Here is a 57,671-nt window from a genome sequence, read left to right on the forward strand (position 1 = left end):
CGGCTTGCGCCCGGCTGGCCGAGGCGGCGGATACCGCCGTACTCGTCTTCCTCGACGCCGATGTGCGGTTGGCGCCCGGCGCGATCGCGGCGGCGGTGGCCGAATTGCGCAGGGGACCCGCGGCATTGGTCTCGGTCTGGCCGCGCCAGGACGCCGGGTCGTTCGCCGAGGCGCTGGCGCAGCCGTTGCTGTGCTGGTCGTGGGCGTCGACCTTGCCCGTCGCGGTGGCGAATCGGAGCCTGTGGCCGTCGACGGCGGTCGCCTGCGGACAGTTCCTGGTCTTCGACGCCGCCGCCTATCGCGCGGTCGGCGGGCACGCGGCGGTAGCGGACTCGGCGACCGAGGATCTCGATATCGCCCGCGCCGTGCGGCGCAGCGGCAGGCAGACGGTGCTCGTCGTCGCGGGCAGACTGGCCAGGACCAGGATGTACCGGGACGTGGCCGAACTCGACGCCGGGTATACCCGGTGGTTGTGGTCGGCCTACGGCGGCTCGCGTCCGGCGAGCGCGGCGGTCGGCGCGGTCGCCCTGCTCGGGTATGCGGTCGCGCCGGTCGCGGCCGTGGCGGGGCGTGGACGCGCCCGCCGCGCCGGAATCGTCGGTTACGCCGCCGCCGTCACCGGTCGACTGCTGGCCCGGTCGATCGAATCCGGCGCGACGCCGACCCGCGCCGATGTCGTTGCGGCGCTGGCACATCCCGTCTCGGTTCTCGCCTACACGACCCTGTCCATCAGATCGCATCGCGCGCACCGGCGAGACACACTCAGATGGAAGGGCCGCTCACTGCCACACCGGTGACCGTTCAGCGCGGGCTCGACGCGCGACCTCGCCGGTCCACGCGGCGATCACGTCACCGTGCGGACCGGCCCCTCCGCGCCACCGGTCGGGACGGCGCGAATCGTCAGGCGACGGTGGTCATGCCGACGGTCGGCAGGAAGAAGCAAGACTGTTTACCGTTCTGGACCGTGCCGAAGACCGCGGCCAGGACAGTGCCCTTACCGGTGTCGACGGGAACCGCGCGGACACCGCCGACCGGCAGTGCGGAGAGGAAGAAATCCTGGACGGCCTTCTCGGCCAGCGGACGGACCTCGGCGGGCACCTCCGGCGGGATCATCGCGGCCAGGATGTTCCCGATCGGTCCCATCGACGCCGAACCGGTGCGGCCGTTGCTGACATTGAGCCACACCACCCGCATTCCGGTGTCGGACGGCGTATCGGACACGACGCCCAGGGGGACGAACGTGAACATGGTCTGGCCCGCGTCGACGGCGGTCATATCGAGGCCGGGGATGGCGACGGTGGTCTTGGGCCACGGTCCCGGCACCGCGCCCGCTACCGCGGGGACGAGTCCGAAGGTCGACGCGTTGTTGCAGAACGCCGCGGCCGTCGGATAGAGGAAAGGCTCCATGCCGAACTTCTTCAGCGCGTCGATATTGGCCTGGTAGGCGCCGAGCAGATCACCGGGTCCGGCGATCGGCGCGGGCGTGACGGTGTCGGCGGACGGGGCGCCCACCGCGTTGCCCGGTAGACCCCACGCCAGTGCGACAGCACCGGTCGCGACGGTGGCAAACGTGGTGAGACGGCGCATTACGGTCACAACAGACCTCCTCATCGTCGGCACGATCGAGGAGGAGGGTACTCCCGCAAACCTGTTCAACAGTGTTTATCGGGTCGGGCAATCTTTCGGCGCGTCGCGCGGACGCGACGGACGCGGGGCGGCTCGACGCAGGGCTGTCCGATCGACGGGGGTAATTGTCGTCGGCGCGGACGGTCGCCGGAAGGACTGCGCTCACCATGATTTGTACCCTTGCGAAGCACTTGCCCGTCTTCGCATGATGTTTCGGCTCGACACGTGTTCCCGCGGCATCCGTGCCACGGGGATCTCACCATCCAGAGCGACCGAGAGACCTGGCTCACCGACGTCGCAGCAACCCCCCGGCGACATCGGGTGCGGGTGCTTCCGCCGGGAACGATGGAGGACCGAAGTGACTATCCACCGCAGTGGCCACCGTTGGGGCCGTCGCCATGTCGACCAGTGCCGTGTCACCTCCACCGGCTGTCGCGGCTGACCGCCGCCAGATCGTGCGCCCGACGCTGGCCGGGTGCGGCGACCGCTGCCCGACCGGGGCGGTCGCGTCCGATGCTCGTAAGGACTCGCCATGAGTGCGCCGCCCGCCCCCGACGCCACCGCCCCGCTCGACGAATACGGTGCAGCCCCGCTCGATACGTCGACCGAACACCTGGTTACCGCGCCCGCGTCCTCGGACGCACCCCGCGTCGCGAAGGCGCGACACCCGTGGCGCTGGGTCGCGAGCGCGGCGGCACTGGTCGTGGTGGCGCAGTTCGCGCACGGGTTGGCCACCAATCCGGGCTGGGACTGGGGAACGTTCGCGCAGTATGTCACCGCGAAATCGGTGCTGTCGGCGCTGAAGCTGACCGTCGAGTTGACGCTGTGGGGCACCGCGCTCGGATTCCTGCTCGGTACCGCGCTTGCGGTGGCCCGCCTGTCGAACAATCCGGTGCTGCGGGTGATCTCGTGGGTCTACATCTGGGCCTTCCGTTCCATCCCGCTGATCGTGCAACTGCTGTTCTGGTTCAACATCGCCTACCTGTACCGCACGATGTCGATCGGAATTCCGTTCGGGCCCGCGTTCTTCAGCTTCGACGTCAACGGTGTCATCAGCGGGTTCACCGCGGCGGTGATCGGATTGGCGCTGCACCAGGCGGCGTACTCGGCCGAGATCATCCGGGCCGGATTCATCTCGGTGGACCCGGGCCAGCTGGAAGCCTCGGCGGCGCTCGGCATCCCGCGCTGGCGGCAGTTCCGCACGGTCGTGGCGCCGCAGGCCATGCGTTCGATCCTGCCGAACGCGAGCAACGAGGTGATCAGCCTGTTCAAGGGCACCTCGATCGTGTCGGTGATGGCGATCGCGGAACTCTTCTACCAGGTGCAGGTGATCTACGGCCGTAACGGCCGGGTCGTGCCGCTGCTGATGGTGGCCACCGTCTGGTACATCGTGCTGACCACGGCGCTCTCGATCGTCCAGTTCTACATCGAACGCCACTACGCCAAGGGCGCGCAGCGGACCACACCGCCGACACCGATACAGCGGTTGCGCGCGAAATTCCGCGAGATCGCCGCCATCGGCGTCGTCTCCCCGCGCGGAGCGACCCGATGAGCGCGGCCGGACAGGTCGAGACCTCGGCCGCCGTCGAGGTGCGCGGCGTGCGCAAGGCCTACGGAACCAGCGAAGTGCTGCGCGGTATCGATCTGACCGTGCGCGCGGGCGAGGTCGTCGCGGTGATCGGGCCGTCGGGTTCGGGTAAGTCGACGTTGCTGCGCGTGGTCAATCACCTCGAACCGCTGGACTCGGGCACCGTGCACATCGACGGTGAACTGATCGGATACCGCCTGCGCCGCAATGTGCTGTATCCGCTGCCGGATCGCGAGGTGCGTCGTCAGCGTTCCCGCATCGGTTTCGTGTTCCAGCAGTTCAACCTCTTCCCACATCTGACGGCGCTGGAGAACGTGACGCTCGCGCCGCTGTCCGCGCAGCGCCGCCCGCGCGCCGAGGTGGAACGCGAGGCGAGGGAACTGCTCGACCGGGTCGGTATCGGCGAATTCGCCGACGCGTATCCGCGCAGGCTCTCGGGCGGCCAGCAGCAGCGGGTGGCCATCGCGCGGGCACTGGCGCTGCGGCCGCAGGTCATCCTCTTCGACGAACCGACCTCGGCCCTGGATCCGGAGCTGGTCGGCGAAGTGCTCGACGTGATCCGCGATCTCGCCGACGGCGGCACCGCGCTGGTGATCGTGACCCACGAGATCGGCTTCGCCCGCGAGGTCGCCGACACGGTGGTGTTCCTCGACGCGGGCGTGATCGTCGAGCAGGGACCGCCCGCCGCGGTACTCGACAACCCCGAACATCCCCGTACCAGGGCCTTCCTGTCCAGGGTCCGCTGAAGTCATGAAATCCCCGACGACGAACAGGTATTCGATGAAGTTCACCGCCCTGGTCTCCGCGGCGGCCGCCGTGGCGCTGCTCGCCACCGGCTGCGGCACCGACCCCGAAGCGGAGCAGACCGTCCAGGGAACCGGATCGGTCACCTTCGACCTCAGCCCCGCGCAATCGGGCCGGGTGCGCACCGACAAAGTGGACGCCATCGCCGCCCAGGTGCCGCAGGTGATCCGCGACCGCGGGACCCTGATCGTCACCGGAGCGTCGGGGGCCGCGCCGCCGCTGCGCTTCTACTCCACCGACGACAAGACCACCGTCGGCTCCGAGGTCGATTTCGCCTCGCTGGTCGCCGATGTCCTCGGATTGAAACTCGAGGTGCAGGTGGCGGATTGGTCGCAGAATTTCGTGCGGGTCGACTCGGGCGCGGTCGACGCGTTCATCTCCAACGTCACGGTGACCGAGGAGCGCAAGGAGAAGTACGACTTCGCCACCTACCGCACCGACAATGTCGCCCTCGAAGTGCCGTTGGACGGCAAGATCGACTACAAGGACCGTAAGAGCCTGGCGGGCAAGCGGATCGGGGTCGGAAGCGGCACCAACCAGGAGCAGCTGCTGGTCAAGTGGAGCGAACAGAACCGCGCCGACGGTCTCGCGCCCATCGATATCGCCTACTTCCAGCAGACCACCGACTACTACCTGGCCCTGGCTTCCGGGCGGCTCGACGGCTACATCGGCCCGAACCCGTCGGCGATCTACCACGCCGCCACCGCGAAGCAGACCAAGATCGTCGCCACCTTCTCCGGCGCGGGCGAGGCGTTGCAGGGCGAAATCGGCGTGCTGACCAAGAAGGACAACGGCCTGATCACGCCGATCCACCAGGCCCTCGAACATCTCATCGCGAACGGCTCCTACCAGAAGGTCATCGACCGCTGGGGGCTGAACACCGAAGCACTCACCGGTTCGCGGATCAATCCGCCCGGCCTGCCGAAGAAGGGGTGAGCGCGGTGGCCCCACGTTTCCCCGACAACGGATTGCGGGTGCACCGCGTCGCCCAATCCGATCCGCTCGCCGCCCCGCTGCTGGCGGAGTTGGCGGTCGAGTACAGCACCCGGTACGGCAGATCCCCCGGCCAGGTGCACGCCTCGCTGGTGGAGTATCCGGCCGACGAGTTCGCGCCCCCGCACGGGGATCTGCTCGTCGTCACCCGGGATTCGGAACCGGTGGCCGGCGGCGCCTTCCAACGCCACGACGAGAACACCGCCGAACTCAAGCGCATCTGGACCTCACGCGAACATCGCAGGCAGGGGCTGGGCCGGTATGTCCTGGAGCAGTTGGAGGCCGAGATCGCCCGTCGCGGCTATCGGCGTATCTACCTGACCACCGGACCGCGCCAGCCCGAGGCCGTCGCCCTGTACCTGGCGGCCGGGTACACCGCGCTCTACGACCCCGATCTGCCCGCCGAGCAGATCGGCAAACATCCGTTCGAAAAATACGTGCGCGTCTCCGATTCCGTCGGAGCCGTGGCGTGAAACCGCCTCTCGACCATCTCGAAAACCTGGGAGTAACACAGTGATCCGATCCCGCCTCCGAATCGCGGCCATCGCCGCCGCCGTCACCGCGGCGGCGAGTCTGGCGGCCTGCGGCAGCGATTCGGGCAGTTCCGGTGGCGACGCCGGGCCGCCGCAGCCGGGCGGCACGTTGCGCTACGGCCTCTCCCAGGCGCCGACCTGCTCGGATCCGGCGCAGGCCGGCACCAACCAGACCATCTATGTCGCCAGGCAGATCGTCGACTCGCTGACCGATCAGGATCCGGCGACCGGCGCGATCACCCCGTGGCTGGCCCGCAGCTGGGAGGTGAGCCCGGACGCGACGGTCTTCACCTACCACCTCGCCGACGGTGTCACCTTCAGTGACGGCACCCCCGTCACGGCCGAATCCGTCAAACGCAATTTCGACGCGATCGTGAAGCTCGGCGGCGCGAAGGCACCGCTGGGCACCAGCTATCTGACCAACTACGTCGGCACGACCGCGGTGGACCGATTGACCGCAAGGGTCGAGTTCAGCAAGCCGAACGCGCAATTCCTGCAAGCCAGCTCGACCACGCAGCTCGGTCTGCTCGCCGACAGCACCACCGCGAAAACCGCCGAGCAGAGATGCGCGGGCGACAATATCGGCAGCGGGCCGTTCACCTACGCGGGCTGGCGTCAGGACGCCTCGGCGACGCTGGCCAAACGTGCCGGATACAACTGGGGCTCGGATGTCTTCGCCCATCGTGGTGAGGCGTATCTGGACCGCATCGAATTCACCGTCGTCCCCGAATCCGGGGTGCGCACGGGCAGTCTCACCTCCGGTCAGCTCGACGCGATCAGCGACGCGCTCGTCCAGGATGTCCCGCAGCTGGAGGCCGCGGGCGGCCGACTGCTGAGTACCCCCAATCCGGGTGTCACGTTCGGTTTGCAGCCCAATGTGACCCGGGGTCCGCTGCGCGATCCCGCCGTGCGCCAAGCGCTACTGCCCGCGATCGATAGGCAGCAGTTGATCGACACCGTGCTCGGCCCGCAGTTCAAGCCCGCCACGAGCGTGCTGGCCGCCAATACCCCCGGCTACAAGGATCTCTCGGCCCAGCTGAGCTACGACCCGGCCAAGGCGAAGACCCTCCTCGATCAGGCGGGCTGGACGCCGGGCGGTGACGGGATCCGGGTGAAGAACGGCGAGCGGTTGTCCTTCGGTGTGCTGTTCAGCCAGGTGTTCGGCGGTAACCAGGCGATTCTCGAACTCGTGCAGCAGCAGCTGCGCCAGGTCGGCGTCGACCTGAAACTGGACCTGGCCTCGATCTCCGAGGTGACGGCCAGACAGAACTCCAAGGACTTCGACAGCGTCTACTACAACTCGACCCGGGCCGACGGCGACATCCTGCGCACCTCGTTCGGGCTCGCGGGGCGTAATTTCAGTGCGCGCGAAGCTATTCCGGCGCTCGACGAAGTTCTCGACAGCCAGTTGAGCGCAGGCGACACCGCCGCGCGCGCCCAACTGATCCAGACCGCCCAGCAGCGCATCTTCGAGGCCGGTCTGTGGGTGCCCACGGTCGAACTCTCGCAGGCCATCGGCGCGGCCGGGACCGTGCGGGATCTCAAATTCGAGGCGTCGGCACGTCTGCAATTCTTCGACACCTGGTTGAGCGGGCGCTGACCCATGGCGCGCTATCTGGCCCTTCGAGTCCTGCAGGCGATCTGGGTGCTGTGGGCGGCGTTCACCCTCTCGTTCGTGGTGCTGTTCCTGCTGCCCGCCGACCCGGTCTCGATCGCGGCCGACGGGGGCGGCGCGGGCACCCCGGTCGACAAGGCCGCCGTCGCCGAACTGCAGGCACGTTACGGGCTGGACAAGCCGCTGTGGGACCAGTACCTGACCGCCCTCGGGCACGGGGTGCGCGGGGATCTCGGCCATTCCATCGTCACCGGTCAGCCGGTGACGCGGGCGATCGGCGACGCCCTGCCGGACACGCTCGCACTGGCCGGGCTCGCGCTGCTGTTCGCGACGGTGGGCGGGGTCGCGCTGGCTTTCGCCGCGACCTACACCCGGCGGCCGTGGCTGCGCAACGGGTTGGCCGCGTTACCGTCGCTCGGGGTCTCGGTGCCGACATTCTGGACCGGATTGCTGCTGCTGCAACTGTTCTCGTTCCACTGGCGACTCGCTCCCGCGTTCGGCGGGCACGGTTTCGCGGGCACGGTGCTCCCCGCGCTGACGCTGGCGGTCCCCATCGGGGCCGTCATCGCCCAGGTGCTCGCCGCCGGACTCGAATCGACATGGCGGCAGCCGTTCGTCGAGGTGGCACTGGCCAAGGGCGGGTCGCGCTGGTGGGTGCAGCGGACCCACGTGCTGCGCCCGGCCAGCGTGCCGACCTTCACCATCGCCGGTGTGCTCGTGGGCAATATGCTCGCCGGCTCGGTGGTGGTGGAGACGGTGTTCGCCCGTGCCGGGGTCGGCAGGCTGACCCAGACCTCGGTCATGGCCCAGGACATCCCCATGGTCCAGGGCATCGTGCTGTTCACCTCGGTGGTGTTCGTGAGCGTCAACCTCCTCGTCGACCTGCTCTATCCCCTGCTCGATCCGCGAATCGCGGGTAGGGCGCGGCGGGCGGGAGACCCGGTCGCCGAGACATCCACCGACAAGACCATCGAGGAGGTGGCGGTTCGTGTCTGAATCCTGCTACGACCCGTCGGGTGACACGGGGGTGACGGCGCATGGTCGACGTCGCTGAGGATTCCCGGCGCGCGACGCTGCCGCTGTCGATCCGCCCCGTGGTGCGGTGGCGGAGCCTGCTCGACAACGCCGGTCTGTTGGTCGCCGCCGCGGTGGCGCTGCTCGCCGTCGGCTGGGCGCTGTTCCCCTCGGTGTTCGCCGGTGGCGATCCGCTGACCGGGGTGCCCTCGGACAAACTCCAGGGGCCCAGCGCCGAACACTGGTTCGGCACCGACAATATCGGGCGCGACCTCTACACGCGGATGGTGCACGGGGCCGGGCTCTCGCTCACCGCGACACTGTCGGCGGTGGCGATCGCGCTGATCGCCGGGACGCTGCTCGGACTGCTGGCCGGGGCGGTCGGCGGTCTCGTCGACACCGCTATCATGCGCGTGGTCGACGTCCTGCTGTCGATTCCGTCGCTGCTGCTCTCGCTGGCACTGGTCACCGCGCTCGGCTTCGGCACCCGCAATGTGGCGATCGCCGTGGGTGTCTCGCTGGTCGCGAATTTCGCCAGGGTGATGCGCTCGGAAGTGCTTCGGGTCAGGCAGGCGACCTACGTCGAGGCGGCGCACGCGTCGGGCGTGCGCTGGTACACGGTGCTCGCACGGCACGTGCTGCCCAATTCCTATCAGCCGGTCGTCGCGCTGGCCGCGGTGGAATTCGGGATGGCGGTGTTGGCGGTCTCGGCCCTGAGCTTCCTCGGCTACGGCGCGAAACCGCCCACCCCCGAGTGGGGTTCGCTGATCTCCGAGGGCCGCAACTACCTCGCCACCGCGTGGTGGCTCACCACGCTTCCCGGCCTGGTGATCATCGCCGTCGTGATCGCCGCTCAGCGGCTCGGCCGCGCCGCGGGAAGGAATTCCGACCGATGAGTCGCTCACTCGACGTCGATATCGCACGCGCGGAGCGGGACACGCCCGCCGATGCCACCGCCCTGCTGCGCGTCGATGATCTGCGCGTGCGCTACCGGGGCGAGAACGGCCCGGTGACGGCACTCGACGGTGTCTCGCTGACCATCGCGAAAGGCGAAGTGGTCGCCCTGGTCGGCGAATCCGGTTCGGGGAAGTCGACATTGGCCCAAGCGGTGATCGGGCTGCTCGGGTCGGCGGGCGAGATCACCGGCGGCACCGTGGTTTTCGACGGACAGCCGGTGCGCCCCGACGACGAGCGCAGGCTGCGCGGGTTGCGCGGGGCCAGGATCGGTTTCGTTCCGCAGGATCCGGGACTGTCGTTGAATCCGGTGCGCCGCGTCGGCGACCAGGTGGCCGAAACGCTGATCGTGCACGGCATCGCGGACCGGCGCTCGGCCCGTGACCGCGCACTGCGGCTGCTCGCCGACGCCGGACTCGACCGGCCGGAACTGCGCGCGAGCCAGTACCCCCACGAACTGTCGGGCGGGCAACGCCAGCGGGTGCTGATCGCCTCGGCGCTCATCGCCGAACCGGATCTGGTCATCGCGGACGAGCCGACCAGCGCGCTGGACGCCACCGTCGCGCGCCGGGTGCTCGACCGGCTGGCCGAGCAGACCGCGGCGCGCGGCACGGCCGTCCTGCTCATCACCCACGATCTGGCCATCGCGGCCGAACGCGCGGATCGGGTCGTGGTGCTCGAAGGCGGCGAGATCGTGGAATCCGGGCCGACCTCGACGGTGCTCCGGCACCCGCGCCACCCGTACACCAAGCGGCTGTTCGCGGCGTCGCCGAGCCTCGCGCCGTTCGACGGTTTCCGTCCGGCCCGCGCCGACGCCGGTCCCCCGCTGCTGACGCTGCGCGAGGTGCACAAGAGTTTCCGCGCGCGCGGCGCGACGGTGACGGCGGTCTCCGGTGTGGGATTCGAGCTGGCGCGCGGTGAGACCCTGTCGCTGGTCGGCGAATCCGGTTCGGGTAAATCGACCACGGCGCGTATCGCGTTGCGTCTCACCGAACCCGACAGCGGCACCGTGACCTTCGACGGCCACGATCTGCACAGTCTGCGCGGGTCGCGGCTGCGACGGCTGCGGCAGCGGTTCCAGGTCGTCTACCAGAATCCGTACGCCTCGCTCGACCCGCGCTGGCGGGTGGCGCGGATCGTGGAGGAACCGTTGCGCGCCTACGGTGTCGGCGACAGCGCGCAGCGGCGGGCGCGGGTTCGGGAACTGCTCGATCAGGTCTCCCTGCCCGGCGGTTACGACCAGCGCCGTCCCGCGGAACTGTCCGGCGGACAGCGTCAGCGCGTCGCCATCGCCCGCGCGCTCGCCCTGCATCCGGATCTGCTCGTCCTCGACGAACCGGTCTCGGCGCTGGACGCCTCGGTGCAAGCCCAGATCCTGGAACTGCTCGACCGCCTGCAAACCGAGTTGAACCTGAGCTACCTGTTCATCTCCCACGACCTCGCGGTGGTGCGCCGCATCAGCGACCGGGTGGCGGTCATGCGTCACGGCCGCGTCGTCGAGACGGGGACGACCGAGGCGATCTTCGACAACCCGCGACACGACTACACCCGCGAACTGCTCTCCGCCATTCCCACACTCGAGGACTCGCGTCGATGACGAATTCCGATCAGCACCCCGGTCGACCAGCGATATCGGCACGCCTGCGCGCGTTCTTCCGGGCGCGCACGCGGTCGGAATCGCGTTCGGCCCTGTGGCATTCCGCGTACCTGTTCGCCCCCGATCTCGCGGGCGCCGCCGGGCCCACGGCGCACCGGCTCATCGATTGGGAGGCGCGATGAGCACGTCGATCCTTCTCACCCGCCGGCTGGCCCCCGGTTCCTGTCGGCGGTCCCCGATCCGCGCGCGCCCGGCGACAATGCCGCCACGGCGCCTAAACCGGATCTGCCGCGGAGTCACCACTGCCTCGCCGCCCACCGGCCACACGGGGTCACCCCGTCCGGCATCACCGCGGCCCCGCGACCGGCATCGTCTCGGCCCCCGCCACCTCCGGATCCTCTCATTCACTCGTATCCGCCCAGTCCACGAAGGAGCCCCAGCGTCATGACCACCACCACCGCACCGCATTTCGAGACCGAGTGGGCACATTGGCACAGTGACCGGGAGGAACGACTGCGCGACCCGCTCGGCTTCCTGAGCCTGACGGCGCTCATCTGGCTCACCGATCAACCCGAGCGCCTGCCCGACCTACCCGGCACCTGGTGGGTGACCGACAACAAGGTGTTCATCACCGCCCGTCCCGCCGACCGCCTGGTCCACGAGGGCGAGAGCATCGCGGGCGTGCAGATCCTGCGGCCCGCCGAGGGCGCTCCCGGGCTGCACGTGCGCCACGAGGGCCGGGTGCTCGAAGTGATCCGGCGCAGCGGTCGGTACGCGGTGCGCGTGCACGATCCGGCGGCCCCCACCCTGCGCGCGTTCACCGGCGTCACCTCCTACGCTCCCGATCGGCGCTGGGTGGTGACCGGCCGTTTCCTGCCCTTCGACGAGCCGCGCACCCTCACCACCGGCGCGGTGGTGGACGGTCTCGAACACCACCACACCGCCGTCGGGACCATCGAATTCACCCTCGGCGCGGTGACCGAGAAGCTCGTCGCCTTCGGCACCCCGAACGACCTGCGGGTGCTGTTCACCGACGCGACCAGCGGCGTCACCACCTACCCGGCGGCGCGGTCGCTGTCGGTCGGCGCGGTCGGCGACGACGGCACGGTCGTCCTCGATTTCAATCGCGCGGCGAATCTGCCCTGCGCCTTCACCGATTTCGCGACCTGCCCGGTGGCGCCGGAGCAGAACCGGCTGCGCATCGCCATCGAGGCGGGCGAGCAGGATCCGAAGCTGGGCGGTGCGCGCGCATGAGCGTTCCGCTGTCCATCCTGGATCTGGCCCCCGTCAGCGCCGGATCGACACCGCAGCAGGCGTTGCGCAACACCGTCGAACTCGCCCAGCGGGCCGAAGAGTGGGGCTACCACCGCTATTGGCTGGCCGAACATCATTTCGTCGCGGTGGCCAGTTCGTCATCGATCACCCTCATCGGGCTGGTCGCGGCGGCTACCTCGCGCATCCGGGTCGGATCGGCGGCGGTCCAGGTCGGTCACCACACCTCGGCTTCCATCGTCGAGGCGTTCGGCACGATCGACGCCCTCTACCCGGGTCGTCTCGACCTCGGTCTCGGTCGTTCCGGACATCGGCGCGCGCAGTTCGGCAGCGAACCCTCCCACCCCAAGGTCGGACGGCCCGTGGTCGACACGGTCACCGGCCGGACCAGGATCGTCGACGGCGTCGTGGTGCCGCCGCCGTTCGAACCCGGCCGCATCGTGGACCGGACCAAATTCCTCGCCTCCGTGCACGCCCTGCAACAGCAGGGCGCGCAACCGCCGGAATTCTCCGACCAGGTGGACGAGGTGCTCGCCCTGCTCGACGGCACCTACACGACACCCGACGGTGTCGCCCTGCACGCCGTCCCCGGTGAGGGCGCGCAGGTACAGGTGTGGTTGTTCGGCAGTTCCGGTGGCGCGAGCGCGCAGGTAGCGGGCAGTCTCGGACTGCCGTTCGCCGCGAACTACCACGTCTCGCCGGGCACCTCACTCGAAGCGGTCGAGGCCTACCGCGCGGCATTCCGGCCGTCGCGGTATCTGAGCGAGCCGTACGTGGTCGTGTCGGCCGATGTGGTCGTCGCCCCCGACGACGCCACCGCCCGGCACCGCGCCTCGACCTACGGGCACTGGGTGCACAGCATCCGGTCCGGCGCGGGCGCGGTCGAATACATCGATCCGGACACGGCCACCCCGCTCACCGCCGACCAGCGGCGTCTGGTCGACGACCGACTGGCGACCCAGTTCGTCGGCTCACCGGCCACGGTGGTGGAACGGCTGTCCGCGCTGCGGCGGGTCACCGGCGCGGACGAACTGCTCGTCACCAGCGTCACCCACGATCACGAGCAGCGACTCGAATCGCACCGCCTGCTGGCCGACGCCTGGGGGCTGAGTTCGGCCAAGGCCGCGTGACGCTCAGGCGCTGAGGGGCGCCGCGGTGACGCCGTAGCCGAGGTTGGTCAGCACCTCGCTGGTCGCCTTGGCGAAATTCAGGGTGATGAAGTGCAGGCACGGCGCGCCCTCGGCGATGAGACGCTGCGCCATCTCGGTGGCGATCTGGATGCCGACCTCGCGCACCGCGGCGCGATCCTCTTCCTTACCCTCACCCGCCGCGCGCCGCAGCCGGGTGAGCACCGAATCGGGCAGCGGACGGCCGCACAGTTCCTCGGCGCGCTCGACGGTGCGCAGCGAGGTGATGGGCATCAGCTCGGGGATGATCGGCTTGGCGCCCTCGATCGGATCGAAGGCCGCGAGCCGATCGCGCAACCGCAGGTAGTGCTCGACCTCGAAGAACATCTGGGTGATCGAGTATTCCGCGCCCGCGCGTAATTTCGCCGCCAGGTATTCGGTATCGCACGCCAGGTCGGGCGAGCGGTGGTGTCCCTGCGGGAACGAGGCGACACCGACGTGGAAATCGCCGAGATCGCGCACGATGCGCACCAGTTCGTCGGCGTACTCGACACCCTCGGGGTGCCTGCGCCACTCGCCGAGCGGATCACCGGGCGGATCGCCGCGCAGCACGAGGATGTTGCGGATTCCCGAATCGGCGTAGGAGCCGACCAGCGAGCGCAGTTCCGCCACGCTGTGACCGACCGCGGTCAGATGCGCCACCGGCAGCAGGGTGGTCTCCTGCGCCAGCTGGCCGGTGACCCGGACCGTGCGGTCCTTGGTCGATCCGCCCGCGCCGTAGGTCATCGAGACGAAGGCCGGATGCATCCGCTCGAACTCGCGGACCGCGCGCCACAGCCTGGCCTCACCCGCCGCGTCGCGCGGCGGGTTGAACTCCACCGAGAACGGCACGGAACCGCCCGAATGCGTCCGCAGACTCCGCACGACCGAGGGGGTCCCCGAGACGATCGGCGGCGTCGGGGACGGGCTCCCAGGGGTCGGGCGTCCCGGGACGGAATCGAAAGTCACCGACCCAGTGTAGAGGTGCGGTCGGACCCGTAGGGCAGGCCCGTGGACAGGGCGAGTGCGCACGTGGCGCGCGACAGGTGTACCGCGCGCAGGCGTGCCGGACAGCACGGGTATTCTAGACAACTGGGCAGTATCCTCGCGGCGGCCCGGATCACGCACGGTGTGCATGGCATCGAAACGGCACGCCCGAGCACGACGAGACCTTTCGCCGCGCGCCGCGCGGCACCACCGAAATGACCCCTGGAGGTTGCACTGTCCGCCGGATCCGGTACTCCGACGCGAACCCCGTCGGCGGCGCTCCACGGACCCGCCGACTCGACCGGGGCACCGTCGGCGACCCTCGGGTCGGCCGCGTTCGTCACCGCCACCGAATCCGCGCTCGACGAGTTCTTCGCCTCCCGCCGCGACACCGTGGCACAGCTCGGCCCGATCTTCGTCGACGCCGCCGAAGCGCTGCGCCAGTTCGTCCTTCGCGGCGGCAAACGCACCAGGCCCGCTTTCGCGTGGATCGGCTGGCTCGGCGCGGGCGGTGACGCCGACGGCCCCGACGCGGCGGCGGTGACGAACGCCTGCGCCGCGCTGGAACTCGTCCAGGCCTGCGCGCTCATCCACGACGACATCATCGATGCCTCGCGCACGCGGCGCCGTTTCCCGACCGTGCACGTCGACTTCGAACAGCGCCACCGCGAGCGGGGCTGGGCGGGCGAGGCCGACCGGTTCGGCACCAGCGTGGCCATCCTGATCGGCGATCTCGCCCTGGCCTGGGCCGACGACATGGTCCACGCCTCCGGCCTCGATCCGGCCGCCATCACCCGCTTCGCACCGGTCTGGGCGCTCATGCGCACCGAGGTGCTGGGCGGACAACTGCTCGACATCAACGGCCACGCGGGCGGCGACGAATCCGTCGACGCCGCGTTGCGCATCAACCGCTACAAGACCGCCGCCTATACCGTCGAGCGACCGCTGCACCTCGGTGCCGCGATCGCCGACGCCGACCCGGCCCTGATCGCGGCCTACCGGGAATTCGGCACCGATATCGGGATCGCGTTCCAGCTCCGGGACGACCTGCTCGGGGTGTTCGGCGATCCCGAGGTCACCGGCAAACCCTCCGGCGACGATCTGCGCGAGGGTAAGCGCACCGTATTACTGGCAGAAGCGCTGCAGCGCGCCGACGCCACCGACCCGCTGTCCGCGAAACTGCTGCGCACCAGCCTCGGCACCGATCTCGGCGCCGAGGAAGTAGAACGCGTACGCGCCGTACTCACCGATCTCGGCGCCGTCGACGATGTCGAACGCCGCATCGCCGATCTCACCGATCGCGGCCTCGCCGCCATCGAAACCAGCTCGGCCACTTCCTCCGCCAAGAAGACCTTGCGCGCGATGGCACTGGCCGCAACCAGGAGGACCGCATGAAAGCCGTCATGGGACCAGCCGATCGCGCCATCGCCGTCGGCGCAGGCCCTGCCCCTCGCACCACGGGAAAGCGTCGCCGCACCGTCGTGCAGACGGAACGCCGGTTGATCATGGCCGCGGGCCTGCCCGCGCGCCGTGCGATCCGACTACCTCGTTCCTGCGCCGCGACACCGGTCGAAGAGCGCACCGACGACGAGTGAAACCCGTTGCGGGAGAAAATACTTCCGCAACACTTCGGCCTCGGCGGAGCGCATTCGCACCGTCGCGCCGAACGGGCGCGCACAGCGCGGCCCACGAGGAAACCGATGACCCGACGGGCGTACAGGCATGTCCCCGTCCGGTCACGGCGGCAACGGTGTATTCGAAGTGCGCCGCGCAGGTATCGAGGAGAATCCGATGAAGACGGTCCCTGGACCGACCGAGCACGTGGTCGTGGTCGGCGCGGGACTGTCCGGGTTGGCCGCGGCACTGTATCTGCGCGGCGCCGGACGCACCGTCACCCTGCTCGAACAGGCCGACCACCCCGGCGGCCGGGTCGGGCGCTACACCGGTCCGGATTACGAAATCGACTCCGGCGCAACGGTTCTGACCCTGCCTGAACTCATCGACGACGCGCTGGCGGCGGTGGGGCACACCAGGGACACCTGCACGCCGCCGTTGCGCATCGACCTGCTCGCGCCGAGCTATCACGCGCGCTTCGCCGACGATTCGACCATCCGCGTCTTCGCCGACCCCGACCGGATGGCCGAGGAGGTCGAGCGGACCTGCGGGCCGCGCGAGGCACGCGGCTACCGGCGGTTGCGCGACTGGCTCGGCCGGATCTATCGCGCCGAGTTCACCGAATTCATGGACACCAACTTCGATTCGCCCCTGGACATGATCCGGCGACCGGAGAAACGGGCCGCGCTGCTCGAACTCGTCCGCCTGGGCGGCTTCGGCAGGCTCGGTCCGCGCGTCGGCCGATTCCTGCGCGATCCACGACTGGCCCGCCTGTTCACCTTCCAGGCCCTCTACGCGGGGATGGCGCCCGCCGAGGCCCTCGCGGTCTACGGCGCGATCCCGCATATGGACACCTCCCTCGGCGTGTACTTCCCGCGCGGCGGCATGCGTGCCGTCGCGGCCGCCATGGCCGACGCCTTCACCTCGGCGGGCGGCACATTGCGGCTGAACACCGAGGTCGTCGGACTCGAATACGAAGACCGCAGGGCCGAGCGGGTGCGACTCGCCGACGGCAGCGCGCTGCCCTGCGACGCGGTGGTCCTCACCGCCGATCTCGGCGTCATCGAACGATTCGGGCTCCGGCGGCGCCGGGGTCTGCGCGCCGCGCCGTCGGCAGTCGTGGCTCACGGGACCGTTCCCGCCTCGGTCGCCGCGACCTGGCCGGTGCGAGCCCACCACACCATCGAGTTCGGGGCCGCCTGGGACCGCACCTTCGCCGAGATCGCGGCCGGACGCGGGAAGGGCGCGACGATGAGTGATCCGTCACTGCTGTTGACCCGCCCCGCCCTCACCGACCCGGCGCTGTACATCGAGCGCGAGGACGGACGGCACGAACCGTTCTCCCTGCTCGCCCCGTGCCCGAATCTGGTGTCCGCGCCGCTGGACTGGGATCGGCTCGGCGCTCCGTATCTGCGCGAACTGCTCGGCGTCCTGGAAGCGCGCGGCTACCGGGGGATCGCCACGCATTTCACCGTCGACCATCTGGACACCCCGAAGACCTGGCGCGACAAGGGGATGATCGCGGGCACACCCTTCTCGGCCGCGCATCTGTTCCGGCAGACCGGACCATTTCGGACCCGTAATTTTCCGACGTCCGGCGACAATGTGGTTATCGCCGGTTGCGGCACCACACCCGGTGTCGGGGTGCCCACCGCACTGCTGTCCGGGAAACTCGCGGCAAACCGGATGGCCGGTGCCACGATTCCACTCGGGATGAAACCCCACGCACCAGCGGGATAGTGTTCCCGACGAACCATTAAACTGATCGCCGACCTAATTCGCTCGCGGTTGCGACCGCCGACCTGACCGGGGGGACCGACACCATATGCCACCCCCGGATACCCGCGCCCCCGAAAGCCCGGCAGGTTCGCGCGACACCGCTTCGCAGCCCGAATCCGCCGTACGCGCCGCCACGCTGCGCGCACGCGTGCAGACCTACACCGATTTCGTCCGGAGTCCGGAGGGCCACTCGGCGCTGCTGGGTCTCTTCGGCGCGGTGATGATCACCTTCGGCGGCTTCGGCGCGGGCAGCGTCCGCAAACGCGATCCGCTGCTGGAGGCGATGCACCTGTCGTGGCTGCGCTTCGGCCACGGCTACGCCCTCTCGACCATGGTGATCTGGGTCGGCGTACTGCTGATGATCACCGCGTGGGTTCGCCTCGGGCGCACCACCATCGGACTCGGCGACCGTCCGGGCGCGGGGGTGACCCTGAACGAGTTGCGGGCGATCGTCGGCATCTGGATCTTCCCGCTGCTGTTCGCGGTGCCCATGTTCAGCCGCGACGCCTACTCCTATCTGGCGCAGGGCGCGCTGCTGCGCGACGGTTTCGATCCCTACCGGGTCGGCCCCGTCGCCAATCCCGGCGTGCTGCTGGACAATGTCAGCCCGGTCTGGACCACCACCACCGCGCCCTACGGCCCGGTCTTCCTGCTGCTCGGCCGGGCCATCACCGCCATCACCGGCGACAACGTGATCGCGGGCACCATCGCGCTGCGACTGGTCATGCTGCCCGGACTTGCGCTGATGATGTGGGCGGTGCCGTATCTGACCAAACATCTGGGCGGCAAGCCGACGGTCGCGCTGTGGCTGGCCGTGCTCAACCCCCTGGTGCTGATCCACCTGATCGGCGGCGTCCACAACGAGATGCTGATGGTCGGACTGATGTGCGCCGGGATCGCGCTGGTGCTGGAACGTCACCACGTGGCGGGCATCGTCGTGGTCGCGATCGGCGTCGCCATCAAGGCGACGGCGGGGATCGCGCTGCCCTTCCTGGTGTGGATCTGGATGTTGCACGAGAAGGAACGCCGCGCCGCCCAGCGCGCCGGACTCGATCCGTCGCAGGTCACCGATTCCGAACACGACGACGCGGCCCGCCCGTCCCAGGACAACCCCAATCCGGCCCTGATGTTCGCCAAGATCGCCGGACTCGGACTCGGCGTCTTCGCCGTGGTGTTCGTCGCCGCCTCGGCCATCGCCGGTGTCGGGATCGGCTGGCTGACGGCGCTGTCGGGTTCGAAGAAGATCATCAACTGGCTGTCGCTGCCGACGATCATGGCGCACGCCGTCACCTGGGTGACCCCGTTCAACACCGATCCGGTGCTGGTGATCACCCGGGCGCTGTGCGCGCTCGCCCTGGTCGCGGTGCTGGTGGCGACCTGGTGGCGATTCCGGCACAGCGAACGCGAGGCGGTGCTCGGCATCCTGATCGCCTTCGTCGCGATCGTCATCCTCTCCCCCGCCGCGCTGCCCTGGTACTACTCGTGGCCGCTCGCGCTGGCCGCCGGTTTCGCGCTGTCGACGACGACCCTGATGGTGCTCGTCGGCTTGTGCGCGTGGCTGATGCTGGTATTCCAGCCGGACGGCTCGATCGGGCTCTACAGCTTCTGGCACGTCGCCGCCGCGACCTTCGCCGCCGTGGTCGCCGCGTCGTCACTGCGCAAGGTCGACCCGTTGCGGCTGCGCGCCGCTCCCCCCGCAGAACTGCCGACAGCACCCGCCCGAACATGACCGCGGCCCTGGCTTCCGGGGCAACGATCGGCGGATCGTCGGATGCGGCTTCCGCGTTGGCCGACGCCTACGAACTCTGCGGGCGGATCGCGGCCGAACACGGACGCACCTACCATCTCGCGACCCGCCTGCTCGGTCCTTCGCGGCGTTCGGCCGTGCACGCGCTCTACGCTTTCGCGCGCATGGTCGACGATATCGTCGACGTCGACAAGGCTTCCGGCGGTGCGCTATCCGCGGATCGGGAGCCCAGGTCGGGCGCGGACCCGGAGGCAGCGGCGGACGCGACCGAGCAACTCGACGCGATCGAGCGGCAGCTGTGGGCGAGCGTCGAGCGCCACGGGCCCGGCCCGATCGGCAGCACCGGGATCCACGTCCGGACCGGCGACGGCGCGCAGACGGGCGTCGTGACATCCGGGGCATCGCCGCCGACGCGGACCGAGCTCGCGGGTGTCGGTCACCGCGACCAGGTGCTGCTCGCGGTGACCGACACCATTCACCGCTACGACATCGCACCCGCGCATTTCCGCGTATTCCTCGCGTCCATGCGCATGGACATCCCCGGTACCTCGCAATTCCGCGACCACTACCCGACCATGGACGACCTGCGCGAATACATGCGCGGCTCGGCGGCGGCGATCGGGCTGCAACTGCTGCCCGTACTCGGCACGGTGGTTCCGGTCGAAGCGGCCGAACCTGCGGCGGCGGCACTCGGCGAGGCCTTCCAGCTCACCAACTTCCTGCGCGATGTCGCGGAGGATCTCGATCGCGGGCGGCTGTACCTGCCCGCCGACGAACTCGCCGCGTTCGGCGTCGACCGCGCACTGCTCGCGCACTGCCGCGACACCGGCCGCACCGACCCGAGGGTGCGCCGCGCGCTGTCGCACCTGATCGCGATCAACCGCGACATCTACCGGCGCGCGAATCCCGGCATCGACCTGCTCGATCCCCGCGTGCGCCCCGCGATCCGCACCGCGAGCACCCTCTACGCGGGCATTCTCGACCGCGTCGAATCCGGCGGCTACGACATCTTCCGGACCCGCGCGGCGGTCCCACGCCGCGTGCGGTTGCGGGTCGCGGCAGCCGAATTCGCGGCATCGGCCGTGCGCGAACGCCTCAGAACGGCTCGGCGGCCGCTCGCCTGATGACTTCGCGGGCCAGCGGTCCGTGCAGGGCGTCGACCGGTTTGCCGGGCAGCGTGTCGTCGTCGGTGAAGATCCAGCGCAGGATCTCCTCGTCGGAGTACTTGCCGTCCTTCATCACGGTGATCAGGCCGGGCAGGAATCGCGTGACATTGCCGTCCGCGTCGAAGAAACGCTCGGGAACCCCGGCGACGCCGTCACGACGGACAGCGAGCAACTGGTGGTCACGCAACATCTGATGTACCCGTGTCACCACGATTCCGAGTCGGTCCGCCACTTCGGGCAGGGGCAACAGGGGTACCGACTCGGGAAGAACATCCTCGCTGCAGGGAAATGCGCTCACCGGGTAAACGGTAGACCGTCGCCCGCGCGCGCCGTGAGACACCCGGGGGCAACCCGGCGTGCGCGGGTCGACGGAGAAACGCAGACGGCCGATCGAAGACACCGCCGGGTCGGGCACCTGATCCCGGTTACGATCGTGGTGCCGCACCGGGCGGCGGTTCGCTTGTCGCGTACTCGGCGAGGGGTGAGAACTTTGTGAAAGCCGGAGGACATCACTTGATCGGGCAGATGCTGGAAGGGCGCTACCGGATTGACGCGCCGATCGCGCGTGGCGGCATGTCCATGGTCTTCCGCGGGGTCGACACGCGACTGGATCGCCCGGTCGCCATCAAGGTGATGGATCCCAAATTCGCCTCCGATCCGCAGTTCCTGTCCCGGTTCGAATTCGAGGCCCGCGCGGTGGCCAAACTCAAGCACCCGTCCTTGGTCGCGGTGTACGACCAGGGCGTCGACGGCGACTACCCGTTCCTGATCATGGAACTGGTCGAAGGCGGCACGCTGCGCGAACTGCTGCGCGAACGCGGCCCGATGCCGCCGCACGCGGTGCGCGCGGTCGCCGATCCGGTGCTCGCGGCGATCGGCGTGGCCCACGCGGCCGGTCTCGTGCACCGCGACATCAAACCGGAGAACGTGCTGATCTCCGACGCGGGCGAGGTGAAGATCGCCGACTTCGGGCTGGTGCGCGCGGTGGCCGCGGCGAACACCACCTCGGCGAGCGTCATCCTCGGCACGGCGGCGTACCTGTCCCCGGAACAGGTCACCTCGGGCACCGCCGATTCCCGCAGCGACGTCTACTCGTTCGGCATCCTGATCTTCGAATTGCTCACCGGCCGTGTGCCGTTCACCGGCGACACCTCACTTTCGGTGGCCTACCAGCGCATCGAGAACGACGTGCCGAGTCCGAGCACCTTCATCTCGGGTGTGCCGCCGGAATTCGACGAACTGGTCGCCCGGGCCACCGCCCGCGAACCCGCGCACCGTTTCGCCGACGCAAATCAGATGGTGTCCGAACTGCGCGCCGTCGCCGCCGCGTTGCGGTTGCCGCCCTACCGGGTGCCCGCGCCACAGGAATCGGCCGAACATCTGAGTGCCGGATTCGCCTCGGTGGCCGATCTCGACCCGCGCCAGGCCCCCGCGCCGCGCCCGGCGATGGAATCACACGACGCGCAGCACACCAAGGTCGTGACGACCCAGCGTCCGCGCGTGCCGGATTACGGTCCGCCCGACGACTACGATCCGCGCGCCCAGGATCGTCAGCGCGCCGATATGCGCCAGCCCGCGCCGTACCAGAACTACGCGCCCGACCGGAAACGTTCCCGAACGACCCTGGTGTGGGTGGCCGTTGTCGCCGTGCTGACCCTGATCGTCGGCGTCGGCGGCTGGTGGCTCGGCGTCGGCCGCTACGAGTCGGTGCCGCCCATCGCGGGCCTCACCAGCGACAAGGCCACCGCCACATTGCAGGACGCCGGATTCGTGACCGAGATCAGGCAGAAGGCCTCCGACACCATCCCGGTCGGCGGCGTGGTCGGCAGCGACCCGTCCGCCGGTTCCAAGGTGACCAAGGGATCCACCGTCGCGGTGCTGGTCTCCAGCGGTAAACCCGCCGTCCCCGCGGTCACGCCGGGCGACGATGTGAAGAAGGTCAACCAGCTGATCCGTGACGCCGGACTACTGCCGATCGACGCGGGCGAGACCGGCAGTAGCGCGCCGAAAGGCACTGTCGCGCGGGTCGATCCCGGTCCGGGCACCGTGCTGCCGATGGGCGGGCAGGTCAAGGTCTACCGCAGTAGCGGCGCGCAGCCGGTGAAGGTGCCCGATGTCCGGGGCAAGACCACCGAAGAGGCGATCGAAGCGCTCGGCAAAGCCGGGATCAAGGTGAGCGAGACCAGGACCGAATACGACAAGGGCATCGACGCCGACCAGGTCATCGGTACCGATCCGGCCGCGGGGAGTACCGTCGGCAACGGCGAGGGCGTGGCCCTGATCGTCTCCAACGCGGTGAAGGTGCCGTTCCTGGTCAGCCAGAATGTGGGTTCGGCGCGCGCGAAGTTGGAAGCTCTCGGCCTGAACGTCCAGGTCCAGCAGTTGACGCCGTCCGACAGTTCGGTGGTGATCGGGCAGAGTCCCGGCGCGGGCAGCAAGGTGACTCCCGGCAGCACCGTCACCCTGACCGCGCTGCCCTGACGCGGCGTCCGAGGTCACTTCCGGACCTCGGGCTGTCCGATGAACTCGACGCCGAACGCGTGATTTCCGTGGGACGCACAGCGGGTCGCCCGGCGGCACGCGATCGGTGGCGCGCGAATCTCCAGCCGCGCTTCAGGCGCCGGCGGCTTCCCAAACGAACCCGTCCGGATCGGTGAACGCACCCGCGCCACCGGTGAACGCCATCCGATGCGAACCGGAACCCTCCGCCGCCACACCGGCGTCCTTGGCCGCGGCGCGGCGACCGTACAACGCCAGTTTCACCGCCGACGGCGCGGTATCGAATTCCACGTACTTGCTCCCGAAACTCTTGCCGACCCGCAGCCCCTTGTCGACGTAGAACCGCTTGGTGGCCTTCACGTTCTCCACCCCGAGCAACACCACGAAATCCTGGATCTCGCGTGTGAAAGGACCGGTGTCCTTCTTCGCCGAGGTCGCGATCTTCCAGATCGCGCCGTCGGGAGCCTGCACCACCCCGCCGTACCCCCAGAAGCTCTTCTTGGCGGGCGCGAGCACCGACGCGCCCGCTTCCACGGCGGAGCCGATGAGACAGTCCACCGTCCCCGGCTGCGCCACCACCAGCGACAGGATGTACCCCCGGAACCCGGACGTGGCGGCCGCGGACTCACGCACCCGCAACCGGTCCCCGAGCCCGAAGGCGGCTTCGTAGAATGCGGCAGCCGCCGCGGGATCCTCGACCTCGAGAACGACGGCATCGATAACGCTCTGATCAGCAATGATGTTCATACCGATCACGTTAATTCGCACCGGGCCACCCGCGCTTCTCGATTCCTGACCGTTCTCCGGTTCCCTGATGAACCACTTCGACCGCGGTGTCGACGCGACGAACGAGAGTCGGAGCATCGACGCGGAGCAGGTCTCAGCGGGCCCAGTCGGGTACCCAGATGTCGTCGCGGGCGTTCGCCGCGTATCTCGCCCGGAGGTACGCGAGGAAATCGGCGAGGATCGGGTGGGGGTTGTCGGCGCGCCAGATCACCGACAGGGGGTAGACGGGTATCGGGTCGACGATCGGGATGCGGCGCAGGTCATAGCTTTCCGGCCAGAGGTAGCGCGAACCCTCGCCCAGGAAGGTGGCCAGGCGGGGTGAATCGGCGAGTTCGGCGAGCAGGGGTTCGACGCCGAAACTCGGGCCGATGGTATCGATGGTGAGTCCGAACGTCGACGCGAGATCCTCGTAGTAGCCGATCGGCTCGCTGTCGGACATGCCGGGCATCCAGATGGGGTAGTCGACGAGTTCGGCGGGTGTCACGGTCGGGGCGTCGGCCAGTGGATGGTGCGGTCCCACCAGCAGGTTGTGACGGTCGTCGATGGCGCGCGCCGCACGCAGACCGTCCGGTGCCTTGCCCGCGCGCAGGGATCGGAAGGTGGCGTCGATGGTGCCCGCGCTCACCTCCGCCAGCGCCTGCTCCGCCTCGAGGTGGGTGAGGGTGACGACATCGAGTTCGATACCGGGATGTTGCTGGTAGAAGGAGTGCAGGACACCGGCGGTCACGATCCTGCGGCTGACGACGTCGATCCGGAGGGCCCTGCGGCCCGGGGTCACCGCGGCCCGCACCCGTTCGGCGGCACGCAGGAGTTCACGCGCGTGCGGCAACAGCGCCTGCCCGTCGACGGTGGGCTGCGCGCCGCGCGCGGTGCGTGCGAACAGGCGGACGCCGAGTTCGCGCTCCAGACCCGCGATGCGTTTCGACACCGCTTGCTGGGTGATCCGCAGGTCGTCCGCGGCGGCCTGGAACTGGCCGGTCTCCACGACCGCGACGAAGGTGCGAACAGCGTCCAGATCCACGAGGCCGAACCTACCCCCACAACGAGAAGTTGTGACACGCAACCCATTCCGTTGTTGGCGCCGACGTCCACCGACCGGCTTCAATCACTCGGACAACGCGGTGTTGTCGCAGTGATGAGCGAAAGGTCGGGATATGTGGCGCAAGGGGGCCTCGGGCGGGGCGTTCGGGTGGTTGTGGACCGCCTACGCGGTCAGCGCCTACGGGACCGGGCTCGGGTTCGGCGCGTTCTCGATCGTCGCCATCGAGGTCCTGGGCGCGGGCCCGGCCCGGGTGGCCGCGCTGTCCGCCTCCGGGCTCGCGATCGGGGCGCTGCTGGCCATCCCGCTCGGACCGTTGATCGAGTTCCGCGCGAAACGGCCGATCATGATCACCGCGGACCTGGTCCGTTTCGCGGCGCTGGCGTCGATCCCGTTCGCCTACCTCCTCGAGATGTTGTCGTTCACGCAGCTTCTGGTGGTCGCCGTGATCACCGCGACGGCGAAGATCGCGTTCACCGCGGCCAGTGGCGCGTACCTGAAGACCGTCGTCCCCGACGACCGGCTTCTGGTCGCCACCAGCCGTTTCGAGTCGACCACGTGGTCGGCGACGATCATCGGACCGCCGCTGGGCGGTGCCGCCATCGGACTGTTCGGACCCGCGATCACCGTCCTGGTCGACGGCGTGAGTTACCTGCTGTCGGCGCTGGCCGTCACCGCGATTCGGGAACCCGAGCCGCGTCCCACCCCGAAACCCACCGCGACGAGGTGGCACGACATCGTCGAAGGGTGGCGCTACATCCTCGCCCATCCGACCCTGCGGCCGCTGTTCTTCAACACCGTGCTGGTCAACGGCCTGATCATGGCCACGGAACCGCTCCTGGCCGTTCTCATGCTCTCCCACATGGGGTTTCCGGCGTGGCAGTACGGTCTGGCGTTCGCCGTTCCCTGTGTCGGCGGACTGATCGGATCGCGGCTCGCCCGCCGCGTCGTGTCCCGCTACGGCGATCGGCGGGTGTTACGAGGTTTCGGCGCTCTGCGGGTCGGCTGGCCGATCGGACTGGTCTTCGTCCAGCCCGGCCCCGTCGGCCTCCTGATCGTGATGGCCACCCAGTTCGGCCTGATCGTGTGCGCGAGCATTTTCACCCCGGCCGTCGGCGCCTACCGGCTGCGCAACACCGACGACAGCCGCCGCGCCAGGGTACTCACCGTGTGGACGATCACCGGCAGCCTGAGCACCGCACTGATCACCGTGACGTGGGGGCTACTGGCCGGCTACATCGGACCCCGCGCCGCCATCGCCGCCGCCGGAATCCTGCTCCTCGCCACGCCCTTCCTTCTTCCGAAACGGGTGAGCACGCGGGCGGACGGACTTTCGGTTCCCGAACAATCTCCCCTTCGAGCCCGCACCACAGCCCCGTGAGCCGAGCCGGCGCACCACCGCACGCCGAGGATCTCGTGCCGTCGATCGCCCGCACCGGACGTGATCTCGGCGGCGCCGACTACTCGACGCCGCCGTTCCCGATCGGATTCAGCGCAGCATTTCCGCGACGAGGAAGGCCAGTTCCAGCGACTGCTGGGTGTTCAGGCGCGGATCGCAGGCGGTCTCGTAGCGACCGCTCAGGTCCAGATCGGAGATGTCCTGCGCGCCGCCGAGGCATTCGGTGACGTTCTCGCCGGTCAGCTCGATGTGCAGGCCGCCGGGATGGGTGCCCAGGGCGTGGTGCACCTCGAAGAAGCCCTGTACCTCGTCGACGATGCGGTCGAAGTGACGGGTCTTGTAGCCGGTCGACGCCTCGTGGGTGTTGCCGTGCATGGGGTCGCACTGCCAGATCACCTGGTGGCCGGTGGCCTGCACCTTCTCGATGATGGGCGGCAGCACCTCGCGGACCTTCGAATTGCCCATGCGGGACACGATGGTCAGACGGCCGGGCTCGTTGTTCGGGTCGAGCCGCTCGACGTATTCGACGGCCTGGTCCGGTGTGGTGGTCGGGCCGATCTTGAGCCCGATCGGGTTGGCGAGCAGTTCGGCCAGCGCGATATGGGCGCCGTCGAGCTGACGGGTGCGTTCACCGATCCACAGGAAATGCGCGGACAGGTCGTAGAGCAGCGGCTCGCCGGTCGCCGGGTCCTCACCGAGGCGCAGCATCGCGCGCTCGTAGTCGAGCACGAGCGCCTCGTGGCTGGCGTAGATCCGCGCGGATTGCAGGCTCGGGTCGTTGACCCGGCACGCGGTCATGAAGGCCAGGCCGCGGTCGATCTCCTCGGCCAGGGCCTCGTACCGTGCGCCCGCGGGCGACTGTGAGACGAAATCGCGATTCCAGTCGTGCACCTTGTGCAGGTCGGCCATGCCCGCGCTGGTCAGCGCGCGCACCAGATTCATCGCGGCGCTCGCGTTGGCGTAGGCGCGCACCAGCCGCGAGGGATCGTGTTCGCGCAGTGCCGCGTCGGGATGCAGCGAGTTCACCATGTCGCCGCGGTAGGACTTGAGACCGAGGGCGTCGGTGTCCGAGGATCGCGGTTTCGCGTACTGGCCCGCGATCCGCGCGACCTTCACCACCGGAAGGCTGGCGCCGTAGGTCAGCACCACCGCCATCTGGAGCAGGGTCCGGATATTGCCCCGGATATGCGGCTCGGTGTTGTCGGCGAAGGTTTCGGCGCAGTCGCCGCCCTGCATGAGGAACGCCTCGCCCCTGGCCACCTCGGCCAGCCGCTCGCGCAGCTCGACGACCTCGGCGGGCATGCAGATGGGTGGCACGCTCTCGAGCACGGTGCGCATGTTCGCGGCCTGCTCAGGATCCCACGACGGCTGCTGAAGGGCGGGTCTGGCAAGCGCGGCGTCCAGGCGCCTGCGCAGCTCCGCGGGCAGCGGCGGCAGTTCCGGCAAGCGATCGATGGGTACGTCGACGGTCCAGTTCACTTCTTCAGAATACGGACCGATCAGTCCCGCGAATACCCGGAGGTAGGGGTCGAATCGATACCACCGAGTGTTCGAATCCGCACCCCGGGAGCCCTTGCGCGCGCTCCGCCCGCCGTCCCGCATAGGGTTGGGCACCGGCACCATGTCCCCTACCGGACCAGATCATCGAGGAGAGGTCGATCTCGCTGAGATATTTCTATGACTGCGAGTTCATCGAGGACGGCGTGGTGATCGACCTGGTGTCGATCGGCGTCGTCTGCGAGGACGGACGCGAGTACTACGCGGTTTCCACCGAATTCGATCCCGCCAAAGCGGGCCCGTGGGTGCGCAAGTACGTGCTGCCGCAGCTGCCGCCCCCCGCTTCACCGCTGTGGCGCAGCCGCGAACAGATCCGTACGGACCTCTACCGGTTCCTCGTCCCGCGCCCCACCGTGCAGCCCGAACTGTGGGCCTGGGTCAGCGCCTACGACCACGTCGCCCTGTGTCAGCTGTGGGGTTCGATGGTCGACCTGCCCAACACCCTGCCCCGCTACACCAACGAACTGCGCCAGCACTGGGAGTTCCACGGCAGGCCGGAACTGCCCCCGGTACCGCCCGACGCCCACGACGCCCTCGCCGACGCCCGGCACAACTTCGCCAAATTCGAGGCGATCGAGGCCGCCCGCCGCCGCTGACCCCGTCGACGGGAGAGGCCCCCGAGTCGATTCGACTCGGGGGCCTCTCACATATCGGACCGGCTGTCAGTGACCGTGGCGACCGTTGCCGTTCGCCCGGTCCTGAGCCGCCTGCAGCACCTTGAGCTGCTTGTGCTCTTCCTCGTGCTCGAGCCTGAAGTGCTCGTCGGATTCCGCCTTCGGATCGGCCCGCAGGAACGAACCGGTGCCGGGCTTGCCCGCCGAACCCAGTTTGCTCATCTTCTTCGGGACGCTCGCGCCCTGGTACTCCAGCGGGATCGGGTGGCCGTGATCGTCGACCGGGCCGAGCGGCTGGTGCACCTCGATGTACTCGCCGTGCGGCAGACGCTTGATCACACCGGTCTCGATGCCGTGCTCGAGTACCGCGCGGTCACTGCGCTGCAGACCGATGCAGAACCGATAGGCGATGAAGTAGGCCAGCGGCGGCACCACCAGCAGACCGATACGGCCCGCCCAGGTCGTCGCGTTCAGCGAGATGTCGAACTTCAGCGCGATGATGTCGTTGACGCAGGACAGCGTCAGCACCACGTAGAAGGCGATCGACATGGCACCGATCGCGGTGCGCACCGGCACGTCACGCGGACGCTGCAGCAGGTTGTGCGGCGCGGTGTCGCCGGTGAGGCGTTTCTCGATCCACGGGTAGGCGATCAGGACCGTGAACACCAGACCCATGATGAGCGCGACCCAGAACACGGCCGGAATCGTGTAGCGGCCCAGGTACAGCTCCCACGGCGGCATCAGTCGCGCCATGCCGTCGGTCCACATCATGTAGAAGTCGGGCTGCGAACCCGCCGAGACCTGCGACGGGTTGTACGGACCGAGGTTCCAGATCGGGTTGATCTGGAGCACGCCGCCCATGATGCCGACGATGCCGAGGGTGAAGGCGAAGAACGCGCCCTGGTCGGCGGCGAACACCGGGACGATGCGCGCGCCGATGACGTTGTTCTCGGTGCGGCCGGGGCCGGGGAACTGGGTGTGCTTCTGGTACCAGACCAGGGCCACGTGCGCCGCGATCAGCGCCAGGATGATGCCGGGGAACAGCAGCACGTGCGCGATGTAGAGACGCGGGATGATGATGTCGCCGGGGAAGTCGCCGCCGAACATCAGCCAGTGCATCCAGGTGCCGATGACCGGGATCGAGATGGTGATACCGGAGAACGCGGCGCGCAGACCCGTGCCGGACAGCAGATCGTCGGGCAGCGAGTAGCCGAAGAAGCCCTCGAACATCGCCAGGATGAGCAGCAGGCAGCCGATCACCCAGTTGGCCTCACGCGGCTTGCGGAACGCGCCGGTGAAGAAGATGCGGAACAGGTGGACGATGATCGACGCCGCGAACAGCAGCGCCGCCCAGTGGTGCACCTGGCGCACGAACAGACCGCCGCGCACCTCGAAGGAGATGTTCAGCGCGGTCTCGTAGGCCCGCGACATGGTGACGCCGCGCAACGGCTGGTAGGCGCCGTTGTAGACGACCTCGCTCATCGACGGATCGAAGAACAGCGTGAGATACACACCCGACAGCAGCAGGATGATGAAGCTGTACATCGCGATCTCACCGAGCAGGAACGACCAGTGGGTCGGGAAGACCTTGTTGATCGAACGCTTCATGAACGCGGCGGCGCGATACCGCTCGTCCATCTCGTTGGCTTGCGTTGCCACACGACTCATGATCGACGCTCCCAGTAAGCCGGGCCGAGCGGCTCGATGAAGTCGCCGTTGGCGACCAGGAAACCCTCGGAATTTACGGTGATCGGCAGCTGCGGCAATGCGCGAGCGGCGGGACCGAAGACCGGCTTACCCCATTCGGTCGCGAGGAACTGCGACTGATGGCAGGGGCAGAGGATCTTGTTGGTCTGCTGCTCGAACAGCGACGTGGGGCAACCGAGGTGGGTGCAGATCTTCGAGTAGGCGAAGTAATCGCCGAAGTTGAAGCTCTCCTGACCCTTGCGCTTGATCGCCTTCTGCGCGTCTTCGGTGCGCAATCTGATCAGCATGACGGCGTTGCGGATGCCGCGCAGCGACTGGAAGGTCGCGTGCTCGTCACCGCGCCAGCTCTCTTTCCACGGGAACACCGTCTCCATGGAACCGGCGTCCAGATCTTCCGGACGCACGAGTACGACATCCTCGGGGCGACCGGTGTCGCGACGGATGTAGATGGTCTCGCCCTCGAAATCAGGGGTCCAGCCCGACACCCACAGCGGCGACTTGTCGCCCTTGGCCCACGGGTTCTTGATCATGCCGCCGACGAAGACCAGCAGCGCGCCGATACCGAGCACGCCGACACCGGCGCCCGCGGTACGGGTGATCATCTTGCGGCGTCCCAGGGTCGAGGTCTCCCCCGCGTCGGAGAGCTGAGCGGCCAGCGTGCGGCGCTCGATCTCGGGCGACGGCCCGTCGTGACGGGTCTGGATCGACAGCTCCGGCGGGATGAACTTCTTGCGGATCAGTACGACGGCGATACCGATGGCGAGCACCGAGACACCGAAGGCGACACCGACCAGGGGGGTGTAGAGCAGGTACTTGCCGTGGTCCTTGTTGCCCTCGCCCTTGAACTCCCAGGGCCAGAACAGGTAGACGCCGATCAGCGCCGCGCCGAACAGACCGGAGATCGCGAACCAGAAGGTGACCTCGCGCTCGGCGCGCTTCTCGGCACGGGTGCCGGGGATCGGGAAGCGCTCGGCGCGATAGGCGACGTCGACGCCGTCACGTTCGGTGCCGAGCTTGACCAGCTCGTCCCGCGTCATCGCGTCGAGTTCGGCCTCGGTGGGATCGGCCGCCAGCGCGGCTTTCTCCGTCTTCGACAACCTGACGTCGTCGTGGCCCTCATCCGGCCGACCCATGTCGTTTGGCTCCTTGTCCGTCATGGCTGTGTCCTTCGGGTCATGAGCGCGGGCCCCGCGTGGTTACGCTGCGCTGCCGCATTCGGGCCTGACGCGCTCACGACCGTGATCCGATCCACATCGCGGCACCGACGACGAGCGTGATGCCGACCACCCAGATGGCCAGGCCCTCGGTCGCGGGGCCGAAGCCACCGAGGCCGTACCCGCCGGGCGCGCCTTCTTCCTGCGCGTTCTTGATATAAGCAATGATGTCGCGCTTCTCTTCCGCCGACAACTGCCGGTCGGAGAACTTGGGCATGTTCTCGGGGCCGGACACCATCGCGGTCCACAGTTGCGCCTCGGAGGCCTCGTCCAGCGGGGGCGCGTACTTGCCCGAGGACAGCGCGCCACCACGGCCGGTGAAGTTGTGGCAGGACGCGCAGTTCATCCGGAACAGCTCCGAACCGCGGCCGATGTCGTCACCGCGCAGCGACTCCTGCGCGATCTCGCCGTTGGCGTCGCGGACCACGGTGGGCCCGCCGCCGTTGGAGGCGACGTAGGCCATCAGCGCGTCGGTCTGCTGCGCGTCGAATTTGACCGGCTTGCGGGTGGCCTGCGCCTGATTGGCGGCCAGCGGCATACGGCCGGTCGACACCTGGAAGTACACCGCGGCCTCGCCGACGCCGATGAGGCTGGGACCACGATCGAGCACACCCTGCAGGTTCGCGCCGTGGCAGGTGATGCAGGACGTCTCGTAGAGCTGCTTACCCTCGCGAATCAGCGCGGACTGGTCCTCGTGCGCGGTCGCGACCTGCGGCTCCGGGGTCAGGGCCGTGGCCAGGAAACCCGCTGAGACCAGACCCACCAGCAGCGCGAGACCGCCCGCGATACGCCGACGGGTGCGACGCTGCTTGCGGATCCTGCCTGCCGCCGCGGCAGTGCCGTCGGGGCTGGACGCCGCGCTGGTGCCTGCGGGCTCTGGCGCTGACGGGGGAGATGAACTCATCTGTGTCCCTTTGGAGTAGACGGAACCGACTTGTACAAATGCTGTGGGGCGCGGACCGCGATCAGCGGACGAAGTAGATCGTCGCGAACAGACCGATCCAGACGATGTCGACGAAATGCCAGTAGTAGGAGACGACGATCGCGGCCGTGGCCTGCGCCGGGGTGAACTTACTGGCCTTGGTACGCAGCAGCAGGAACACGAAGGCGATGAGACCGCCGATGACGTGCAGACCGTGGAAGCCGGTGGTGATGTAGAACACCGAGCCGTAGGAGCTGCTGGAGATCGAGGTGCCCTCGTGCACGAGGTGGTAGTACTCGTATCCCTGGCCGCCCACGAAGAACGCGCCCATGATCAGCGTGATGACGTACCAGCGGCGCAGACCGAAGACATCGCCGCGCTCGGCGGCGAACACGCCCATCTGGCAGGTGAACGACGAAGCCACCAGCACGGCCGTGACCGGAACGGCGAGCTTCAGATTGAGCTCGGTCGGCTCCGGCGGCCACTCGGTGGCCTGCGCGCGCGCGACGAAGTACATCGCGAAGAGGCCGGCGAAGAACATCAGCTCGCTGGACAGCCAGATAATGGTACCGACGCTGACCATGTTGGGCCGGTTCAGCGAGTGCACACGCTGGGTAATGGCCGATCCTGGGGTCCCTACTGCGGTCGTCACGGGCTAAGTATGACTCGTCGTAGTACGACAGCAGTACCCGGGTGGGAAAGTTCTCACCCCGTGTCGGATATCGCACGGGCGGACCGTCTCTCACCCCGCGGCGGCGGGTCGGCATTTGCCCAGTTCGGACCGGATCCACGCGCCGGATCGCCCGCGATGCCCCCGTCGCGACGCGACGACACGGGCAACTATGGCAGCCTCGGGTAAGGAGAAGCTGAGATGGAGGCGAATGTGGCGACCGGACTGTGGCGGCGACTCTTCGGCCGGAAGGGACCCGAACCGCTCGACCCGTCGCGGACCGATCTGGTGGTGGTCGCCTCGAGTTTCGACGACGCGGAGGCGTGTTCGGCCGCACTCGCCCGCGCGACCGGATTCGACCCCGAGGCCGCCGTGGTGTTGCGCCATCACCTGCGGATTCCGGCGGACCGGCACGGGCGGGTGTGCGAGATCGCCGCGCAGGACGGCTACGCGCCGGAACCGAATCCGGTCACCGGGGACGCGCTCGCACCGCTGATCCTGCGACGAGTCCAGGTACTCGACGCACTGCACTGCTCGCAGGAACGCTCCAGGATGGCGGGTCTGGCCCAGCGCCACGACGGATTCGCCGACGGCTGGGACGCACTGCAACCGGGCGGAACCGACGCCGCTCACTCGTGAACGTCAGCCCGTACGGGCGCGGACTGCGGGGTGTGGGACGCTGCGTGGGCGGACTCTGCGAGCGCCGCGGGTTCCAGCGCGGTGATCACCGAGCGCGGTGATCACCGAGCAGCGAGCGCGCTGATCACCGCATTCCGGACCGCGACTCCCGCGAATATCCGACAGCGCGAACACCGCGCGGCCCACTAGGCTGCATCGCGACGAACTGGTGCGCGAGCCGGTGGTGACGGGAGTATGTGGAGATGACCGTGCGTAGTTGGCCCCAGGTGTTGGGCACCCTCGCCGACGGTGGCGATCTGGCCGCCGACGACACGACCTGGGTGATCAACGAGATCTTCACCGACAACGCGACGCAGGCGCAGATCGCGGCGTTCGGCGTCGCCATGAAGATCAAGGGTCCGACGCCGGAGGAACTGTCGGGCTTGGCGACCGGCATGCTCGGGCACGCGCGGCTGGTCCACATCGACGGTGACGCGGTCGATATCGTCGGCACCGGCGGTGACCGGTCCGGTTCGGTGAACATCTCCACCATGTCCTCGATCGTGGTGGCTTCGGCGGGTGTGCCCGTGGTCAAGCACGGCAATCGCGCGGCCTCGTCCAAGAGCGGCGGCGCCGATGTGCTGGAGGCGCTCGGGGTGAAACTCGCGCTTGGCCCCGAATCGGTCGCGCGTTCGGTGCGCGAGGCCGGGATCGGCTTCTGTTTCGCGCCGCTGTTCCATCCGGCCCTGCGGTTCGCCGGACCGGCGCGCAAGGAGATCGGCATCCCCACCGTCTTCAACGTGCTCGGCCCGCTCACGAATCCGGCGCAACCGCGTGCGGGTCTGATCGGCTGCGCGTTCCCCGATCTGCTGCCCGTCATCGCCGGGGTCTTCGCCGAACGCGGCGCGAGCGCCCTCGTGGTGCGCGGTGACGACGGCCTCGACGAGATCACCACCTCCGACACCACCTCCGCCTGGGTGGTGTCGGGCGGACGGCTGCGCGAGACCACGATCGACCCCACCCGGCTCGGCATCGCCCGCGTCGACCTGGACGCGCTGCGCGGCGGTGACGCGAACGTCAACGCCGGGGTGGCCCGGGATGTGCTCGCGGGCACCGTGGGCGCGGTCCGCGACGCGGTGCTGGTGAATTCGGCCGCGGCGATCGTCGCCTACGACCTGTCCCAGGGCGCGCACGATTTCGATGTCGATATCCACGAAGCGCTGGCCGCGGGCATCGAACGCGCCGCCGCCGCGATCGACAACGGGCAGGCCGCGGCTCTGCTGGACAGCTGGGCCAAACTCACCTGCACCCTCGGCGAGGACTGAGAACGCGGCGTCCCGCGAGGGTGGGGCGCCGAACGACGGACGGCTCGCGAATCGGGCTCCGTTACCGGGCGAGCGTAGGATATCGCCTGGTAGCACGGTTTCCGATGGTGGAGCTGCGGCGCCAATTACATACCGACCGGTCTTAAACAGCGACCGGGCAACGCACCGGGCACAATCCTCGGTACAGCCGGCGGCCGCCGCTACAGTCGCGGCACCCGGCCCCCGGGATCGGCCATCGCGAACGGTGCCTGCCGGTCGGAACGATTCGCAAGGAGTGCAGGCATGATGCGCGCGGCATTCGGTGCGCTGGCGGTGGCGGGCGCGCTCGTCACCGCCCCATCGGCCTACGCCGCCCAGGGCAGCGTCGTCATGGACGGCTCCGTACTCCGCGATCCGGTCGGATGCCTCGAGGCGACCGCGGGCAGACCGCAGCTGACGGTCGAGAACCACACCGACGCCACCGTGACCGTCTACAGCAGGCCGGGATGTCGGGGCGAGGTGACCGCGGTCCTCACCCCGAGTCAGATCGCGACGACGAACGGCGCGTCGCTGCAGATCTCCTGAGCCGATTCATTCGCCGAGTGAGAACCCGGCTTCCACGTCCGCGCTCGAATACGACTTGAACGCGATATGGGTGACGGTGCGCAGCACGCCGGGGGTCTTGTCGATGCGGCCGGTCACCACGTCGGCGATCTGCGCGTGGTCGCGCACCCGCACGATGGCGATCAGATCCACATCGCCCGCGCACGAATAGACCTCGGCGACACCCTCGGTGTCGGCGAGCGCCTGCGCGGTCTCCGGAATGCGGCCGTTGTCGGCCTGGATCAGCACGATCGCGTTAATCATGAGCGCCAGCCTAGGCCGCCGACCGGCCCGCGTGGGTCACGGGCGCGATCCCGTCCGGCCCGTCCCCGCCGAGGCGTCGATGTAGTCCGCGCCCTCCGATTCCCTGGCCGCGGCTGCTGCGTTCTCCGCGATCTCGGCCCATGCCGTCCACCGCGCGGCGCCGTGGACGGGTTCGCAGTACCCCTCGGCGGTCCGCACGATCCGCACACCCGGCCGCGTCAGCCACCGTAGGACCAGACCCACTTCCTCCGGGGGCGCGCCGCGCAGCGGTGGACCCGACGCGGTGCGCGCGACCTCCGGCGGCTCCATCCACGCCGCCACGGAATCACCCTCCGGGACAACGGTTTCCGCGGCGGCCACCAGGTGTTCGACCACCGGCATGGGCGGCGTGCCCCGTGCCGCCGTGCCCGAGGCGGCCAGGCGGCCGTATCGGATCACCGCGAACTCCCAACCGCCCGCGCCGTCCGGGCCCGCCACGATGATCTCGCTCAGCCGGGACAGGGCGGCGAGGCGCTGCACGCGGCGCAGCGCGCGGACCACGGCGACGGCGCGGTCGCGCAATCGGGCCGCGGCCTCGAAATGTTCGGCGCGGGCGTGGGTGTCGATCGTGTCGACCATCTGTCGCAGGACGACATCGGAATATCCGCTGAACAGCGCGCGCACCGCGACGGGAGCGGCGGCGTAATCCGCCATCACCGTGGGGTTTCCGGACGCGGTGGCGGCGGGACAACCGCCGACGGCCGTGGGCGGGCAGTCGTGGACCCCGTCACGTGGCAACCGGGCGGTGCAGGTTCTCAGCCCGGAATGCTCGGCCACGGTGGCCGCGATATCGGCGGCATCCTGACGAGAACGAAAGGGGCCGAGGGCGTACGCGGTCGGGGCACGGACCACCGCGAATCGCGGGAACGGCTCGTCGGTCAGCGTCAGCCACCACGCCCGCCGGGGAAATTTGGAGCGCCGGTTGTAGGGCGGGGCGTGCGCGACGAGCAGTCGCAGTTCCCGCACGCCCGCCTCGAGACCGTGGGCGCACACGACGTGGTCGACCCGGGTGGCGAGCGCGACCATCTCCTTCATCCGGCCCCTGGTCTCCGAACCGGTGAAGTAGTTGCGCACGCGCCGGCGCAGATTCACCGCAGTGCCTATGTAGAGGACTTCGTCGGCGGGGCCGCGGAAGAGGTAGACACCGGGCGCCTGCGGCAGGTCGGTGGCGAAGATTCGTTTGGCGCGCTGGCCGGTGGTGACGCCGGGCAGGTAGTCCATCAGTTCGGTGAGGCTGTGCACGCCCTGATTGCCGACACGGGCCATCAGGGCGTGCAGCACGTCGACGGTGGCCTTGGCGTCGTCGAGGGCGCGGTGGGTCGGTTCGGTGCTCGCGCCGAGTACCCGCGCCAGGACGCCGAGTCGCACCGAGGGCGCCTCGTCGCGGGTCAGCACCCGCCGCGCCAGCTTCACGGTGCACAGCACCGGGAAATTCGGCCACGGGGTGTCCAGCCGTGCCGCCGCCGCGCGCAGGAACGCGGTGTCGAAGCGGGCGTTGTGCGCGACCAGGACCGCGCCGGCGGCGAATTCCAGGAACCCGGGCAGCACCGCCTCGATGCGCGGCGCGGCGTAGACCATGGCCGTGGTGATCCCGGTGACGTGCACGATCGTGGGCGGAATCTCGCGGCCGGGGTTGATCAGGGTGGCGAACTCGCCGAGCACGACACCGCCGCGCACTTTCACGGCGCCGATCTCGGTGATCGCGTCGCCGTCCGGACTCGTTCCCGTGGTCTCCAGGTCGACGACGACGAAGGTGGTGTCGTAGAGCGGGGTGTCGAGTTCGTCGAACGCCAACTGCTTGGCGGCGGCCGTTGGCGCTGCGGGGTCGGGCACGGCGTGCAGCCTAGGGCCCGGGTCCGACAGATACGGGCGCGCGAAAACTCCCGCGAAATGAACGAATTACAACACGGGGATTTCGTTTCGGTGCCCGCTGAATGATCTAGTACACCCAAAAGAGAGGCAGCTCACAGTCGATAGGAATATGAATCAATTGCCCGACTGACACCTCTCGAGCGCGAGCGACACCGAAGGCGAGCCCCGCGATCCGATCAGACCTTTCGGACACTTGTCCGATTTCGGGACGGCCGTACCATCGGAACACGCATGGCGAACTGGGAGAATACCGATTCGACACGCCGTCGGTAACCCGAGCGAAATAGGGAGACACGCCCGGGATTCCACCGGGAGCGGATGCATGAAAATTGCTAGTTATCGTTTCGTGATTGTCTGTGAGATATGTCCCACGTGCAGTGTCGACCTTATGTTGAGCGTTGGCATTTCGGATTGTCACGGCTTTACAAACACCCGTGATGTGTTCGTAACCTTTTCGAGACCTCACGGAGTCCCGCCGCGTCGAAGCGGTAGGCACGCAGTCCGCCGCACCACCGGGTGCGGCGTCGTGGGGCAGATTGGAAGTACGCATCATGGCGTCCAACACCGTCAAGCGACAGGCGCGGCGTGCCGTCGCCGCTGGAGCCGTCGGCGCTGCCACCATCGGCGCGATCCTCCTGCCCGCCGCTCCGGCGTCGGCCCAGCCGGTGACCATCCCCGGCGTCGGGACCTTCGAGGTTCCCAACGAGATCCAGATCCCGGCCATCCCCGGCATCGAACTGCCCGGCGGCCCGCTGCCCTTCGTGGCCCCCCAGAAGAGCCTCGGCGAGGTCGCCCTCGACGCCGCCATGAGCAAACTCGGCGCACCGTACGTGTACGGCGCGGCGGGGCCCAACGCCTTCGACTGCTCCGGCCTCGTGCAGTGGGCCTACCGCGAAGCGGGCATGGATCTACCGCGCACCAGCGGCGCCCAGCTCAACGCGGGCGCACCCGTCTCGCTCGACGCACTACAGCCGGGCGACCTGGTGTCGTTCTACGGCGGCGGCCACTCCGGCCTGTACGCCGGTGACGGCAACGTCGTCCACGCCTCCACCTCCGGCACCCCGGTCATGATCGCCCCGATCTCGTCGATGCCGGTCACGGGCGCGCGCCACTTCTGATCGGTCCGCCCGGCGAGTTCGGCCCGGTTCGCGCGATCGCGCCGCCGGGCGGCTCGCCGGGGACGCTCTCGCGGCCGCGGAGCTACGTCACAGCCATGCCTCCGGATGGCGAATGTGACGTGTTTGTGCCCTACTGGACACGGAGATACGCCGTTCCGTAACCTAATCGAGACCTACGCGGGTCACAGGGCCGTCCGCCCCGTTGTTTCGGCCCGTCCGCTGAACATCGTCGCTCGAGAGAACGGGGCAACGTACACCGTGGCACCACACCGGAGACATTCGCCGAAGCGTCTGGCGGGAGGGATTCTGGCAGCCGCGGTGCTCGCCACCGCCCCGTGCGCCGCCGGTCCGGCCGCGGCCGATCCCGTCGCCCTGCCCTCGACGGCGAGCGAAGCGGTCGCGCGCATGATCGAACTGTCGCGAAGCTCCGATCAGCTCAATCAGCAGGCGCTGGACGCCCAGGCCGATCTGGACGCGAAACTCGCCGTCCAGAACGACGCCGAGGCGTTGCTCGCCACCAAGACCGACGCGGTGAACGCGGCCCGCGACGAGGTCAGGAAATTCCAGCCGGTCATCGACCGCACCGCGATCGCCGCCTATCAGGGCGCGCGCACCAACCGGATGTTCGCGGTGCTGGTCAGCGATTCGCCGCAGCAGCTGCTCGACCAGATGTCGATGCTGGATGTGGTGGAGACCCAGACCACCGATCAACTCAAGCAGTTCAAGAAGGCCGGCGACGCCGCCGCTGCCGCCGAGGCCGCCGCGCATTCGGCCGCCGATGCCGCCCGCGCGGCCGCCACCCGCGCCGAGCAGGTGCGCGCCGACCTCGAGCGCAAACAAAGCGAACTCGGGGGCGCCATCGCCCAGGTGGTCGAGGCGTGGACCTCGCTGTCGGTCCGGGACAAGGCCGCGTGGGCCGGTTCGCCCTTCCCGCCCGGCTTCGACCGCGACACCCTGTTGCAGGGACTCGTCCCCGGCAGCGGCACCAGCGCGCTCGCGGCGGGCCTGACCCGCGTCGGCGATCCCTACGTCTGGGGCGCGACCGGCCCCGACCAGTTCGACTGCTCCGGCCTGGTCCAGTGGGCCTTCAAGCAGGTCGGCAAGAACGTCCCGCGCACGAGCTCCCAACAGGCCAATTTCGGCACGCCGGTGAAGAAGAGCGATATGCAGCCCGGTGACGTCGTGTTCTTCTATCCCGAGATCTCCCACGTCGGGATCTACGCGGGCAACGGCCTGATGTTGCACGCCTCCACCTTCGGCGTCCCCGTCGCCGTTGCCCCCATCTCCTCGACACCGTTTCACTCCGCTCGGCGATACTGATCTGCTATGCGGATACGAGGGTTACGTGCCTGGTGCACGGCGCGCGGACGCGGCCAGTTCGCCCTGACCCTCACAACGGTGGTGATGCTGACCTGCGCCTGCGGTGCGCTGGTCGTCCTGCCGAATTTCGCGCTGCCCGAGATCCGCGCCGCGCAACCCGCGTCGGCGCAGTCGCTCGGGCAGGCCGCGGCCGATGATCCGCGACTGGCGACCGTGCGCCGGATTCTCGAACCGTTCGGTGCGATCGACACCGAGCGGATCGCGACCGGTGACGGGCAGGAGTCGCTGGTCGTCGGGCACGAGAACGGACAGGCCGAGATGGCGGTCCTCGGCGACGAACTGCCGCGAGCCGTTGCCGCCGTCACCGAGCTGTGGGGGCCGCGGTGGCCACGTTCGGCGATGATCGTCGTCGCGGGCAATGCCTCGGAATTCGCGGCCCTGGTGCGCGCGGGTTCGCTGCTGCCCGGCGAGGTCGCCGCGGTCACGGTCACCGACCCGTTCGCGCCCGGCACGATGCCGACCGGTCAGCGGGTGGTGTTCAGCCCCGACGCCGGAGCGCGGCTGACCCCTGATCAATTGCGGACCCTGCTCCGCCACGAACTCACCCACGTGGCGACCCGCGCCGTCACCGTCGACGGTGCCGCGCGGTGGATGCTCGAAGGGTTCGCCGAATACGCCGCGCACCGGGCCCGCGGTCACCGTTTCGGCGATATCGCACCGACGGTCGCCGCCAGGATCCGCGCGGGTGGACTCCCGACCGGTCTGCCCGCCGACGCCGATTTCGCCGGGAGCCGAGCCGCGGAGACCTACGAGTCGGCGTGGTCGGCGTGCGCGTTCGTCGCGGAGAAGTACGGCGAAGCCGACCTGGTCGAGCTGTACCGCGCGATCGCGGCGGGCCCGGCCGATTCCGCCGCGCAGGATCGGATGCTGCGCGAAGTCCTCGGCACCGACACGGCCGAGTTCGTGACACGGTGGCGCGAGTGGCTGTCGGCGCAACCGCGGTAACCGCGGAGCTGATCCCGCACCGGCTGCGGCGATCATCGGCCGCCGAAACGAACACGCCGCGCCGAAAACGCGGCCCCTCCGACACAGTAGGTTTATCCCATGGCCCGAACTCTGCTGGTTACCAATGATTTCCCGCCACGGCCGGGCGGTATCCAGTCGTATCTGCAGGCGCTCGCCGGACAGCTGCCGCCCGACGATCTGGTCGTCTACGCGCCGCGCTGGCGCGGGGATTCGCATCTGAAATTCGACGCCGCGCAGAAGTTCCAGGTCGTGCGCCATCCCACCACGCTGATGCTGCCGACCCCCCTGGTACTGCGGCGGGCGGCGCGGCTGCTGCGGAGCGAGAATTGCGACACCGTGTGGTTCGGCGCGGCGGCGCCGCTGGCGTTGTTGTCGCCGATGCTGCGCCGGGCGGGCGCGGAACGCGTTCTCGCCAGCACGCACGGACACGAGGTCGGCTGGTCGATGCTGCCCGGCGCGCGACAGGCACTGCGGGCGATCGGGACGAACACCGACGTGATCACCTATGTCAGCAAGTACACGCGCGGACGCTTCGCCTCCGCGTTCGGACCGACCGCGGCGCTGGAGTACCTGCCGCCCGGCGTCGACACCGAGGTGTTCCGTCCCGATCCGGGGGCCCGCGCCGAATTGCGCGCCCGCTACGGACTCGACGACCGCCCCACCGTGCTCTGCCTGTCCCGTCTGGTGCCGCGTAAGGGCCAGGACGCGCTGATCGTCGCCATGCGCGAGATCCGCGAACGCGTCGACGGCGCGGTGCTGGTGATCGCGGGCGGTGGCCCGTACGAGCAGAAATTGCGCGGGCTGGCCGCCGCGACGGGCGTCGCCGACGATGTGGTGTTCACCGGGCGGGTGCCCTCGGCCGAACTCGCCGCGCATCACACCATCGCCGACGTGTTCGCGATGCCGAGCCGCACCCGCGGGGCCGGGCTCGACGTCGAAGGCCTCGGCATCGTCTATCTGGAAGCCTCGGCCACCGGGGTTCCCGTGGTCGCGGGCAATTCCGGCGGTGCGCCCGAGACGGTGCTCGAAGGCAAGACCGGACATGTGGTCGACGGTCGCGACGCCACCGGGATCGCCAACGCCATCGTCGACATCCTCTCCGACCGCGACGCCGCCGCGAAGATGGGCGCGGCCGGTCGCGAATTCGTCGAGCGGCAGTGGCGCTGGGACAGCCTGGGAGCGCGGCTGCGGCACCTGTTGCGCTGAGTGGTCGACGCCGGGTGCGCCGCGGCGATCCGCACCCGGTGACAGTGGCGTATGCGCACGTAACCGCATCAACTACGCTCAGCGGTGTGAGCAGTATTCAGGTCGCGGATCAGACATTCGTCGCCGCCGACGGCGCCGCTGTCGCCGAGGTGCTCGGCGGGCCGAACCGTTGGCGCGAGTGGTGGCCGGATCTCGAACTCGAGGTCAGGGAAGATCGCGGCGACAAGGGGATTCGCTGGACGGTCGGCGGCGGGCTGACCGGCACCATGGAGGTGTGGTTGCAGCCCGCGCTGGACGGGGTGATCCTGCACTATTTCCTGCACGCCGAGCCGCCGGGAGTCGAGCGGATGTCGCCGCGCCGTCTGCTCGCGGTCATCCGTACCCGCCGGGTCGCGGGCAAACGGATGTCGTTCGAGATCAAGGCACGGCTGGAAGCGGGTCGTGCCGCGGGCGTGACCCCCGCCGCTTGACCCACGCTTCGCCGACCGCAACCCGTCACCGGGACGAGCACCGTCGCTGGAAAGGAACCGTTGACCACCATGGCCGACCGGACCCAGAGGTCGATCCTCATCGAGGCACCTTCGCGGCGGGTGATGGCCGTCATCGCCGACGTGGAGTCCTACCCGGAATGGGTCGCGGCGGCGAAATCCGTCGAGGTGCTGGAGAAGGGGGCCGACGGCCGTGCGCTGACCGCGCGGTTCGTGCTCGACGCGGGCGTCGTGAAGGACACCTACGTGCTCTCCTACACCTGGCGTCCCGACGACAAGGCGGTCAGCTGGCGAATGACCAGCGGCGAGCTACAGAAGGCGCAGGACGGCACCTACGAACTGCGCGATCTGCCCGACGGCACCACCGAGGTCACCTACGAGCTGACCGTCGACCTGAATATCCCGATGATCGGCATGTTCAAGCGCAAGGCCGAGAAGGTGATCACCGATACCGCGCTGAAAGAACTGAAGAAACGGGTCGAAGGCTGACCGCGGCGCGGACCCGTCTGGAACTGTTCATCGGCAAGGGTGGGGTCGGCAAGACGACGCTGGCGTGCGCGACGGCCATCGCGCACGCCCGCGCGGGCCGCCGGGTGCTGCTCGCCTCACTGGACCAGTCGCATTCGCTCGGTGACGCTTTCGGTTTCCGCTTCCCGCACGACGCGGGAACGATCGCCGGAATCGTGAACGTCGCGCCCGATCTCGATGTGATCGAGTTGGATTCGCTCGCGCTGCTGGAGGATCGGTTCCGCGAAGTGGTCCATGTGCTCGGCGCGGACGCCGGACACGACCACGGCATCGATATCGCCGCACTCGATCCGGCCGAGTTGACCGGTCTGCCCGGCGTCCAGGAACTGCTGATGCTGGTGGAAGTGGCCCAGCTGGCGAGCGAGGACGACTGGGACGTGATCGTCCTCGACTGCCCGCCGTCGGCCGACATGCTGCGCGTGCTGAGCGCGCCGCCGACCCTGCTCGGCTATGTGGAGCGGGTCTGGCCGCCGCACGCGCGCACGATGAGCGGTATCGGCGCCGACCTGCGCCGCGCGGTGCTGGCGGCGACGGTGGAGCGGATCGTCACCGCGGTCACCGAGGTGAACGACCTGCTCGGCGATCACGACCGCACCGCGGCGCGCCTGGTCACCCTCGCCGAACAACTCGCCGTCGCCGAGACCGCACGGCTGCGGTCGGCGGCGGTCCTGCTCGGACTCCGGGTGACCGAGGTGATCGTCAACAAGGTGCTGCCGCCCGCACCGCCGCCGTCGGGTCCCTCGGAACATCCTGCGGCGCACTGGTATCTGAACCGCCGCGCCGAACAACTCGACGTCATCGCGCGAATGCGACAGGCCGTGCCGGGTATCCCGGTGCTGACGGCCCAGCACACCGGCTCGGAGCCGGTCGGCTACGGGTCGCTGTCCGCCCTGTCGTACGCGGTGGACGCGCATCCTATGCTTGGCGACAATCCAACGGAAGTACGGGAGGTTCACGCGAGTTCCGCTGTGCCGATGGTTCGATGTGAGTCGGGCACCGGCCTGCATTCGGTGTACTCGCTGCGGCTGCCCCTGCCCGTCGCCGATCCGGCGACGCTGCGACTGGGACGAGTGGAGGACGATTTGATCGTGGGAGCGGACGGGGTGCGGCGCCGGGTGCGCCTGGCTCCGGTGTTGCGACGGTGCATGGTCGACGGCGCCGAACTCGATGACGGATACCTGGTCGTGCGCTTCGTCCCGGATCCGGAAATGTGGCCGCGATGACGCGACCGCGCGATTCCCGCCCGGGGCCCGACGAGGAACCCGGTGACGGCTTCGGCGAATTCGCCGAGGAACTCAAACTACTGGCCGAAACCGTCTTGGAACGGGTCGAACCCGTCCTGCGGCACGCGGCGGACCAACCGGGCGAATGGTCGAGTTGCAGCTGGTGCCCGGTCTGCGCCGCGGCGGCGCTGATGCGCGGTGAACATCACGAGGTCGTGGCGGCGATCGCCGATCACGGCACGGCCATCGTGACGGTGCTGCGCGAAGCACTCGCGGGCGCGCCGGTCGAACCGGTGCCCGCCGATGCCGAGTCCGAAGGCGGCAGACACGAAGCTGCCGAGTCCGAAGGTGCTGCGCCACACCAGCATACGCGTCGGCAACGCGAGTCCGACGACGCGGCGGACCGGCCGCGACCGGGGCGGCCCGCGGCCGCGGGCCGGGCGCGATCGAAGTACGTCGGCATTCCCGTGACGATCAAGGCATGACCGATCGGACCTCACCCGCCACTCCGCTGACCGTCGGTATCGACGTCGGGGGCACCAATATCCGCGCCTCGGTCGTCGACGGCGACGGCGAGGTGCTCGACACCGTCCAGGCCCCGACCCCGCATTCGGCCCGAGCGCTGGAGAACGCGCTGGAACGGGCCGTGCACGAACTGCGCGAACGTCATCCGATCGGCGCGGTCGGGCTCGCGGTCGCGGGTTTCATCAACGCCGACCGCTCCACGGTGCGCTTCGCCCCGCATCTGCCGTGGCAGGACACTCCCGTGGCGCAGCGGCTCACCGGGCGATTGGATCTGCCCGTCATCCTCGAACACGACGCGAACGCCGCGGCCTGGGCCGAGTACCGCTTCGGGGCCGCGGCGGGCGGGCACAACGTGGTGCTGGTGGCGATCGGCACCGGGATCGGCGCGGCGCTGCTCATCGACGGCACGCTGTATCGCGGAAGCCACGGCGTCGCACCGGAACTGGGGCATCTCCAGGTGGTGCCGGACGGCCGGGCCTGCCCGTGCGGCAAACGCGGATGCTGGGAGCGGTATTGCAGCGGCACGGCGCTCGCCGACACCGCGATCGAATTGCTGGCGACCGATCCGGTGCGGTCCACCGTGCTCGCCCGCGAGGTTTTCCGCGATCCCGGTTCGCTGACCGGTCGCCGGGTGGCGGGCGCCGCGCAGGACGGCGATCCGATCGCGGTGCGTGCCGTGGCCGATTTCGCCCGGTGGCTCGGACTCGGACTCGCGTTCGTCAGCGATATCTTCGATCCGGATCTGGTGGTGATCGCGGGCGGAGTCAGCAGTTCGGCTCCGCTGTTCCTCGACGAGGCGCGCGAGGAGTACGCGCGCGCGGTCACCGGAGCCGGTCATCGGCCGCTCGCCCGCATCCGAACCACCCAGTTGGGCGAGGCGGCGGGGATGATCGGCGCGGCGGAACTGGCGCGCGCGGTCCTCGTCGACACCGCCCCGCAGCCGAATCACGTCGCCCCCACCCGCCGCTGACGAACTCACAAACCGGACATACGTTCGAATACAGGTACCTGTCAAGGGGACTGATGCCACGGGATTGCGGAATGGATCACGGCAATGTGGTGACATACCTCGCTGCGATTGGATGTGATCTCCGACCAGCGGTAAAGTCGGCAACTACGCAGGTTGCCCACTTCTATCCCGGTCCCGGGGGAAGGACGTCATGTTCTACTGGCTGCTGAAGTACGTGCTGCTGGGACCGTTGATGCATCTCTACAACCGGCCGACGGTCCAAGGCCTGGAAAATGTCCCCACCGACGGGCCCGCCATCATGGCGGGTAACCACCTCTCCTTCGCCGACTGGCTGTTCGCGCCACTGATGAGCCCCCGCCGGATCAATTACCTGGCCAAGGCCGAATACTTCAACACCCCGGGATTCAAGGGCCGCTTGCAGAAGTGGTTCTTCACCACCTCCGGTCAGTATCCGATCGACCGCACCGGCGCCAGCGCCGCCGAGGACGCGCTCAGCGCCGCGCGCAAACTGCTCGACGAAGGACGGCTCGTCGGTCTCTACCCGGAGGGCACCCGCTCCCCCGACGGCCGCCTCTACAAGGGCAAGACCGGCATGGCCCGGCTCGCGCTCGAGACCGGCGTTCCCGTCATCCCGGTCGCCGTCATCGGCACCGACGGCGTCTCGCCTCCCGGCCCCTTCCGCTGGCGTCGCCAGAAGGTGACCGTCAAATTCGGTACCCCGATCGACTTCTCCCGATACGAGGGCATGGGCGGCAACCGCTTCGTCGAACGCGCCGTCACCGACGAGGTGATGTACGAACTCATGCAGCTCGGCGGGCAGGAATACGTGGACGTGTACGCCCACAGCCTCAAGAAGGGCGTGCCCTCGGGTAGCAGCCCCGAGGCGACCCGCATCCCCGAATCGAAGGCGGGCTGAGCGAATCCGCCTGCCGAGAAGCCCCGAGCCACGCTCGGGGCTTCTCTCGTTCCCGGCCCCGATGAGGTTGCTCACACCCCCAAGCGAACGACAAGCCGCTCTTATGGTGCGACGGTAAGACTTCCGGACATGTTCAAGAAATTGTTGGCTGCCGCGGGGGTCGGCGGCGCGGAGGTCGAGACCGAACTGTTCACCCACGGTGTGCAGCCCGGTGGCATCGTCGAGGGCGTCATCCGGTTGCGCGGCGGCAATGTCGCGCAGGACATCTCGCGGATCGCCGTCGAATTCGTGACCCGGGTGGAGCAGGAGTACGAGGACCACGAGGGTCATCGTGACACCGGCTTCGGCTGGACGGCGGTGCACGGACCGCTGCACCTGCCGGTCGGCGCGCCGCTGGAATTCCGGTTCGGGGCCAGGGCGCCGATGGAAACTCCCATCACCTTCTACAACGGCCGCCAGTTGCCGGGCACCCAGGTCGCGCTGCGCACCGTCGTCGAGATCCAGGGCGCGGTCGACGCCGCCGACACCGACCCCATCGGCGTGGGAGCGCTGCCCGCGCAGCACGTGCTGCTGGAGGCGGTGGAACGCTTGGGATTTCCGCTGCGCAGCGCCGACGTGGAGGCGGGCCGGATCAGGAATTCCGCGCAGCAGTTGCCGTTCTACCAGGAGATCGAATTCGGCGGCTCGCACAATTATCCGCAGTTGAACCAGCTCGAGGTCACCTTCATCGCCGCCGAGCACGGCATGAGCGTCGTGCTGGAGGCGGATAAACGCGGCACCTGGTATTCCGAGGGCAGCGATGTCTTCGACGCGCTGTGGGTCGACTACGCCGCACTGGGGCACCGGGATTGGGCAGGCGAACTACATCACCGACTGGCCGGTATGATCTCGCGACGCTGATCGCTCCGGGGAGGGTCCGGGCTCCGCGCCCACGCCCGATCCTGGCCAACCCCGGACACGATCCGCGTCCGCGGTGCACAATCACTGTGTACGACTTCCCGGGGTCATTCGCGGAGCGTCGGCGCGGCAGCGCGAAACCCGATGTTCCGCAATACGAGCGAGGGGGCCGTTGTGTCCGAGTCATCGCCCGATCTGCTCATGTCGCTGACCGTCGCGGCCGCGCACCAGCTGGGATATTCCTGCCGGACCGCGGCCGCCGCCGACGACGTGATCCTTTCCGGACCCGGCGGCAACGTGCTGGTCGGTCTGACGAATCTGCGGCGGATGGCCGACGACGAACCCCGCGAACAGTGGCCCGCCCTGGTCGCGGATTATCTGAGTACCAGCCTGATCCAGGTCGCCGCCGACCACGATCCGCTCGACACCAGCGATTTCGCGATGATGCGTCATCTCATCCGTACCCGGCTCTACTCCGCGGAGGCGACCGCGCCCGAGGTCGTGCACCGGCCGGTGGCGCCGGGTCTGGTGCAGCGGGTGCTCATCGACCAGGTGCACACCATGGCTCCGGTCACCTACCCGATGCTCGCGAACTGGCCCATCGACGCGGCGGGACTGTTCGAACTGGCCGAATACAACACCCGCGCCGACGGTCCGCTCGACGTGGTCACCCACGATTTCGACAGCCCGCGCCAAGCCCGCATCGAACTCACGATGCTGTGCGGCATCTCGGACTACATCACCGCGCACGCCCGCTGGCTCGGCGACGACTATCCGGTCGCGGGAACGGCGGGAACGGTTTTCGTCATCCCCTCCCAACGCCACATCTACGCCTACCCGGTGACCGACGTCCAGGTGATCCGGGCGACCACGCTGCTGGCCCAACTCGCCGTCCTCGAATACACCAAGCGGCCGTGGCCGGTCAGCCAGGACGTGTACTGGTGGCATCACGGCGCCATCGACCTCGCGGCCTCCATCCGCCACGAAGCCGATCAGCTCTGTATCTATCCCGAGGAGCGCTTCCTCGCGACGCTGGACCGGTTGTCCTCGTGAGCGGACCCGAATCCGCCGCGTCGGCAGCGTTGTTCGGGCACGATAGCGTCGGGGGTACAGCCGAGTTGTCGTGCGGCCGAGTTGTTCCTGCGTCCGAGGCGTTCGGTACGCGCGTGTGAGATGAGGTGTGCATGGTCCGCCGCGATCCCGGTGGTCGACTCTTCCCGCTGTCCCGCCGGACGCCGGCCGGGAAGTCCGACGTTCCGCCGACCGGCGCGGCCGTGCGCAGCGCGAAACTGGCCGCGCTGCCGGTCGCCTACGCGGGCAGGCGGGTCGCGGGCGCGGGCCGCCGGGCGATCGGCCGATCGGCGGCCGAGGTCGACCGGGATATCCGCGAGCGCACCGCGCAGCACGTCTTCGCGGTACTCGGCGAGATGAAGGGCTGTGTCGCCAAACTCGGCCAGATGCTCGCGATCTACGAATTCGCCCTGCCCGCCGATGTGGCCGGGCCCTACCGGGAAGCGCTCGCGCGACTTCAGGATTCGGCCCCGTCGATGCTGCCCGCCACCGTGCACGCCGTACTCGCCGACCAGATGGGGCCGCGCTGGCGAAGCATGTTCCTCGATTTCGACGACCGGCGTCCCGCCTCCGCCTCGGTCGGTCAGGTGCACCGCGCGATCTGGCATGACGGCAGGGCCGTCGCGGTCAAGGTGATGTATCCGGGTGCGCGCCAGGCCATCGGCAACGACCTGACGGCATTGCGGCGGATGGCGCCGATGTTCAACGCGCTACTGCCCGGCGCGGACTCGCGCTCGGTCATCGAGCGATTGTGCGCCTACATCAGCGAAGAACTCGACTACGAACTCGAGGCGGCGCACCAGAGCAGATTCGCCGAAGCCTATGCCGACGACCCCGATTTCGTGGTGCCGCGCGTCATCGCGCAATACCCCGATGTCCTGGTCACCGAATGGCTCGACGGCACGTCGCTGTCGCGGCTCATCGCGCGCGGCACGCCCTTCGAACGCGACCGCGTCGGCCTGCTCATCCTGCGATTCCTGTTCTCCGGACCCACCCGCGCCGGACTGCTCTACGGCGATCCGCACCCCGGGAATTTCCGTGTCATGCCCGACGGACGGCTCGGCGTGGTCGATTTCGGCGCCTGCGCGCCCTGGCCGCCCGGATACCTGGACATGGTCAAGGATTTCGCCCCGGCCATGCTGCGGTGCGCCCCGGACGAACTGGAGGCGGCCATCCGCCGCAACGGCTACGTCGCGCCGGGACGGCCGCTCGACATGGATACCGTCATCGCCAGGATCGCCCCGCTGCGCGACGCCGTCCTCGCGCCGACACTCGAACTGGATTCGCGGTGGATGCGCAGACAGATGGCGGCGGTCACCGATCTCAGCGTCACCAATGTGCTGCGACAGCTGACCATGCCGTCCGAGCACACCACGGTCGCGCGCACCGCCGTCGCCGGACTCGGCGTACTCGGACAGTTGCGGGCCGCGATCCCGCTGCGCCGCGAGTACGAGCGATGGTTCCCCGAGGTCGTGGCGACCCTGGCGGACGTCCGTCCCGGCTGAGCGGTCCTCCCGAGAGTCTCGTCCATCCGAGCCTCGTTCGACCTCGCGCCACCCACCGAGCGAGGTCCGGATCGGACCGAGTTCGACGTTATCGGCCACCAACCGGCAACCCATCACGGACCGCGTGTACCGACCGTCCGGTAGCACCGGTCTCGGATCATCGGACAGCGTGCGCCGGTATCGCCGAAAGGTAACCGACCGCCGTTCGGCCGACTGTTCGGTCTGCTCGATCGTTCGTCCGCCGAGTCCGCCGACACCGACGGCGAGGCCGTCGGTCCGAGACCGTCGGCAGAAGGTGCGGCGCCCGCCGACCGTCCGATTCCGGACCGGTTCGCGGAAACCGGCCACAGCCGCCGGAAGGGTCCGCATCACCGCAGGTCGGAGCGGGTGTGCGCGGAGTCTCGCAAGCCCCCCTTGATTCGGGTGCACATCGAGGGCCCGGCTGTGGTTAGCTTTCGTGCCATGAGCACGCCGCACTCTGTCTCCGCCGAAGAATTTCTACCTCGTGACACCGCGGATGTCGTTCGCACCGTGCGGGATTCACGGGGGCGCGTGGCTCGACTGACGGTGAGCGGCGGCGAGCTGCTCGACGACGGCCTCGCGCTGCCCGATCACCGGGCCGTGGTGTCGTTGCGCCGGATGAATTCGGTGCTCGACATCAACCTGGGCAAACGGACCGTCCGGGTACAGGCGGGCGCCAAACTCTCCGATATCGATCGACGCCTCGGCGCGCACGGCCTCGGCCTGCCGATCGTCGGCGACCACCGCGACATCACCGCGGGCGGCTTCGCCTCGGTCGGCGGCGTCAGCAGCGCCTCGCACCGGTTCGGCCTGTTCGCCGACCAGATCCTCGATCTGGAATACGTCGACCCCGACGGGCGGATCGGCACCTGCGGGCGCAACCACCACACCGAGCGGTTCCACCGAATCCTCGGCGCGGGCGGACGGGCGGGCATCATCACCGCGCTGACCCTCGACGCCATCGATATCGACAAGGACCACACCTGGCTCACCACCGACGCGAATCGGTTCCTGGATTTCGATTCCTTCGTCGAACACGCGCACGCCGAGATCCTGCGGCCCGCCAACGCGGCATTGCAGGTGGGCCGCTGGGTCGACACCGCGCCGCTGAAGGTGTCCCGGCCGGTCGGCACCGGACAGGTGCAGCTGGGCACCGTCCGGTTCGGCCAGTGGTCGAGCCTCTACCCCACCACCCCGACGCGCTCGCTGCGCGCCAGGCGCGAGGTCGGGACGAGGACCAGGAAATCGCTGGGCGCGATCGCCTCGGCCGCGAGCGGCCGTGCCGGTATGCCGGTACGCAACGCGGCGGCGGGCGCGCTGATGTTCGCGCCCAAGGTGCTGACGCTGCGCGACGCCGAATACCTGGCCGACACGGTGATCAGCTCCTCCGAACGCGGTCCCGCCTACCGCGTCGGCATCTTCGCGCCCCTGTCGAGCTACAGCTCGGTCTTCTACCGCCTGCACGATCTGTTCTCGGGGCACCGCGAGCGCACCGGCTGCTTCACGGTCATCTCCGCGATGACCTACGGCGTGCGCTCCGCGTATCTGCGGGCCGAGGCCGAGGGGCGCAACCTGCCCACCGAGGACCACGGTCTGATCACCTTCACCTGTCGGCTCCGGCCCTCGGCACTGCCGTCGGAACTGTTGCGCGACATCGTTTCCGCGATCGATGACATCTGCGTCTCCGAACACGCCCTGCGGTACGACTCGGCCGATTAGACTGTGCCGCACCGTGAAGTCGCTGGGCGGTAGCTCCCCTCCGGGTTCTGCCGCCGGTCGGCGAGTCGTGGCTTCGACACCGTCGGCGGGGTGCCGAAGCGTGTGATCAGCGTTCATCGACTGTGAAGGTTGCTGTTCCGATGCTCGAATTCCGCACCGCGCCCGTCCGATTCACCGATCGCCTCCGCCCCGGCGGTCTGCGCCCCGATCGTGCTCCGCGTTGCCCCGCCGATTCCCTCGGCGGCCTCTGCGTCCTGGTCACCGACGCCTGTTCCGATGTCGGCCGCGCCACCGCGACCAGGCTCGCCATGCGAGGGGCCCGATTGGTGCTCGTGGCGCGGCGCTCCGATCAACTGGTCGGCGTCTGCGAGGAGATCACCGCGACCGGCGGGCTCGCGCGCTGGCACCGGTGCGACCTGTCCGCGCTCGGCGATATCGACCAGCTCGTCGACTGGGTGCGCGGCGAATTCGGCGCCGTCGACGTCCTGGTCAACAACGCGACCCGCCCGCAGCGCCGCCCCGTCACGCAATCGCTGGATCGCTTCCGCGACTATCAGCGCACCATGGCCGCCAACTACTTCGGCCCGCTGCGCCTGACCCTTGGCCTGCTGCCCGCGATGCTGCAATCGGGATCGGGTCACGTCATCAATGTCGGGCCGTTGCACCCGAATGCCGCCGCCACCCCGTATTTCGCGTCCTACGCCAGCTCCGTGGCGGCATGGACCACCTTCGGTCAGTGCGCCGACGCCGAGCTGGCGCCACACGGTATCCAGGTGAGCGCGGTGCGCTACCCGGTGACGGGCACCGACACCGACGAGGCCGCCGCCGATTTCGCGGTCACCGCCGCCGAGTCGGCCCGCACCATCGAGAACACCATCCGCGAGCGCTACGACACCCCGCGGAGCCGCCGGCCCGCGCTGACCCGCGCGCTGCGCGGCCTCGCGGACGCGGCCCCGCGTTCCACCCAGCGTCTCATCGACGCCTTCGGCAGGTGAACCTCCGATAGGTCGGCGCACAACGAGAAGCGCCCCGCCGGTGGCGGGGCGCTTCGCTGTCTCACGCTACGAGCTCAGTGCTTCTCCGGGCCGAGGTAGTACTCGAAGACCAGTCCGCCCGCCGCGGCCAGCACGCAGACCACGCCGATGCCGATCAGCCAGAACTGGAAGAACGCCAGGCCCAGCGCGGTGATCGAGCCCGCGCCCGCGAGCAGGATCGGCCAGGGGCTACCCGGCGAGAAGAAGCCGAGGTCACCGGCGCCGTCCACGATCTCGGCGTCCTCGTAATCCTCCGGACGCAGGTCGAGACGACGGGCGACGAACCGGAAGTAGGTGCCGATGATCAGCGACAGACCCGCGGTCAGCACGATCGCGGTGGTGCCCGCCCACTCGACGCCGGTGCGCGACCTGCCGGTGAAGAATCCGTAGATGATGCCGGTGATCACGAAGAACACCGTGAGCAGCTCGAAAATCCGCGCTTCGATCTTCATATCGGAATCAGTCCCTTACTTGGCTTCGGCCGCGGTCTTGGTCGTGCGATCGGTGTTGAACGGACGGGTCGAGGTGGCGACCGGGGACTCACCGATGGACTCGAGCGCCTGGGCGTTGGTCTTGCCCGCCTTGCGCGCGTCGAGGTACTTGGTGAAGTTCTCCGGCGACACCGCGCGGACCTCGAAGTTCATCATCGAGTGGTAGGTACCGCACATCTCCGCGCAGCGGCCGACGAACGCGCCTTCCTTCTCGATCTCGGTGATCTGGAAGACGTTGTCGGAATGGTTTTCCTTCGGGTTCGGCATCACGTCGCGCTTGAACAGGAACTCCGGCACCCAGAAGGCGTGGATGACGTCCGCGGCGGCGAGCTGGAACTCGATGACCTTGCCCGTCGGCAGCACCAGGACCGGGATCTCGCTCGACGAGCCGACGGTCTCGATCTTGTCGTAGTGCAGGTACGAGAGGATGTCGTTGGCGGGCTTGCCGTGCAGCGGACCCGGCTGCGGGTGTCCGTCCTTGGTGAGGTGCTCGTATTCCTCGAGCTGCTCCTTGGCGGCATCCTCGCGGACGGTGTCGATACCGTCGAACTTGTAGCCGTCCTTGAAGTCGATATCGCGGTAGCCGAACTTCCAGTTCCACTGGAAGGCGGTCACGTCGATGGTGACGTCCGGATCCGGGACCTTCTCGTGCACGTAGTTCTGCACGACGACGGTGAAGTAGAACAGCACCGCGATGATGACGAACGGAATCGCCGTGTAGGTCAGCTCCAGCGGCACGTTGTAGCCGGTCTGGCGCGGGAACTCCGGCGAGTCCTTCTTCTTGCGGTGGAAGATGATGGTCCAGAAGGTCAGACCCCAGACCAGGACGCCCATCACCAGGGCGGCCAGGACGGACCAGGTCCACAGCTCCCGCATCCGGGTGCCCTGCGGCGTGATGCCGGAGGGCCAGCCGAACCGCAGCCAGACATTGTCGATCGAGCAGCCCGAGACGAGCATCGCGGTGATCCCGAGGGATACCGCCAGCCCGGCCCGCCGGAGGACTCGGCCCCTGGCGGGTCGTGCCCCGATCTCTTCGCTCGCCTTGTGCGCCACGCTCACGCCTTCCTGGTCGCCACACATTCCGACATATGCGCCGCCGAGGGTGCGATCTCCCCGGCGACACGTTCCAAGCACGTTTCAGGCCGTCCGCCACCGGCACGACGTGGTGCACACGCCAGCTGAGAATGACCTGAGTACTACGCAGCGTAGACCAAACCGGCGCGCAGTTCGTCGTCGGGTCGTCTTCGACACTCCGCCCGCGGGAGCCGGGTACGCGACCGCCTTCCGCGGGTATGACAAAAGCCCTGGATACCGGTAGAACCGGTCGCCTCGGCACCGGAGAACGGGCGAAGGGCGGCACTGCCGTGACGCGCGGATGCGGTGCGTGCGGCATACTCGGACACGAGTTTTCGGCCGCTGCGCTCCGCTCGATCGCGGCCCGGTCAGACCGGGCGCGCACGCTCACGGCGGAGACCGCGCACCGTCCCCCGCAAGATACTTCGGACGCCCCGGACGGGGGCGTCCCGACCGGAGAAACGAGGTTGCCGACACCGTGTGCGGACTGCTCGGATTCCTGACAGCTGATGCGGCGACATCCGATGTGGTCGACCAGGTCTACGACGCCCTGCATTGCATGCGCCACCGCGGCCCCGACGAGCGCGGCACCTGGCACGACGACCACATGATCTTCGGCTTCAACCGGCTCTCGATCATCGATATCGAACATTCGCACCAGCCGCTGCGCTGGGGTCCGGCCGACAACCCGCAGCGGTACGCGCTGACCTTCAACGGGGAGATCTACAACTACCTCGAACTGCGCGAAGAACTCGCCGCCGACCACGGGGCGGAATTCCCCGACGGCACGATGTTCGCCACCGAGGGCGATTCCGAGGCCATCGTGGCCGCGTACCACTACTGGGGCGCGGACGCGGTGAAACGCCTGCGCGGCATGTTCGCCTTCGCGATCTGGGATACCGAGACCGAGGAACTGTTCCTGGCTCGCGACCCGTTCGGCATCAAACCGTTGTTCCTGGCGACGGGCCCCGGCGGCACCGCCTTCGCCAGCGAGAAGAAGAGCCTGCTCGACCTGCTGCCCGCACTCGGCCTGTCCGACGCCCTCGATCCGCGGGCGCTGGAGCACTACACCGTGCTGCAATACGTGCCGGAGCCGGAAACGCTGCACGCGGGGATCAGGCGTCTGGAATCGGGCACCTACGCGACCGTGCGCGAGGGCGGCGAGCCGAAGTCGACCCGATACTTCCGGCCGGATTTCCGGGTGCGCTCCTTCGCGGCCGGGTCGGAGGCCGCGCGCTACCGCGAGATCGCCGCGGCGTTGGAGGACTCGGTCGCCAAACACATGCGCGCCGATGTCACCGTCGGATCGTTCCTGTCCGGCGGCATCGACTCGACCGCCATCGCGGCGCTGGCCATGCGGCACAACCCGAAACTCATCACCTTCACCACGGGTTTCGAGCGCGAGGGCTATTCGGAGGTCGACGTGGCCGCCGAGAGCGCCGAGGCGATCGGCGCCCGCCACATCGTCAAGGTCGTCTCCCCCGCCGAATTCGCCGCCGCGATTCCCGAAATCGTCTGGTACCTCGATGATCCGGTGGCCGATCCGGCGCTGGTCCCGTTGTATTTCGTAGCCAAGGAAGCCCGCAAGCACGTCAAGGTCGTGCTCTCGGGCGAGGGCGCCGACGAACTGTTCGGCGGATACACGATCTACCGGGAACCGCTGTCGCTCAAGCCCTTCGAATATCTGCCGAAGGGGCTGCGACGGCTGGCGGGCCGGTTGTCGGAGCGGATTCCGGACGGCACCCGCGGCAAGAGCCTGCTGCACCGCGGCTCCCTCGGCCTGGAGGAGCGCTACTACGGCAACGCGCGCAGTTTCAGCGATGCCCAATTGCGTTCGGTGCTGCGCGAATTCCGTCCCGAATGGACCCATCAGGACGTGACCGCCCCGCTGTACGCGCAATCGGCAGCTTGGGATCCGGTGGCGCGGATGCAGCATCTGGACCTGTTCACCTGGCTGCGTGGCGACATCCTGGTCAAGGCCGACAAGATGACGATGGCCAATTCGCTGGAACTGCGGGTGCCGTTCCTGGATTCGGAAGTGCTGAAGGTCGCCGAGGGTCTGCCCTACGACCAGAAGATCACCAAGGAGACGACCAAGTACGCGCTGCGCCAGGCACTGGAGGGCATCGTCCCGTCGCATGTGCTGCATCGGGCCAAACTGGGATTCCCCGTGCCGCTGCGGCACTGGCTGCGCGGCACCGAACTGTTCGACTGGGCCCAGGCCCAGATCGCCGATTCGCAGACCGATCACCTGCTCGACAAGGCCGCGATCAAGACCATGCTCGACGATCACCGCGCCGGACGCTCCGATCACAGCCGCAGGCTGTGGACGCTGCTGGTGTTCATGGTGTGGCACGGCATCTTCGTCGAGGACCGGATCAAGCCGGAGATCCAGGAGCCCGCCTACCCGGTGTCCTTGTAAACCCCCGAATACACCGAATGCCCCCGGACGCGAGTCCGGGGGCATTCGTCTTCGCTCGGTGTCAGAGCAGCGGCTTGATCTCCGCGGCCGCGTCCGCGCCGTAGGCGTCGGTCAGTCGCTCCAGCGCGTCGTCCTTGTTCAGCGACCATTCCTGGGTGCCCATCGTCTCCAGCACCAGCACCGCGATCAGGGATCCGAGCTGCGCAGAACGCTCCAGGCTCAGACCGGCGGTGTGGCCGGTGAGGAATCCGGCGCGGAACGCGTCGCCGACACCGGTCGGCTCGACCTTCTCGCGCTCGGGGACGACACCGACGCGCACCTCGGTGCCGTCGCGATCGACGATGTGCACGCCTTCGGCGCCGAGCGTGGTGACCCGGATACCGACCTTGGCGGCCACCTCGGCCTCGCTCAGACCGGTCTTCTGCAACAGCAGCGCCCACTCGTACTTGTTCGTGAACAGGTAGGTGGCGCCCTCGATCAGCCGTACCGCCTGGTCGCCGTCGAGGCGGGCGAGCTGCTGGGACGGATCGGCGACGAAGGGGATGCCGACCTCGC

54 protein-coding genes and 1 riboswitch (2 of these 55 cut by a window edge) are annotated in these 57,671 nt (G+C 68.8%); of the genes, 39 read left to right on the forward strand and 15 right to left on the reverse strand.

Annotation, left to right across the window (positions count from 1 at the left end; all coding sequences use genetic code 11):
- Positions 1-797: the 3' portion of a glycosyltransferase gene (locus DAT37_RS19625; protein WP_109526259.1), read on the forward strand. It extends 352 nt beyond the left edge of the window; only the last 797 of its 1,149 coding nucleotides appear in the window; its start codon lies beyond the left edge, outside the window; the stop codon is at positions 795-797.
- Positions 798-900: 103 nt separating this feature from the next.
- Here the strand turns inward: DAT37_RS19625 and DAT37_RS19630 are convergent, their stop codons facing one another.
- Positions 901-1,587: a hypothetical protein gene (locus DAT37_RS19630; RefSeq protein WP_232839882.1), complete on the reverse strand. Its 687-nt coding sequence runs from the start codon at positions 1,585-1,587 to the stop codon at positions 901-903.
- 295 nt (positions 1,588-1,882) lie between these two features.
- A riboswitch (SAM riboswitch) is annotated at positions 1,883-1,978 on the forward strand.
- A 180-nt stretch (positions 1,979-2,158) separates the two neighbouring features.
- On the opposite strand from DAT37_RS19630, the gene DAT37_RS19635 reads away from it, so the two are divergent.
- The 11 genes from DAT37_RS19635 to DAT37_RS19685 all read left to right on the forward strand — a co-directional run bounded on the left by DAT37_RS19635 (position 2,159) and on the right by DAT37_RS19685 (position 13,126).
- Complete coding sequence (locus tag DAT37_RS19635; RefSeq protein WP_109526261.1) at positions 2,159-3,178, forward strand: amino acid ABC transporter permease; 1,020 nt, start codon at positions 2,159-2,161, stop codon at positions 3,176-3,178.
- The gene (locus DAT37_RS19640) at positions 3,175-3,960 is read left to right on the forward strand and encodes an amino acid ABC transporter ATP-binding protein (protein ID WP_109526262.1); all 786 of its coding nucleotides are present in this window, start codon (positions 3,175-3,177) and stop codon (positions 3,958-3,960) included. The genes DAT37_RS19635 and DAT37_RS19640 overlap by 4 nt, the downstream gene beginning before the upstream one ends.
- Positions 3,961-3,964: 4 nt before the next feature.
- Positions 3,965-4,954: an ABC transporter substrate-binding protein gene (locus tag DAT37_RS19645; protein WP_232839866.1), complete on the forward strand. Its 990-nt coding sequence runs from the start codon at positions 3,965-3,967 to the stop codon at positions 4,952-4,954.
- Between the two features lie 5 nt (positions 4,955-4,959).
- Positions 4,960-5,484 (forward strand): GNAT family N-acetyltransferase, encoded by a 525-nt coding sequence (locus DAT37_RS19650; protein WP_109526395.1) that lies wholly within the window; start codon positions 4,960-4,962, stop codon positions 5,482-5,484.
- Positions 5,485-5,524: 40 nt separating this feature from the next.
- Complete coding sequence (locus tag DAT37_RS19655) at positions 5,525-7,144, forward strand: ABC transporter substrate-binding protein (protein WP_109526264.1); 1,620 nt, start codon at positions 5,525-5,527, stop codon at positions 7,142-7,144.
- Positions 7,145-7,147: 3 nt separating this feature from the next.
- Complete coding sequence (locus DAT37_RS19660) at positions 7,148-8,155, forward strand: ABC transporter permease (RefSeq protein WP_109526265.1); 1,008 nt, start codon at positions 7,148-7,150, stop codon at positions 8,153-8,155.
- 41 nt (positions 8,156-8,196) lie between these two features.
- A complete protein-coding gene (locus tag DAT37_RS19665) occupies positions 8,197-9,069 on the forward strand; it encodes an ABC transporter permease (RefSeq protein WP_109526266.1) in 873 nt (290 codons plus the stop codon).
- Positions 9,066-10,724, forward strand: a complete 1,659-nt coding sequence (locus DAT37_RS19670) for a dipeptide ABC transporter ATP-binding protein (protein WP_109526267.1) — start codon at positions 9,066-9,068, stop codon at positions 10,722-10,724. The genes DAT37_RS19665 and DAT37_RS19670 overlap by 4 nt, the downstream gene beginning before the upstream one ends.
- The gene (locus DAT37_RS19675; protein ID WP_109526268.1) at positions 10,721-10,906 is read left to right on the forward strand and encodes a hypothetical protein; all 186 of its coding nucleotides are present in this window, start codon (positions 10,721-10,723) and stop codon (positions 10,904-10,906) included. The genes DAT37_RS19670 and DAT37_RS19675 overlap by 4 nt, the downstream gene beginning before the upstream one ends.
- A 262-nt stretch (positions 10,907-11,168) precedes the next feature.
- Positions 11,169-11,978 carry a DUF1684 domain-containing protein gene (locus DAT37_RS19680; protein WP_109526269.1) on the forward strand — a complete coding sequence of 270 codons (810 nt, stop codon included), beginning with the start codon at positions 11,169-11,171 and terminating at the stop codon, positions 11,976-11,978.
- The gene (locus DAT37_RS19685; protein WP_109526270.1) at positions 11,975-13,126 is read left to right on the forward strand and encodes an LLM class flavin-dependent oxidoreductase; all 1,152 of its coding nucleotides are present in this window, start codon (positions 11,975-11,977) and stop codon (positions 13,124-13,126) included. The genes DAT37_RS19680 and DAT37_RS19685 overlap by 4 nt, the downstream gene beginning before the upstream one ends.
- A gap of 3 nt (positions 13,127-13,129) precedes the next feature.
- Here DAT37_RS19685 and DAT37_RS19690 read toward each other — a convergent pair whose 3' ends face one another.
- Entirely contained in the window at positions 13,130-14,131 is a 1,002-nt protein-coding gene (locus tag DAT37_RS19690; protein ID WP_408637424.1) for a methylenetetrahydrofolate reductase, read from the reverse strand.
- A 240-nt stretch (positions 14,132-14,371) separates the two neighbouring features.
- Between DAT37_RS19690 and DAT37_RS19695 the strand changes: the two genes are divergently transcribed.
- The 5 genes from DAT37_RS19695 (at position 14,372) to DAT37_RS19715 (ending at position 20,413) form a co-directional block, all read left to right on the forward strand.
- Complete coding sequence (locus tag DAT37_RS19695) at positions 14,372-15,544, forward strand: polyprenyl synthetase family protein (protein WP_109526271.1); 1,173 nt, start codon at positions 14,372-14,374, stop codon at positions 15,542-15,544.
- Complete coding sequence (locus DAT37_RS19700; protein WP_109526272.1) at positions 15,541-15,744, forward strand: hypothetical protein; 204 nt, start codon at positions 15,541-15,543, stop codon at positions 15,742-15,744. Before DAT37_RS19695 ends, DAT37_RS19700 begins: the two co-directional genes overlap by 4 nt.
- A 196-nt stretch (positions 15,745-15,940) precedes the next feature.
- Positions 15,941-17,503, forward strand: coding sequence for a phytoene desaturase family protein (crtI, locus tag DAT37_RS19705; protein ID WP_109526397.1), 1,563 nt, complete (start codon positions 15,941-15,943; stop codon positions 17,501-17,503).
- Between the two features lie 85 nt (positions 17,504-17,588).
- Entirely contained in the window at positions 17,589-19,271 is a 1,683-nt protein-coding gene (locus DAT37_RS19710; protein ID WP_109526273.1) for an alpha-(1->6)-mannopyranosyltransferase A, read from the forward strand.
- Positions 19,268-20,413: a phytoene/squalene synthase family protein gene (locus tag DAT37_RS19715; protein WP_109526274.1), complete on the forward strand. Its 1,146-nt coding sequence runs from the start codon at positions 19,268-19,270 to the stop codon at positions 20,411-20,413. Before DAT37_RS19710 ends, DAT37_RS19715 begins: the two co-directional genes overlap by 4 nt.
- On the opposite strand, the gene DAT37_RS19720 is transcribed toward DAT37_RS19715, so the two are convergent.
- Complete coding sequence (locus tag DAT37_RS19720) at positions 20,385-20,753, reverse strand: Rv2175c family DNA-binding protein (RefSeq protein ID WP_109526275.1); 369 nt, start codon at positions 20,751-20,753, stop codon at positions 20,385-20,387. The genes DAT37_RS19715 and DAT37_RS19720 overlap by 29 nt on opposite strands.
- 215 nt (positions 20,754-20,968) lie before the next feature.
- Between DAT37_RS19720 and pknB the strand changes: the two genes are divergently transcribed.
- Positions 20,969-22,936, forward strand: a complete 1,968-nt coding sequence (gene pknB / locus DAT37_RS19725; protein ID WP_198654357.1) for a Stk1 family PASTA domain-containing Ser/Thr kinase — start codon at positions 20,969-20,971, stop codon at positions 22,934-22,936.
- A gap of 132 nt (positions 22,937-23,068) precedes the next feature.
- Here pknB and DAT37_RS19730 read toward each other — a convergent pair whose 3' ends face one another.
- On the reverse strand, positions 23,069-23,701 hold the full coding sequence (locus DAT37_RS19730; protein ID WP_109526398.1) for a VOC family protein: 633 nt from the start codon (positions 23,699-23,701) through the stop codon (positions 23,069-23,071).
- 133 nt (positions 23,702-23,834) lie between these two features.
- Positions 23,835-24,761, reverse strand: a complete 927-nt coding sequence (locus tag DAT37_RS19735; RefSeq protein ID WP_109526277.1) for a LysR family transcriptional regulator — start codon at positions 24,759-24,761, stop codon at positions 23,835-23,837.
- Between the two features lie 133 nt (positions 24,762-24,894).
- Here DAT37_RS19735 and DAT37_RS19740 point away from each other — a divergent pair, with 133 nt between their 5' ends.
- Positions 24,895-26,160 carry an MFS transporter gene (locus DAT37_RS19740; RefSeq protein ID WP_109526278.1) on the forward strand — a complete coding sequence of 422 codons (1,266 nt, stop codon included), beginning with the start codon at positions 24,895-24,897 and terminating at the stop codon, positions 26,158-26,160.
- Between the two features lie 108 nt (positions 26,161-26,268).
- Here DAT37_RS19740 and DAT37_RS19745 read toward each other — a convergent pair whose 3' ends face one another.
- Complete coding sequence (locus DAT37_RS19745) at positions 26,269-27,657, reverse strand: class II 3-deoxy-7-phosphoheptulonate synthase (RefSeq protein WP_109526399.1); 1,389 nt, start codon at positions 27,655-27,657, stop codon at positions 26,269-26,271.
- Positions 27,658-27,842: 185 nt separating this feature from the next.
- Between DAT37_RS19745 and DAT37_RS19750 the strand changes: the two genes are divergently transcribed.
- Positions 27,843-28,331, forward strand: a complete 489-nt coding sequence (locus DAT37_RS19750) for a polyadenylate-specific 3'-exoribonuclease AS (protein ID WP_109526279.1) — start codon at positions 27,843-27,845, stop codon at positions 28,329-28,331.
- 66 nt (positions 28,332-28,397) lie between these two features.
- Here DAT37_RS19750 and qcrB read toward each other — a convergent pair whose 3' ends face one another.
- From qcrB to ctaE, 4 genes are all read right to left on the reverse strand, one after another.
- The gene (qcrB, locus tag DAT37_RS19755; protein WP_109526280.1) at positions 28,398-30,017 is read right to left on the reverse strand and encodes a cytochrome bc1 complex cytochrome b subunit; all 1,620 of its coding nucleotides are present in this window, start codon (positions 30,015-30,017) and stop codon (positions 28,398-28,400) included.
- On the reverse strand, positions 30,014-31,189 hold the full coding sequence (qcrA, locus tag DAT37_RS19760) for a cytochrome bc1 complex Rieske iron-sulfur subunit (protein ID WP_109526281.1): 1,176 nt from the start codon (positions 31,187-31,189) through the stop codon (positions 30,014-30,016). The genes qcrB and qcrA overlap by 4 nt, the downstream gene beginning before the upstream one ends.
- A gap of 97 nt (positions 31,190-31,286) precedes the next feature.
- Positions 31,287-32,174 (reverse strand): cytochrome bc1 complex diheme cytochrome c subunit, encoded by an 888-nt coding sequence (gene qcrC, locus DAT37_RS19765; RefSeq protein WP_198654358.1) that lies wholly within the window; start codon positions 32,172-32,174, stop codon positions 31,287-31,289.
- A gap of 61 nt (positions 32,175-32,235) precedes the next feature.
- Positions 32,236-32,844: an aa3-type cytochrome oxidase subunit III gene (ctaE, locus tag DAT37_RS19770; protein ID WP_109526283.1), complete on the reverse strand. Its 609-nt coding sequence runs from the start codon at positions 32,842-32,844 to the stop codon at positions 32,236-32,238.
- 219 nt (positions 32,845-33,063) lie between these two features.
- On the opposite strand from ctaE, the gene DAT37_RS19775 reads away from it, so the two are divergent.
- From DAT37_RS19775 to DAT37_RS19785, 3 genes are all read left to right on the forward strand, one after another.
- Positions 33,064-33,501, forward strand: coding sequence for a hypothetical protein (locus DAT37_RS19775; protein WP_109526284.1), 438 nt, complete (start codon positions 33,064-33,066; stop codon positions 33,499-33,501).
- 242 nt (positions 33,502-33,743) lie between these two features.
- Positions 33,744-34,805, forward strand: a complete 1,062-nt coding sequence (trpD, locus tag DAT37_RS19780; protein WP_109526400.1) for an anthranilate phosphoribosyltransferase — start codon at positions 33,744-33,746, stop codon at positions 34,803-34,805.
- Between the two features lie 282 nt (positions 34,806-35,087).
- A complete protein-coding gene (locus DAT37_RS19785) occupies positions 35,088-35,369 on the forward strand; it encodes a hypothetical protein (protein WP_109526285.1) in 282 nt (93 codons plus the stop codon).
- Between the two features lie 6 nt (positions 35,370-35,375).
- Here the strand turns inward: DAT37_RS19785 and DAT37_RS19790 are convergent, their stop codons facing one another.
- Positions 35,376-35,651, reverse strand: a complete 276-nt coding sequence (locus DAT37_RS19790) for an Lrp/AsnC family transcriptional regulator (RefSeq protein WP_109526286.1) — start codon at positions 35,649-35,651, stop codon at positions 35,376-35,378.
- Positions 35,652-35,687: 36 nt separating this feature from the next.
- Entirely contained in the window at positions 35,688-37,523 is a 1,836-nt protein-coding gene (locus tag DAT37_RS19795) for a DEDD exonuclease domain-containing protein (RefSeq protein WP_109526287.1), read from the reverse strand.
- Between the two features lie 590 nt (positions 37,524-38,113).
- Here DAT37_RS19795 and DAT37_RS19800 point away from each other — a divergent pair.
- The 15 genes from DAT37_RS19800 (at position 38,114) to DAT37_RS19870 (ending at position 53,090) form a co-directional block, all read left to right on the forward strand.
- On the forward strand, positions 38,114-38,680 hold the full coding sequence (locus DAT37_RS19800) for a C40 family peptidase (RefSeq protein ID WP_109526288.1): 567 nt from the start codon (positions 38,114-38,116) through the stop codon (positions 38,678-38,680).
- Between the two features lie 318 nt (positions 38,681-38,998).
- Positions 38,999-40,000, forward strand: a complete 1,002-nt coding sequence (locus DAT37_RS19805; RefSeq protein WP_232839867.1) for an NlpC/P60 family protein — start codon at positions 38,999-39,001, stop codon at positions 39,998-40,000.
- 6 nt (positions 40,001-40,006) lie between these two features.
- Positions 40,007-41,005 carry a hypothetical protein gene (locus tag DAT37_RS19810; protein WP_109526290.1) on the forward strand — a complete coding sequence of 333 codons (999 nt, stop codon included), beginning with the start codon at positions 40,007-40,009 and terminating at the stop codon, positions 41,003-41,005.
- Between the two features lie 99 nt (positions 41,006-41,104).
- Positions 41,105-42,232 carry a glycosyltransferase family 4 protein gene (locus DAT37_RS19815; RefSeq protein ID WP_109526291.1) on the forward strand — a complete coding sequence of 376 codons (1,128 nt, stop codon included), beginning with the start codon at positions 41,105-41,107 and terminating at the stop codon, positions 42,230-42,232.
- A gap of 86 nt (positions 42,233-42,318) precedes the next feature.
- Positions 42,319-42,702 (forward strand): polyketide cyclase / dehydrase and lipid transport, encoded by a 384-nt coding sequence (locus tag DAT37_RS19820; protein ID WP_109526292.1) that lies wholly within the window; start codon positions 42,319-42,321, stop codon positions 42,700-42,702.
- Positions 42,703-42,771: 69 nt separating this feature from the next.
- Positions 42,772-43,209, forward strand: a complete 438-nt coding sequence (locus DAT37_RS19825) for an SRPBCC family protein (RefSeq protein ID WP_109526293.1) — start codon at positions 42,772-42,774, stop codon at positions 43,207-43,209.
- Positions 43,210-43,238: 29 nt separating this feature from the next.
- Positions 43,239-44,471: an ArsA family ATPase gene (locus tag DAT37_RS19830; RefSeq protein WP_269814792.1), complete on the forward strand. Its 1,233-nt coding sequence runs from the start codon at positions 43,239-43,241 to the stop codon at positions 44,469-44,471.
- Positions 44,468-44,956 (forward strand): hypothetical protein, encoded by a 489-nt coding sequence (locus tag DAT37_RS19835; RefSeq protein ID WP_109526402.1) that lies wholly within the window; start codon positions 44,468-44,470, stop codon positions 44,954-44,956. The genes DAT37_RS19830 and DAT37_RS19835 overlap by 4 nt, the downstream gene beginning before the upstream one ends.
- Entirely contained in the window at positions 44,953-45,966 is a 1,014-nt protein-coding gene (locus DAT37_RS19840) for an ROK family glucokinase (RefSeq protein WP_109526294.1), read from the forward strand. Before DAT37_RS19835 ends, DAT37_RS19840 begins: the two co-directional genes overlap by 4 nt.
- 190 nt (positions 45,967-46,156) lie before the next feature.
- A complete protein-coding gene (locus tag DAT37_RS19845) occupies positions 46,157-46,882 on the forward strand; it encodes a lysophospholipid acyltransferase family protein (RefSeq protein ID WP_109526295.1) in 726 nt (241 codons plus the stop codon).
- Between the two features lie 129 nt (positions 46,883-47,011).
- A complete protein-coding gene (locus DAT37_RS19850) occupies positions 47,012-47,782 on the forward strand; it encodes a sporulation protein (protein WP_109526296.1) in 771 nt (256 codons plus the stop codon).
- A 171-nt stretch (positions 47,783-47,953) separates the two neighbouring features.
- Positions 47,954-48,832, forward strand: coding sequence for a hypothetical protein (locus DAT37_RS19855; protein WP_109526297.1), 879 nt, complete (start codon positions 47,954-47,956; stop codon positions 48,830-48,832).
- 131 nt (positions 48,833-48,963) lie between these two features.
- Positions 48,964-50,355 carry an ABC1 kinase family protein gene (locus DAT37_RS19860; protein WP_109526298.1) on the forward strand — a complete coding sequence of 464 codons (1,392 nt, stop codon included), beginning with the start codon at positions 48,964-48,966 and terminating at the stop codon, positions 50,353-50,355.
- 462 nt (positions 50,356-50,817) lie between these two features.
- Positions 50,818-52,095, forward strand: coding sequence for an FAD-binding oxidoreductase (locus DAT37_RS19865; RefSeq protein WP_109526299.1), 1,278 nt, complete (start codon positions 50,818-50,820; stop codon positions 52,093-52,095).
- Positions 52,096-52,235: 140 nt separating this feature from the next.
- A complete protein-coding gene (locus DAT37_RS19870; RefSeq protein WP_109526300.1) occupies positions 52,236-53,090 on the forward strand; it encodes an SDR family NAD(P)-dependent oxidoreductase in 855 nt (284 codons plus the stop codon).
- Between the two features lie 74 nt (positions 53,091-53,164).
- On the opposite strand, the gene DAT37_RS19875 is transcribed toward DAT37_RS19870, so the two are convergent.
- Both DAT37_RS19875 and ctaC read right to left on the reverse strand, forming a co-directional pair.
- On the reverse strand, positions 53,165-53,581 hold the full coding sequence (locus tag DAT37_RS19875) for a cytochrome c oxidase subunit 4 (RefSeq protein WP_109526301.1): 417 nt from the start codon (positions 53,579-53,581) through the stop codon (positions 53,165-53,167).
- 15 nt (positions 53,582-53,596) lie between these two features.
- Positions 53,597-54,577, reverse strand: a complete 981-nt coding sequence (gene ctaC, locus DAT37_RS19880; protein ID WP_232839884.1) for an aa3-type cytochrome oxidase subunit II — start codon at positions 54,575-54,577, stop codon at positions 53,597-53,599.
- Positions 54,578-55,172: 595 nt separating this feature from the next.
- Between ctaC and asnB the strand changes: the two genes are divergently transcribed.
- Positions 55,173-57,116, forward strand: coding sequence for an asparagine synthase (glutamine-hydrolyzing) (gene asnB, locus DAT37_RS19885; RefSeq protein WP_109526303.1), 1,944 nt, complete (start codon positions 55,173-55,175; stop codon positions 57,114-57,116).
- A 61-nt stretch (positions 57,117-57,177) separates the two neighbouring features.
- On the opposite strand, the gene DAT37_RS19890 is transcribed toward asnB, so the two are convergent.
- Positions 57,178-57,671: the 3' portion of a carbohydrate kinase family protein gene (locus tag DAT37_RS19890; RefSeq protein ID WP_109526304.1), read on the reverse strand. Its footprint extends 475 nt past the window's final position; only the last 494 of its 969 coding nucleotides appear in the window; its start codon lies beyond the right edge, outside the window; its stop codon occupies positions 57,178-57,180.

This window comes from Nocardia aurea, assembly GCF_003123685.1.
In the GTDB taxonomy this organism is placed as follows: Bacteria; Actinomycetota; Actinomycetes; order Mycobacteriales; family Mycobacteriaceae; genus Nocardia; species Nocardia aurea.

What these genes read in the sequence shown, in the direction of transcription:
- DAT37_RS19630 (WP_232839882.1), bottom strand. Translation starts at nt 1,587, where the DNA reads ATGCGCCGTCTCACCACGTTTGCCACCGTCGCGACCGGTGCTGTCGCA.
- DAT37_RS19635 (WP_109526261.1), top strand. Translation starts at nt 2,159, where the DNA reads ATGAGTGCGCCGCCCGCCCCCGACGCCACCGCCCCGCTCGACGAATAC.
- DAT37_RS19640 (WP_109526262.1), top strand. Translation starts at nt 3,175, where the DNA reads ATGAGCGCGGCCGGACAGGTCGAGACCTCGGCCGCCGTCGAGGTGCGC.
- DAT37_RS19645 (WP_232839866.1), top strand. Translation starts at nt 3,965, where the DNA reads ATGAAATCCCCGACGACGAACAGGTATTCGATGAAGTTCACCGCCCTG.
- DAT37_RS19660 (WP_109526265.1), top strand. Translation starts at nt 7,148, where the DNA reads ATGGCGCGCTATCTGGCCCTTCGAGTCCTGCAGGCGATCTGGGTGCTG.
- DAT37_RS19665 (WP_109526266.1), top strand. Translation starts at nt 8,197, where the DNA reads ATGGTCGACGTCGCTGAGGATTCCCGGCGCGCGACGCTGCCGCTGTCG.
- DAT37_RS19670 (WP_109526267.1), top strand. Translation starts at nt 9,066, where the DNA reads ATGAGTCGCTCACTCGACGTCGATATCGCACGCGCGGAGCGGGACACG.
- DAT37_RS19675 (WP_109526268.1), top strand. Translation starts at nt 10,721, where the DNA reads ATGACGAATTCCGATCAGCACCCCGGTCGACCAGCGATATCGGCACGC.
- DAT37_RS19680 (WP_109526269.1), top strand. Translation starts at nt 11,169, where the DNA reads ATGACCACCACCACCGCACCGCATTTCGAGACCGAGTGGGCACATTGG.
- DAT37_RS19685 (WP_109526270.1), top strand. Translation starts at nt 11,975, where the DNA reads ATGAGCGTTCCGCTGTCCATCCTGGATCTGGCCCCCGTCAGCGCCGGA.
- DAT37_RS19700 (WP_109526272.1), top strand. Translation starts at nt 15,541, where the DNA reads ATGAAAGCCGTCATGGGACCAGCCGATCGCGCCATCGCCGTCGGCGCA.
- crtI (WP_109526397.1), top strand. Translation starts at nt 15,941, where the DNA reads ATGAAGACGGTCCCTGGACCGACCGAGCACGTGGTCGTGGTCGGCGCG.
- DAT37_RS19710 (WP_109526273.1), top strand. Translation starts at nt 17,589, where the DNA reads ATGCCACCCCCGGATACCCGCGCCCCCGAAAGCCCGGCAGGTTCGCGC.
- DAT37_RS19715 (WP_109526274.1), top strand. Translation starts at nt 19,268, where the DNA reads ATGACCGCGGCCCTGGCTTCCGGGGCAACGATCGGCGGATCGTCGGAT.
- DAT37_RS19730 (WP_109526398.1), bottom strand. Translation starts at nt 23,701, where the DNA reads ATGAACATCATTGCTGATCAGAGCGTTATCGATGCCGTCGTTCTCGAG.
- DAT37_RS19740 (WP_109526278.1), top strand. Translation starts at nt 24,895, where the DNA reads ATGTGGCGCAAGGGGGCCTCGGGCGGGGCGTTCGGGTGGTTGTGGACC.
- qcrB (WP_109526280.1), bottom strand. Translation starts at nt 30,017, where the DNA reads ATGAGTCGTGTGGCAACGCAAGCCAACGAGATGGACGAGCGGTATCGC.
- qcrA (WP_109526281.1), bottom strand. Translation starts at nt 31,189, where the DNA reads ATGGGTCGGCCGGATGAGGGCCACGACGACGTCAGGTTGTCGAAGACG.
- qcrC (WP_198654358.1), bottom strand. Translation starts at nt 32,174, where the DNA reads ATGAGTTCATCTCCCCCGTCAGCGCCAGAGCCCGCAGGCACCAGCGCG.
- DAT37_RS19775 (WP_109526284.1), top strand. Translation starts at nt 33,064, where the DNA reads ATGGAGGCGAATGTGGCGACCGGACTGTGGCGGCGACTCTTCGGCCGG.
- trpD (WP_109526400.1), top strand. Translation starts at nt 33,744, where the DNA reads ATGACCGTGCGTAGTTGGCCCCAGGTGTTGGGCACCCTCGCCGACGGT.
- DAT37_RS19785 (WP_109526285.1), top strand. Translation starts at nt 35,088, where the DNA reads ATGATGCGCGCGGCATTCGGTGCGCTGGCGGTGGCGGGCGCGCTCGTC.
- DAT37_RS19790 (WP_109526286.1), bottom strand. Translation starts at nt 35,651, where the DNA reads ATGATTAACGCGATCGTGCTGATCCAGGCCGACAACGGCCGCATTCCG.
- DAT37_RS19800 (WP_109526288.1), top strand. Translation starts at nt 38,114, where the DNA reads ATGGCGTCCAACACCGTCAAGCGACAGGCGCGGCGTGCCGTCGCCGCT.
- DAT37_RS19810 (WP_109526290.1), top strand. Translation starts at nt 40,007, where the DNA reads ATGCGGATACGAGGGTTACGTGCCTGGTGCACGGCGCGCGGACGCGGC.
- DAT37_RS19815 (WP_109526291.1), top strand. Translation starts at nt 41,105, where the DNA reads ATGGCCCGAACTCTGCTGGTTACCAATGATTTCCCGCCACGGCCGGGC.
- DAT37_RS19825 (WP_109526293.1), top strand. Translation starts at nt 42,772, where the DNA reads ATGGCCGACCGGACCCAGAGGTCGATCCTCATCGAGGCACCTTCGCGG.
- DAT37_RS19835 (WP_109526402.1), top strand. Translation starts at nt 44,468, where the DNA reads ATGACGCGACCGCGCGATTCCCGCCCGGGGCCCGACGAGGAACCCGGT.
- DAT37_RS19840 (WP_109526294.1), top strand. Translation starts at nt 44,953, where the DNA reads ATGACCGATCGGACCTCACCCGCCACTCCGCTGACCGTCGGTATCGAC.
- DAT37_RS19845 (WP_109526295.1), top strand. Translation starts at nt 46,157, where the DNA reads ATGTTCTACTGGCTGCTGAAGTACGTGCTGCTGGGACCGTTGATGCAT.
- DAT37_RS19850 (WP_109526296.1), top strand. Translation starts at nt 47,012, where the DNA reads ATGTTCAAGAAATTGTTGGCTGCCGCGGGGGTCGGCGGCGCGGAGGTC.
- DAT37_RS19860 (WP_109526298.1), top strand. Translation starts at nt 48,964, where the DNA reads ATGGTCCGCCGCGATCCCGGTGGTCGACTCTTCCCGCTGTCCCGCCGG.
- DAT37_RS19865 (WP_109526299.1), top strand. Translation starts at nt 50,818, where the DNA reads ATGAGCACGCCGCACTCTGTCTCCGCCGAAGAATTTCTACCTCGTGAC.
- DAT37_RS19870 (WP_109526300.1), top strand. Translation starts at nt 52,236, where the DNA reads ATGCTCGAATTCCGCACCGCGCCCGTCCGATTCACCGATCGCCTCCGC.
- DAT37_RS19875 (WP_109526301.1), bottom strand. Translation starts at nt 53,581, where the DNA reads ATGAAGATCGAAGCGCGGATTTTCGAGCTGCTCACGGTGTTCTTCGTG.
- ctaC (WP_232839884.1), bottom strand. Translation starts at nt 54,577, where the DNA reads ATGCTCGTCTCGGGCTGCTCGATCGACAATGTCTGGCTGCGGTTCGGC.